The sequence below is a fragment of the Sporosarcina aquimarina genome (assembly GCF_033253705.1).
Lineage (GTDB): Bacteria > Bacillota > Bacilli > Bacillales_A > Planococcaceae > Sporosarcina > Sporosarcina aquimarina.
This window is the reverse complement of sequence record NZ_JAUBDH010000011.1, coordinates 1-57,671: the sequence shown is the minus strand read 5'-3', so window position 1 is coordinate 57,671 and position 57,671 is coordinate 1. Positions and strand designations below refer to the sequence as shown.

The window sequence follows — 57,671 nt, the reverse complement described above, 5'->3', positions numbered from 1 at the left end:
GCAGCTGTCCGACAGAATCACTTTTACCAAGGCACGCATCAATTGCAACGATAAACGCATCAGGGTGGTTTTCAGTCAAATCATGTACGGTTTCTTCAATGTTAAGAGCGTGAAGTGGATTTTCTAGTGTTCCAATTACTCGATAAGGAAATAATTTATTTTCAGTCAACATGGATCCTATAAGAGGACCAAGGGCGTCGCCTGTAGATCGGTCAGTTCCTATACAAAGGAATACAATTTCTCTTGAAGTGAATGGGATGTTCTCTAGAAACAATGTACTTAGTTTCCAAACGGCACCGGTCTCTTTGTAATGAATACGAGAATTCAGGTCAGCTAGTTCAAGTTTTTGCATAATCAAGCTCCTGTCTAGGAATAGTAGTAGGAATGTTTGGTGTCCTGCAGTATACTCAAAACAAACCTGGATTATACCTATGTAACTAGGAATTATTGCCACTGCGATTGAATGATGAACGGAGTGAATAGAATGGACGCAAAAAAGTTCGGTCTAAATGATACTGTAGAGATGAAAAAGCAGCATCCCTGTGGAACGAATTCTTGGAAGATAATTCGTATGGGCGCTGACATTCGTATTAAATGTTTAGGATGCGGTCATAGTATTATGATTCCGCGTAACGAGTTTGCAAAAAAGATGAAGCGTGTCACGTTACCGGGAGAATCAGAAAGCTGAATGGACAGGAAGCTAATCTCTCCTTATAATGAAAGAGTTGCATTAATAATCGAACTTCATAATTTGATATAGATGAAAGGTTGGGAAAGTTATGGCATTGACAGCTGGTATCGTAGGACTTCCAAACGTGGGTAAGTCGACGTTGTTCAACGCAATTACAAAGGCGGGGGCAGAAGCGGCAAACTATCCGTTTTGTACAATCGATCCAAACGTTGGGATTGTGGAAGTACCTGATGAAAGACTTCAAAAGTTAACAGAGCTTGTCGTACCGAAAAAGACAGTGCCAACTGCTTTTGAGTTTACAGACATTGCAGGAATTGTTGAAGGAGCTAGTAAAGGAGAAGGACTTGGAAACAAGTTTCTTTCTCATATCCGAGAAACAGATGCAATTTGCCAAGTGGTTCGCTGTTTTGCAGATGACAACGTGACCCATGTCAGCGGCAAGGTAGACCCATTGTCTGATATCGAAGTGATCAATCTTGAATTAATCCTTGCAGATATGGAAAGCGTAGACAAACGCCTTCAGCGTGTAGCAAAGATGGCGAAACAAAAAGATAAAGAAGCTATGATTGAAGAACCGATTTTACTGAAATTGAGAGATGCTTTTGAAGCAGGTGAATCTGCCCGTTCAGTAGAACTGACTCCTGAAGAAACTGCAGTTGTAAAAGGGATGCATCTACTCACTATCAAGCCAATGCTTTACGTAGCCAATGTCTCTGAGGATGAAATCGCAGACGCAGAGAACAATGAATACGTTCAAGTTGTTCGTGACTTTGCTGAAAAGGACAACGCAGAAGTAATTGTTGTATGTGCAAAGATAGAAGAAGAAATGGCAGAATTAGATGACGATGAAAAGCAAATGTTTCTTGATGAATTAGGGATTGAAGAATCTGGACTTGACCAGTTAATTCGTGCTGCTTATCAGTTGCTCGGATTAGCTACCTACTTCACAGCGGGTGTTCAAGAAGTGCGTGCCTGGACATTCCGTAAAGGCATGAAAGCACCCCAATGTGCAGGCGTCATCCATACTGACTTCGAGCGTGGCTTCATCCGCGCGGAAACGGTTGCTTATGATGATTTAATGACAGCTGGTTCGATGGCAGCTGCAAAAGAAGCAGGAAAAGTACGTCTTGAAGGAAAAGAATATCTTGTTAAAGACGGCGATGTCATGCTATTCCGTTTTAACGTATAAATCGTATCTTATAAAAAAGCAAAGCCGGCGAGGGGACATACCTCGCCGGCTTTGCTTTTTTACTTTAGCAATGAAGAGCCTATTTGTAAGAATTGTCTTATTTAACAGGACGATGCAGATAAAGACGCGGACGCTCTGGATCATCTTTCACTAACCAATCATCAGGGAATTTCCGGAGTTCATAATACATGACGAAATCTCCAACAGCTCCGCCAATGAGTAAGCCACCGAGTAACAGCCATACACCGTCTGAAAGGGTTAAGCCAATCATTGCAGGTATTACACCGGTCGTCCAAAAAGGGAGCAACAACGCTTTGCGGATTGCGGCATTGGTCATCCATTCATCTGTAGTTGCATAAGCAATCCCCAGTTTCAAATTTACTCCGACAATCATCTTTTTCCACGGAATGCCTGCAAAGAACCGAAAGCCTACTAAATGGAATAATTCATGTACAACAATTAACACTACGTATCCAACGATTATAAAAAGTACTTTCCAAAATGAAAACGAAAAGGACAGGGACTGATAGACAATAAGTTGAATGATGAGATCTAGTGTGAATAACCCAACAGTTGTTATTAGAGTAACCCATACCCCTTTTTTAGCTACCTTTTGTAAATCTAAATCAACAATGTGTTCAGGTTGACTTGATGCAATCATTGAAACACCTCTCTTTGCTAACATCGACTAAAGCACAAACTTTTCTTTACTATACAGGATAACTACTTGAAATACGATAGAACGTATGATAGTATGTATTGATGTGAGTAAACGAATTTACTTACTCCTTGCCCGCTGCATGCAGCAGGGCCCAAGTCCATAAGGAGGTGACTACAGATGAGAAAGTATGAAATTATGTACATTATGCGCCCAAGTCTAGATGACGACGCTAAAAAAGCATTGATCGAACGTTTCGACGGAGTGTTAACTTCGAACGGTGCGGAGATCATCGAGTCGAAAGAATGGGGCAAGCGCCGTCTTGCTTATGAAATCGACGATTTGCGTGAAGGTTTCTACCAGCTAGTAACTCTTAATGCAGATACTGAAGCAATCAACGAATTTACACGTCTTGCAAACATCAACGAGGGAATCCTTCGTCACATGGCTGTTCGCCTTGACGCATAATCTATAAAATACAACGTAAAAAAAGATGAGGGAGGTTGAATTCTGATGATTAACCGTGTCGTATTGGTCGGCCGATTGACAAAAGATCCTGAACTCAAATATACACAAAGTGGAATCGCGGTCACTCGTTTTACACTGGCTGTGAACAGACCGTTCTCAAACCAGCAAGGCGATCGTGAAGCAGATTTCATTAACTGTGTAGCTTGGAGAAAACAGGCGGAAAATACTGCGAACTTCTTACGTAAAGGCAGTCTAACTGGTGTAGACGGACGTATTCAGACAAGTAACTTTGAGGGACAAGATGGTAAGCGTGTGTTTATGACGGAAGTTGTAGCAGACAGCGTCCAGTTCTTGGAACCTAAAAGTGGAAACTCTGAGCGATCTGGAGCACAAGGTGGATCTTCTAATTACGGAAACCAGCAGTCTGACCGTTCGTATAATCAGAATCAGCAGCAGAATCAGCCATCTTATCAGCCTAATCAGCAAAATTATACACGTACTGATGAAGATCCATTCCAATCAGGTGGCGGTCCGATTGAAGTATCGGATGATGATCTGCCGTTCTGATTTAAGGATTTATTCATACGGATAAAAAGGAGGAGAAACGATTATGGCACCACGTCGTGGAGGAAAGAGACGCCGGAAAGTATGTTATTTCACGTCTAACAACATTACACACATCGACTATAAAGATGCAGACCTGCTCAAGAAATTTGTTTCTGAGCGTGGGAAAATCTTGCCACGTCGCGTAACTGGAACTAGCGCGAAGTATCAGCGTAAACTGACTTCAGCTATCAAACGCGCACGTATCATGGCACTTCTACCGTTCGTAGCGGAAGAGAGATAATTAAACGAATAAGCCGCCTTGTCAGCCTGGTTCATCCAGGGTGCAGGGTGGCTTTTTTATTCCCAGTAATAATCCAGAGAACAGCTGTGTGGTTTTGGTGTCTGTACCTTAATCATGATACAATCAGAGAAGAACATCTGCATGAAATATAGAATGATCTTCACACAGATGATGTACTACGAACCGGAGGAATCCCAATTATGCAAGACAATGCACGAAAACTGACATACGGAGCAATGATGATTGCGCTGTTTGCAGTCTTGTTTGCGGTAAGTCTTTATATCCCGCTGCTCGGTAGTGTGTCACTGTTTTTCATACCGCTCCCGATATTTCTGTATCGCATTCGTTATGATCGAAATGCGAGCTTGCTTGTAGCTGTAGCTGCCATTCTAGTCTCTTCGCTATTAGGTGGAGTCTTATCGATTCCAGCTGCCATTGCACTCGTACTTATCGGATTTGTGATGGGCGAGACGATGCAAGCTAAGAAGTCTAAGTTCTATACCGTTATGGCTGTGGGTCTGACTGTTCTCATTTCAGCAGTTGCTACATATGTTGGCGGCGTATTGTTCTTTGAGTTCAATGCAATTGATGCAATGATGAACACATTCCAAGATGCACAACAGAAAATGACGGAATACCTGACAGAGCTCGGAACACTTCCAAAAGACTATGAGAAAATCATTGCGGATACATTTTTGTATTATCGCTCTACAATTCCTGCCATGGTTATATTAGGATCACTGTTAAGTGGTTTTTTGTTTGTTGCAGCATGTTTCTATACAGCAAGCCGTGTAGGGGCAGCTGTTCAGAAGTTCCCACCGTTTCGAGAAATGAAATTACCGTTTATGACAATTGTCGTTTATGCATTGGTAATCTTATCTTCGTTCTTAATGGGAGGCGACACAACTTCAACAGGTTACTTGCTTTACATTAATGCCATGGTCATCTTGAGATTCGCCTTTTTACTTCAGGGTCTCTCACTGATCTATTACTTTTTACATGAACGAAAGCTGCCGCGTTTCATAACGATACTGGCCACAGTGTTTGCGGTTGTGCTGAACCCAATGACAATTCTGCTTGGAACACTGGACACGGCCATCAACATTCGGGCTTGGATAGGAAAGGACAAGGTGAACTAGGGGGATGAGACAATGACATCTTTTTTTAGAAAGAGAGCGATTCGTTATCCGCTTGCAGCCGTCTCACTCCTCGGCGTCTTGGCGGCAGTATTTTTATTTATTTTTAACTTTTGGATCGGTCTTATTTACACAGTGATTTTCTTCGCATTGATCGGTTCATCGTGGAAAATAGAGGAACAGACGTATGTAGACACGGAAAAACATATTGAGACGATGTCTTATAGGATGAAAAAAGTTGGAGAAGAAGCGCTGCTTGAATTACCAATAGGGATTATTTTACTCAATGACAAACAAATTATTGAGTGGGCCAATCCATATGCAGCAAAAATCTTTGAAGAAGAATCCTTAATAGGGGAGGAACTTTTCGAGCTATCAGAACAGTTCCGTCCATTTTTAAAAGATGATATCCCGGAAGACCAGACGATGACTGTCGCAGAACGATCATTCAGACTTGCATATAAGCCGGAAGATCGCTTGATTTACTTATTTGACGTCACGAAGAAAAGGGAGATTGAATCTCTCTATTACGCGGATCGGACGGTAATCGGTATCCTGCTCGTCGACAACTATGACGAACTGGCCCAAACAATGGATGATCAAACACGAAGTCAATTGAACTCACTCGTGACATCACTCATTAATAGCTGGGGATCTGACAATGGAATCTTTGTTAAACGCGTAGCATCCGATCGATTCCTAGCTGTCTTTAATGAATCGATGCTAGACGAGCTTGAAAAAAGTAAGTTTTCGATTTTGGATGATGTTCGAGAGAAGACTGCAAAACAAAGTAACGGGTTAACGCTAAGTATCGGTGTAGGGGCGGGTTCTCCGTCATTAATCGAGTTAGGTGAGCTTGCACAGTCCAGTTTGGATCTTGTACTTGGTCGCGGCGGCGATCAGGTAGCCATTAAACGTTCGGACGGCAAGCTGAAGTTCTTCGGAGGTAAGACTAACCCTGTTGAGAAACGGACGCGTGTACGGGCTCGTGTGATTTCTCACGCATTACGTGATTTAATACAGGGAAGTGACCAAATCTTTGTGATGGGTCACAAGATGCCCGATATGGATGCGATTGGCGCAGCCATTGGAGTACGTAAAATGGCACGAATGAACAATGTGCAAGGCTATGTCGTTGTTAACTTTGACGAGCTGGATGCGAGTGTTCACCGATTGATCGATGAAATTCAAACTGACTCTGATTTGTATGAACACTTTATACATCCAGACGAGGTTCTAGCAAAAATGACAGAGAAGTCTCTCGTTGTTATTGTAGATACTCATAAGCCAAGTATGGTAATTGATGAACGTGTAATTGATAAAGCAGAAAAGCTTGTTGTGATTGACCACCATCGTCGAGGAGAAGAGTTCGTTCAAAACACAATGCTTGTATACATGGAGCCTTATGCTTCATCAACAGCTGAATTGGTAACTGAACTCATCGAATATCAGCCTAAAAATGAGAAATTGACGATGCTTGAATCGACAGCCATGCTTGCTGGAATCGTAGTGGATACGAAAAGCTTCACATTACGGACAGGTTCACGTACGTTTGAGGCCGCATCTTACTTACGGACAAACGGTGCCGATACAGTCCTCGTTCAACGGCTGTTAAAAGAAAACATAGAAACGTACGTAGAGCGTTCAAGACTAATTGAAACTGTGGAAATTCTAGATGGCGGTGTTGCGATAGCACGAGGGGAAGACGGAGAACCTTACAACTCGGTTCTCATTGCTCAAACAGCAGATATCTTGCTAACTATGCAGGGCGTGTCAGCGTCCTTCGTCATTGCACCGCGATCAGATAACAAAATTGGTATCAGTGCCCGTTCCCTTGGTGAACTTAATGTCCAGCGTGTCATGGAGCAGCTGGGCGGGGGCGGCCATTTAACAAATGCTGCTACCCAGCTTACAGTGGATAGCGTAGAAGAAGCGTACGAACAGTTGAAACAAGTTATTTTGGATGATCAAGAAAGGGGAGATTGAGATGAAAGTAATTTTTCTTAAAGATGTAAAAGGTAAGGGTAAAAAAGGTGATGTTAAAGAAGTTTCTGTAGGCTATGCTCAAAACTTCTTATTAAAAAACAATGTAGCTGTTGAAGCAACGCCAGCTGAACTTAGCAAGTTAGAAGGACAAAAGAACCGCCAAGCTAAAGACGCTGCCGAAGAGTTGGAAGATGCAAAAAAGCTGAAAGCACACTTAGAGCAACAGACAGTGGAACTGAAAGCAAAATCGGGTGAAGATGGTCGTTTGTTTGGATCAGTCACGTCTAAACAAATTGCGTCGGCTCTAGAAAAACAGCATGGCATTAAACTGGATAAGCGTAAAATGGACTTGCCTGATGCAATACGAGCACTCGGATACACGAATGTTTCTGTGAAATTACATCATGATGTGAATGCAATATTGAAAGTCCACGTTACAGAAGAATGATAAGGAGATAGTCTGATGGATCAAATGATAGATCGTATTCCTCCTCATAATAACGAAGCGGAGCAGTCTGTAATAGGAGCTATATTTTTGGAACCAACTGCGCTCATAACAGCAGCGGAGATTTTAATTCCTGAAGACTTCTATCGGACTGCACATCATAAGATATTTCTGACGATGCTGAGCTTAAGTGATAAGGGGCAGGCGATCGATGTAGTCACTGTCACAGAAGAACTGTCTGCGAAAAAGGAATTAGAAGACGTTGGCGGCCTTTCTTATTTAATGGAGATTGCAAACTCGGTTCCTACTGCAGCAAACATTGAGTACTATGCACGTATAGTTGAAGAAAAGTCCTTATTAAGACGATTGATACGGGTTGCAACCACAATCGTTGAAGATGGGTTCACTCGAGAAGACGAAGTGGAAGCACTTCTATCAGAAGCAGAAAAGAAAATGATGGAAGTGGCCAATCGTAAAAATGCCGGTGACTTCCGTCATATCAAAGATGTGCTTGTTGATACGTATGATAATATTGAAATTCTCCATACCCGTAAAGGAGACATTACAGGCGTTCCTACAGGGTTCCAAGATCTGGACAAAATCACTGCAGGGTTCCAGCCGAATGATCTCATTATCGTGGCGGCTCGTCCGTCTGTTGGTAAGACAGCCTTTGCACTAAACGTTGCACAGAATGTCGCCACTAAGACCGACCAAAACGTTGCGATATTCAGTCTTGAAATGGGTGCTGAACAACTGGTTATGCGTATGCTTTGTGCTGAAGGTAATATCGATGCATCCGTTCTGCGTACAGGAAATCTGGAAGCGGAAGATTGGCGAAAGCTGACGATGGCAATGGGCAGTTTGTCTAATGCAGGAATTTTCATTGACGACTCTCCAGGTATTCGTATCAATGAAATCAGATCTAAATGCAGACGTCTGCAGCAAGAGCATGGACTCGGTATGATCATGATCGATTACTTGCAGCTCATAATGGGCAGTGGCAGATCTGGTGAAAACCGGCAGCAAGAGGTATCCGAAATTTCCCGTTCCCTAAAAGCATTAGCGCGTGAGTTGAAAGTACCGGTTATCGCCTTGTCTCAGCTCTCCCGTGGTGTAGAGCAACGACAAGATAAGCGGCCGATGATGTCCGATCTACGAGAATCAGGGAGTATTGAGCAAGATGCCGATATTGTTTCATTTTTATACCGTGAAGACTATTATGACAAAGAAACCGAGAACCAGAATATGATTGAAATTATAATTGCTAAGCAGCGTAACGGCCCAACCGGAACTGTGACGTTAGCATTCGCAAAAGAATACAACAAGTTTCTAAACATCGATTGGTCGCAACATGAGTCCTTCGGTGCTTAAACACGAATGTAGGAGAAAAGTAGTTCTCCAACGTTCGTGTTTTTTCTTGACTCAGACTAAAAAACTTGATACAATAATAGCTGTTTGAATGAGGATGCTTATGCATCCAGCGGAGGTGCTGATAATGCCATCAGTAGTAGTTGTTGGAACACAGTGGGGAGACGAAGGGAAAGGAAAGATTACAGATTTCCTTTCAGAAAATGCAGAAGTAATCGCTCGCTATCAGGGTGGAAATAATGCGGGTCACACGATTATATTCGGCGGAGAAACATATAAACTTCACCTCGTGCCATCCGGCATTTTTTATAAAGAGAAAACGTCTGTTATTGGAAACGGCATGGTTGTCGATCCTAAAGCACTCGTTAGCGAATTGAAAGGCCTTCAAGACCGAGGCGTCAATACGGATAACCTGAGAATTTCAAATCGTGCACACGTTATCTTGCCCTATCACTTGAAGCAAGACCTCGTGGAAGAAGAAAGCCGTGGGGAAAATAAGATTGGTACAACGGGTAAAGGTATCGGACCCGCTTACATGGACAAGGCTGCACGAATCGGGATTCGTATTGCAGACTTGCTTGACCACGAAGTATTCGAAGCGAAATTGCGTATGAACTTGAAAGAAAAGAACCGCTTATTTGAAAAGATGTATGACACAGAAGGATTCAAGGTAGAAGACATTTTGGAAGAGTATTACGGTTACGGACAAGAACTTGCAAAGTATGTAACGGATACATCGAAAGTGTTGAATGACGCACTTGACCAAGCACGTCGAGTACTTTTCGAAGGTGCGCAAGGTGTCATGCTCGATATCGACCAAGGCACTTATCCATTTGTAACATCTTCTAACCCTGTCGCTGGCGGCGTCACAATTGGTTCAGGTGTTGGCCCGACAAAAATCGATCACGTTGTAGGCGTATGTAAAGCCTATACATCACGTGTAGGTGACGGTCCATTCCCTACTGAATTATTCGACGAGATTGGCGATCAGATTCGCACAGTCGGTAAAGAGTTTGGTACAACAACTGGACGTCCACGCAGAATTGGATGGTTCGACAGTGTTGTGATTCGTCATGCACGCCGTGTTAGCGGATTAACCGATCTATCCGTTAACTCGATTGACGTGTTGACTGGACTAGAAACGATTAAAATCTGCACAGCGTACGAATACCAGGGTCAAACAATTACTGAGTATCCTGCAAACTTGCGCATGCTTGCTGAATGCACACCAATCTATGAAGAATTGCCAGGCTGGACGGAAGACATCACAAAGTGTAAATCACTTGATGAACTTCCTGAGAATGCACGTCACTACTTAGAGCGCATTTCGCAACTTACTGACGTAACAATTTCAATCTTCTCAGTAGGTCCAGACAGAACACAAACAAACGTTGTAAAGAGCGTTTGGCGAGCATAAGATATTAATACAAGACGCTTTCTCATTCTCTGCCGAATTTGCAGTGTGAGAAAGCGTTTTTGTTTGCGGGAAATTTCGACAAAAAACGAGGAATATTTCCCGGGAAATACTTTCATAAGTGTGACATGACCCTTCTAAAATAAGGTTTAGAAAACAACTGGAACGTGCGAAAAGGCGGGAAGAATGGTAGAGTGAAAGGATAATAAGTAACTGTGCCGACTCGGCCGGAAAGGGTAGAGCTCATGCAAAACAAAACAATACTCGTAGTAGATGACGAGAAACCCATTGCGGATATATTGGAATTTAATTTAAAAAAAGAAGGATTTAACGTCTTTACTGCGTACGATGGAGACGAAGCGCTCGCAAAGGTAGAAGAAGTTCAGCCAGACATTATGCTTCTAGACATCATGCTGCCAAAACAAGATGGTATGGAAGTATGTCGAGAAATCCGAAAAAAGTATGATTTCCCAATCATAATGCTGACAGCCAAAGACTCTGAAATCGATAAGGTTCTAGGATTAGAGTTGGGTGCTGATGATTATGTAACAAAGCCTTTTGGAACCCGGGAGCTGATTGCCCGCGTGAAAGCAAATTTACGTCGTCATCAGAAAACTACTGCGGAAGAAGCGGAAGAAGCAACAAATGACATAGCCGTTGGCAGTTTAGTCATTCAGCCTGACGCCTATCTTGCGCAAAAGCGTGGTGAAACAATCGAATTGACTCACCGTGAGTTCGAATTACTTCACTATTTGGCAAACCACATTGGACAAGTCATGACTCGAGAGCACCTGTTGCAGACAGTATGGGGTTATGACTACTTTGGTGATGTACGAACAGTCGATGTAACGATTCGACGACTGCGCGAAAAGATTGAAGATACACCAAGCCATCCTACTTGGATTGTGACACGCAGAGGCGTTGGGTACTACTTGCGAGATCCGGAACAGGAGTAAACCTAATGAGAAAAATGGGGATATTTAATTCCATTCACGTTAAGTTTGTGCTGATTTACGTCATGCTCATTTTGCTGGCTCTGCAGATTATTGGTCTGTATTTTTCAAGGGAGTTAGAAACAACGCTAAAAAAGAACTTCACCAATTCGGTTCAAGACCGTATAAACCTTGTGGAGTTTAGTGTGCGTGAAGAAATGTTGAAAGAACGAACCTCGGACGATCCGTCACCTGAAGCAAGTTTGCGGACCGTCCTTTCGGGGTTTAGTTCAGATGATATAAACGAAGTGCGCGTAATCGATTCGAAATATAGAATTATAGCGTCTTCAGTGCTAGATCATCAGAAAACACAAATTGGCCAGAAGTCCGTGGATGATATCGTGAAACGGGCCATTATTTCCGAAACGCCCTCATCTAGTGTGATTCTGTTTAATAAAGACATACGCGAAAGAGTATTGACACAAGCGCTTCCTATTATGAACGGTAATGAAGTAATTGGTGCGCTGTACGTTGAGTCGAATATTGAAAAGGTTTTTGACCAAATTGATGAAATCAACAGGATTTTAGCAGGGGCAGCTGCAGTTTCCCTGACGATTACAATCATCATCGGTATATTTATCGCTCAGACATTTACTCGTCCTATCTCCGATATGCGGAGACAAGCACAAGCAATGGCTAAAGGTAATTATTCACGTAAAGTCCGAGTGTACGGGAATGATGAGATGGGACAGCTGGCGATTGCCTTTAACCACCTTACAAACCAATTACTAGAGTCGCATTCGACTACTGAAGCTGAACGAAGGAAACTGGCTTCAGTTCTAGAAAATATGACGGACGGTGTCATTTCTACAGATCGAAAAGGACGAGTGAGCCTTATCAATGATTCAGCGCTCGGTATGCTTGGAATGACAAGTGATCTTGTGTTGAATCGTCCAATCAATAGTATTCTTGGAATTGAAAAAGAGTATTCTTTTGAAGACTTAGTCGAGACTCGGGATTCTATACCGCTCGATTTTAGTACAGAAGACCAACCCTCTATTTTACGAGCCACATTTTCCGTAACCCAAAGGGAGACAGGGTTCGTTAATGGATTGATCGTTGTGCTTCATGATAATACGGAACAAGAGAAAATTGATATGGAGCGACGGGAGTTTGTTTCCAACGTGTCACATGAGCTGCGAACACCACTCACGACGATGCGCAGTTACTTAGAAGCGCTCGCCGATGGAGCGTGGAAAAATGAAGAGATTGCGCCTGCATTTTTGAACGTCACACAGACCGAAACGGAGCGAATGATTCGTCTAGTCAACGATTTGTTGAAACTGTCTAGAATGGATAGCAAAGAATATGAGCTCAATACGGAGTGGGTCGATTTCAATACCTTCTTCAATTCCATTATTGACCGTTTCGAGTTTTCTAAATCACAAAAAGTTAGTTTCCGCCGGATTATTCCGCCGGTCGACCTGTTCGTAGAAGTCGATACAGATAAACTGACTCAAGTGATCGACAACATTATCTCTAATGCATTGAAGTACTCTCCGGATGGCGGCATTGTCCGATTCAATGTGGCGGTACTTGAAGATTCCATCCGAGTCAGTATTTCAGACGAAGGTCTTGGAATACCTTCGGCCAATGTGAATCGCATATTTGATCGGTTCTTCCGAGCAGACAAAGCGCGTTCACGTGCAATGGGAGGAACAGGATTAGGATTAGCAATTGCAAAAGAAATGATCAACGCACACGGTGGTAAGATTTGGGCACATAGTGTTGAAGGGGAAGGAACGACGATCTTCTTTACATTGCCTTACGAACAACACGATGACGGGGAGTGGGATGTTTGAGACATATCGAGACAATTAAATCAGTCGTCTTGCTGTTGTTGGTCCTTCTAAGCATCACCTTCACGTTTTCAATTTGGTCGTACTCACCTAAGGTGGATACCGTTGATTCTAACCAAGCCGTCGACGGTTCCATATCGAACGTTCAAAATAAGAAAGAAATATCAGAAATCGTCAAGCCGTATAAATGGGTGTTCAGACTAGGGGAAGATGAATTATACGGAACTACACAATCTGTCGAGATTGAGCCTGTTCTTGAAGAAATGATGCGCTGGAAAGTGTTTGGGCTTACTCCGGAAAACCAAGAGCTAACGACTGGTGAACTGCACAAGCTGATGACTAAAAGCAATCAGTATGTTCTTTATTACCCTGGCGAAGTTCCAATTTCAGTGTACGATGATGTCCTTGAAATAGAAGATAAAAATATTCCTGAAGTTTTGTTTAATCGTTTAATTGTGAATTGGAATCCCGAAGACAGTCTACCGGAAATCCAATTCGTCAGTACGGTCAGCAGGACGTCTTATAAGGCAAAAGTGAAAATGGAGGACAAGCAGCGCCTTCAAAAGTCCATTATCGACCGCGGGAAAAATCTTTCCCAGTTTAAAGATGTCATGATTGAGGATAATCGATCGATTGCAATCTCAAACGAGCCGCTGGTAGCTGTCCATTCAACGTACATTGAGGAAGAAATTAATCCGTCATTGTTTAAAGATGCACTTTTTAATGATCCCAATGTAGTTAGAAGAAACTTGATCGGGCAGAACACAGAAGAATATGGCGATGATCATGCACTAATGAATGTGAATACGAAAACGAAAGTTCTTAACTTTGTTTATCCTCCTGAAAGTCTGGAGATTGCAATACCATCTGAATTGATGACATTGGCGATTGAATTCGTAAATGATCATAGCGGCTGGACAGATGATTACCGTTATTCCTATATGAACCCAGTTTCCCGTAATATCGAATTCCAGCTTTATGATAATGGGTTACCTGTATTCAGTGATGTGGCCGGTTCAACGGAAATTACGGAAAAGCTCGGGGATAACCGAGTGTTCCGTTATAGCAGACCTTATATTACATTAAACTCGCCTATTAAGACATACGAAGTCACACTTCCTCCAGCAACAGAAGTGGCACGTCAACTGGAAGAGTCAGAGGATCTGGATTTCACGGCAATTGAGGAAATCAAACCGGGTTATTCGCTCTTGCATGATACGGAAGCCGGCGTATTGAAGTTTGAACCACATTGGTTCTACTTCTTCAAAGGGAACTGGATAGTTTACAACGAAGACCAAAACCGGAAGGGAGGCGGCCTTCTTGGATTGGAGTAAAACAAAAACAATCTTCATCATCGTGTTCTCAATACTGAATGTGCTGCTCTACTCCCTGTTTTTAAATCGTAATGCAGATATTGGGAACGTAGAAGTAATGGGTCAAGCTTCGATGGAAGAAGTATTGAAACAAGAGAACATCTCATACAAACTGCCTCCATTTGTAGATAAGGAAGCCTCATTTGTATCGGCAGATGTCGTGGATTTTAACAAAGAGTCATTGAAAGACTTAAAGGGACAAAGAACAAAGATTGTCAGCAATAATCTATTGAAGTCAACAATTACGGACAAAATCACGCTCGATGAAGCAAACGATGACGATTTCAAGACGTTTCTTTCTCAGTATGTACTGAATGGAAAAGAGTACGTGTTGTGGAATGTAGTGAAAGATGAACACAAAGCCTTTTTCTTTCAGCAGTTCGACGGACGGCCAATCTATTACAGCCCAAGTGCAATGCTTGTCATCACATGGGGGGAAGACGAGCATATCCAATCTTATGAACAGCGGATGTTAAAAGACTTTGCAAATTTCAATAAGAAAGACTTGTTGTCTCCGCTCGATATCATTGGTTCTCTTGCATCACGTGGATTATTAAAACAAAACTCTGAAGTAACCGATGTAAAGATGGGCTATTCCACACTAGTGCGTTTAACTGAAACTCAAGTGTTTGCACCGACATGGGATGTTCAAGTAAAATTAGAGAATGGGGAAAAAGAGCATCATTTCCTTAGTGCTAACGAAGGTAAAGTCATCGAGTTTCAACTAAATGGAGAAGACGAAAAAGTCGCTGACGAAGAGCAATCCGAGTAAGGAGTTTTTGTAATGCGATTCAGCATACTTGCCAGTGGAAGTACTGGGAATTCAATTTATATAGAAAACGAGCAAGGTGCCTATCTCGTTGACGCAGGTTTAACTGCAAAACGAATTGAAGCACAGCTAGCCAAGATTGGCCGTTCCATGAAAGACGTCAAAGCAATATTTGTCACACATGAGCATAGTGACCACATTAAAGGTGTAGGTGTTTTAGCTCGCAAGCACGGTGTTCCGATATACGCAAACCAGAAGACATGGCAAGCGATGGACGGCTTAGTCGGTGAAATTGCACTTGACCAACGATACCAGTTCGATATGGAAACGGTACAATCATTTGGTTCCATTTCGATTGAATCGTTTGCCGTGTCCCATGATTCCGTGGATCCGATGTTTTACGTGTTCCATGAAAATGATCGTAAACTGGCAATCATTACAGATACCGGCTATGTCAGCGATCGGATGAAAGGTATTATTAAAAGTGCAGATTCCTTCGTATTTGAATCGAATCATGATGTTGGCATGCTGCAAATGGGGCGTTATCCATGGAGTGTCAAACGCCGTATTTTGAGCGATGTGGGACACGTGTCAAACGAAGACGCAGCGATAGCGATGAATGATGTCATCGAGCAAAAAGAGACCCATATTTATTTGTCTCACTTAAGCCGCGACAACAATATGAAAGACCTCGCTCGTATGAGTGTGGAACAGACGTTAAAGACATGCGGTATCATCACAGGAGAGTTCGTGCACCTAAAGGATACAGACGCAGAAGAACCAACACAACTGATTACCATATAGGAAGCAAACCGTATCGCTAAAGCGATGCGGTTTTTTTATAGGACAATGATGAATTTACTGGTGTGCTTCTCCATTTTGATGGAGGAATGTTCTTCGACAAATCAAAGGGTTTGCCCGACACAGCGAGTGTGTTCTCGGACATTGGCATGGGTTTCTTCGTCACAACGGAGCGTTTCTCCGACACTAAGGGAAGTTTCTCGATAAGTAGATACAATTCAACCTGGTTTAAGGGAACTCGCCCGCAAACTAGCAACTTTTCCGATTCTCCAGAAATACCACACTTCGAAACCACTAGACCCGAGTTTTCAATCTTCAATAGCATCCAAAGGGGGAACGAATCCCACCATTTCTTCGTCATTTTTATAGAAATCCTCATATGCCTTTTAAATTTAGCAGAATGGGGTAAAGTGTAAGGAGATAATTGAATCGAAAGGACGAGTGCCATGGATGACTATAATCATGAGCGAAATGAAGACCAACAGCGGTCGTCTGATCCGCAGCAGGAACCTAGGACAGTAAATAACTACGAAACAGAAACAGCTCCAAGTGAACCGATGTACAGAACTCAATCCACTCCACCACCACCGCCTCCAGAACTACCTAAGCGCAGAGGTGGATTCTTACCTGCTTTATTTGGTGCTGTTTTGGGAGGATTGCTCGTCTGGCTGCTAATGTACACAGTGGGTGGGTCTGATGCCAATAAAACCGCTGGTACCGTGAAGGAGTCGGGAAGTTCCGAGCAAGTGAGTGTCGACATCGATAGTGACCTGACGGGTGTCGTTGAAAAGTCGACTGACGCTGTAGTAGGAATTACTAATTTACAACGTGGCCAAGATTTCTGGTCACAATCCGAAACACCTCAAGCAATAGGGACAGGCTCCGGCGTACTTTATAAGAAAGAAAATGGGAAAGCATATATTGTTACCAATCATCACGTCGTTGAAGATGCGGAAGAACTTGAAGTGACATTGGATGATGGAACGAAAATACAAGGGAAATTAATCGGAAGTGATGTTTGGACAGATTTAGCCGTTGTTGAAATCGACGATAAAGACATTACCTCTACGATGGAATTTGGAGATTCAGATGCATTAAAACGTGGTGAAACTGTTATTGCTATCGGAAACCCACTGGGTCTTGGCTTTTCAGGTTCCGTTACAGTTGGTGTCGTATCCGGTAAGGACCGATCCATTCCGATCGACATTAACAAAGATGGGTCAATCGATTGGCAAGCTGATGTCCTTCAAACTGATGCTGCCATTAATCCAGGTAATTCAGGTGGAGCACTTATCAATATGGCGGGACAGCTAATTGGCATCAACTCCATGAAAATTACTGAGGAAACCGTAGAAGGAATCGGACTTGCGATACCTATTAACTTAGCACTGCCAGTAATTGAGCAGCTCGAGGAAACGGGTGAAGTAAATCGTCCGACAATGGGGGTATCATTACTCGACTTACGAAATATCCCGGTGCAGCAGCAGAGCGTACTGAAGTTACCAGAAGACGTCAAAAACGGTGTTGTGGTTACAGAAGTCTTCCGGAATACACCAGCGCAAACCGCGGGAGTCGAAAAATATGATACAATTGTGGAAATGGACGGAAAACCGATAGAAGACATGGTGACGTTACGCAAGCACTTGTACAATGAAAAGAAAGTCGGCGATAGTATGACGATGAAAGTGTACCGTGATGGAAAAGCTGTCACAATTGACATGGTTCTGAAAGACGGCAACTCGTTCTAATGCACATGTGCATAAACATAACCGCCTAGTTATCCACAGCAGACACGATAGCAGAAAAACAGCTATTGTGTCTGCTTTTTTTATCAACAATTTTGCGTTTGTGGATAATACTGAAAATTTGTGCATAACTCTGTGGGGAATTAAAAGTTGAAATGAGGTGAATCATTTGAAAATTCATAGCTGTGAAACCCATATAAACCGGGCACTTGACGAATTTGTTGCGAAAGAAGAAACCTTTCCGAACATGGAGCCAATTTCAGAAGAAGAAAAGTTATCCACAACGTGTGATTATTGTGAAGTGCTTGCTGTCTATCTTGTGACGAACACATAATCGGACACAATATCTAGAACGACTTGTGGATATGTGCATAACTTCCGTGTATAACTTATTAAAAAAGGTGGACAACGCTGTGAATATTACAATTGTGACTGTAGGAAAATTGAAAGAAAAGTATTTAAAAATGGGTATCGAGGAGTATACAAAGCGACTCGGTGCCTATGCCAAAATTGAGTTAATCGAAGTGGCGGATGAAAAAGCACCAGAGCAATTAAGCGAAGCGGACATGGAAATCGTCAAAAAGAAGGAAGCTGATCGTATTCTGGCTAAAGTTTCTTCAGATGCGCATGTCATTGCGCTTGCAATTGAAGGGAAACAGAAAACATCTGAGCAGCTGGCAGAAAATCTGCAGTCGCTCATGACTTACGGAAAAAGTAAGATCACTTTTGTAATTGGCGGATCTTTAGGGCTGCATGCGGATGTCTATAAGCGGGCAGATGAGCTTTTATCATTTTCGAAAATGACATTCCCCCATCAGTTGATGAAACTGATCTTATTGGAGCAAGTGTATCGAGGGTTTAGAATAATGCGGAATGAACCGTACCATAAGTGACAGAAAAGTAATCTAGCGCAAGTGAGAGAGTGAGATATTTCATACTAAATATAAGTGAAACTTTCAGTGGGAAGTTGTTCTATTAATGGGTAATAGAAGAGGTAACTTTCTAAATGATAAGGAAAGCAATTGCAGAATTGTTGTAAACGACTAAAGCAGTATATAACTCTCTATATAAAAAAATATCTTTCCAGAGTAGATTCAATCATCAAGCTTTACTTGAAAATAAGTATAGTTTGCTGCGCAAGTACATTATAGGTATCTACCAGAAGAATTCTGACAAAAACCTTGTTTATAATGGATTTGTCGTAAATAGAACTAGCACTTTCCAGAACTCGCCACATCCTAAGAATTCTCTAAGAAACCTTAAGAATACATTAAGAATTGTCATACACGCTTCTTCAGATTTCAATGAAATAATAAGTGTATCACTTGAAGAAGAGGAGTGGAATGGCATGACTACAGAAGAATCCTGGTCGTTTATACGGACGATTGATGCAGGGTATATTTTAGTGCCGCTATTTATAGTGTATTTGGTAATAGTGATGCTGAAGTTGAAAAGGCAAGGGAAGAGCTATAATATTTTTCAATACATTACGTTAATTTCCTTGGGGGTATATGTGCTTTCGGTGGTGGCATTAACGACGTTTCCGATTGAAGTGAATTGGGGGATGTATAAGAATCAGACTCCTTGGTACAGCCGAATCAATCCGATTCCGATTTTGACGATTGATATGACGACATTTATTTTGAACATCATTATGTTGGTTCCGTTTGGGGTCTATCAGTGGCTATTAGTGAAGCAGGAAAAGATTTCGTGGGAGCTCGTAGCGGTGAGGAGTTTGCTGTTCAGTCTAGGCATAGAAGTGCTGCAGTTGTTGCTGTACATCATTACGAATAGTGCTAGAAGCGTGGATGTGAATGACTTGATTGCGAATACACTCGGAGGTGTTCTGGGGTATTACGGGGTGAAGTTTGTATCGAAGAATACGTATTTCAAAGAATGTCTTAATCAATTTAAAGTATCTATGAAAAGCCATATCATCAAAAATTAATAGTAGTTTAAATGAATCAATTTCATAACTCTGAGCCTTGTACCTTTAATGTTAAAATAGAGCACCTCTCCAAATCCTATTTAATGAAAATCATAACACAACACATTAATCAGATTCGTTGATAACACGTATTGTGCTGTGACGCACTACAAAAAATTCCCATAGACAAAAAAGATTCTAGATAATGAAATCTAGAATCTTTTTTGTGGTTATTTTAAGTATGATTAAGCTTAGTTCGACATGATCGTTATGTGTTGTGGGAGAACTTTCAAGTCAAATGGTAAGTTTGGACCTTGTTCACCGTCTATATCACTTTCTTGTGTCTCGCTGGCAGAGGTCGTTATACTGACCTGTCTTGTTTTGAAGTAGTGAACGTTTTCCGATTCTTTTAAATTACCCATCACGACGGAAGGTGTCATCTTAGCAAGTTCAATTAAGTTAAGGTGTTTAAACGCGAAGATATGAAAGTTGCCGTCTCCATTATCAACGTCGTTTACAATTGTTTTGACACCACCAAGCGAGTCGATGAGGGAAATCAGGACAACCGATACATCACCTTTCCATGTACTTTCTTCCATTTCAAACTTAATTGGAAAAAGTCGTTCATCCATTATTTCTTTTCCAATTACTTTCAAGTAGGCAAGTGGTCCAATTTTCGACTTTTCTTCACTGTCGACATTATGAATTGCTTTAGCAGCACGACCAATTCCTAAGATGTTTGTAAAATAAGTTTCATTGTTAATCATTCCAATGTCTATCTTTGTTTCAGTACCTGAATCGAGTAACTTAATCGCGTCTTCATGCTTCATTGGAATATTTAATGAACGTGCAAGGTCATTCACTGTCCCCATTGGAATAATTCCAAGTTTTGGCGGGTTACTAAATGGAGCAAGCCCATTGACAGTTTCATTCACAGTCCCGTCTCCACCGAGTGAAATAACGAAATCATAGTTATTTTCTGCAGCTTCTTTTGCAAAGCGTATAGCATCACCTTCGCCTTCTGTGTGTTTCACCGTGATTTCACTGTATGTGTCTTGAATGGTTTCTCTGATTAGTTCTTCATATTCTGTTGCTTTTTCTTTTCCTGACGAAGGGTTAATAATGACTAATGCTGATTTCTTCAAGTTATTCACTCCTTTTATTCTCTATTACCTATTTGGATTTATTTGAATCATTTTTCGAAAAATAGGATTATTAGTATTATGATAATGAAAATTATTCTTTTTATGGCTGCCAATTTTATGAGAAGACTAAAGAAAATGGAGAAAGGAATCATTTTAACTCCCTGTCTGCCGAATGTTCAATTAGTTTTTTTGTACCTAGATGCAGTTGGGAAAACTTATTGCATACAAAAACCAAACTAATGCTAATCGGCACTCGTCTAATGTTATGAAGGGAGGGCATGGGATGGATAGCTATTCAATTGACCAAACAAAGTTACTTCCATATGAAACCATCGTCGATGAACTTATGAACGATTATGGTCAGGATGTCCTGCAGCTTGTGATGCAGTACGTACATAACCTGGCTGTTGCTGAAGATTTAACACAAGAAATTTTTGTGAAGTGCTATCGAGCATTGCCAACCTTCCAGTTTAATTCTTCCATTAAAATGTGGTTATGGCGTATTGCAATTAATCATACAAAAGATTATTTGAAAAGCTGGTATGCGAAGAATGTTCAAGCGATGGAAACAGATCGATTCGAGCAAGTGAAAAGTGGAGAATGCGTAGAGCAGCAGGTGATTCAGCAACAAGAAGAAGATGAATTAGCACGCGCAGTGTTCGCACTACCGGTGAAGTATCGTGAAGTCATCTATTTATGTTATTACGAAGAGCAGTCAATGAAAGAAATGGCGGACGTCCTGCAGCTAAACGAAAGTACCATGAAAACAAGGCTGCGAAAAGCCAGGCAATTATTAGAAAAACGATTGGAGCGTGAGTAAAGTGGAAGAACGCTTAAAAAATTTTAAAAAGACTGTCGACCAAACTCTTTTTAAAAAAGTGGAGTTTGCAGAAGAGCATCAACAGCAAATACATAAACAGATGCATAGATCGCACCTGACACAAACAATACTTTCCATGCTCACAGAGTCAAAATCAGGTATGGAGTTAACTCGGATGCTGCATGTACGCGGTGTTGAACAAATAGTTGATAATGAAGGAATGATTTATTCCATAATACACGAAGCTGAGCAGCAAGGATGGCTTTCCGTGAGATGGAAGAGTGGTGTGAAGTACTATCGATTAACCAAAATCGGAAGAAAGCAAGTGCAACAAGATCATTTCTATGTAAAGCAATCCTTAAAGGAAGTCATTTGGGGAGGCCGAATGCATGTCGAGTAAACATTATCTGCAGCAAGTAACAAGTTATATGCGTTCAAAAGAGGCACGAGGTTACGTAAAAGAAGAATTACAACAGCATTTGATGCATTCCAAACAAGCATGGATGAATAAAGGCTGGCCACCTAAAGAAGCAGAGGAAAAAGCAATCGCAGAAATGGGCTCTGCCTCACAGCTTGGGAAATCGATGGACAGGATACATCGACCTAAATGGGATTACTGGTTAATTGGTGCTGTCCTGCTTTTAGTCGCAGTAAGTTTCATTTCAATTCTAACCGTCGATTTCAGTCAGCAATACGGTCCGGGTATGAGTCGTTATTTTATAGAACACAAATTTGTTCATATGCTATTGGGCATCACTGCTATAGCAGTCCTCATGTTTTTTGATTACCGCAAGCTGCAACGCTACAGTACGCTAATCTACGGGATTGCATTGATATTGTTAGTTGGTATATGCGTTATGCCAAACGCCGCAATGAATGGCGAAGCCATGTTTAAAATAGGGCCACTTCGGATCCAAGGATGGACCTTACTGCCGCTATTTGTAGTAGCTTCTGCAGCATTTTTTACTGAGCGCAAATGGAAAGGGTGGCAATTGACTGGATTGTTGCTTCTTCCATGCTTCTTTTTCATGATGTTGCCGAATCTTGTTGTCATGCTGTTGTATCTGGGAGCCGTTGCTGTGATGTTCAGCATGAGTGATTTTAACCAGAACGTGAAGCGAAATGTATTTTTAGCATCTGGAGGGATTGGGGCAGTACTTCTTACATTTGCTGTATATGCCTACCACAACTTACTTGAGTCTTATCAAACAGAGCGCATTTCAGCGTTTATACATCCAGAATTGTATTCGGATTCAGCAGGTTACATGATGCTTCAATTGAGTAATGCACTTTCTGCCGCAGGGTGGTTCGGTTCAAAAACAAGCAACTACATTCCGGAAGCGCATACGGATTACGCATTGGTGCAGTTTATACAATCTTATGGATACGCAGCAGGAATCGCAGTGATCCTCGTTATACTTGCCATTACGCTACGTATGTTATGGATTGCTAAAACGATGCAGTATTCATTTGGTAAATTACTCATTTTAGCAGCCGCCGCATTATACAGCTGTCAAAGTTTGTACTCGATCTTCATGGTGTTTGGCTTTTTACCATTGACTGGGGTACCGTTACCGTTCATGAGCTATGGATTAATGCCTATGCTGCTAAATGCTTTGTTAATCGGTTTAGTCTTAAGTGTCTATCGACGAAAAACGTATAGTGGGAAATCAGTTTTGTCAGCAGCTCATAAAGCGTCATAGTCCGTTTTTAAATTGAGTGTTAGCATGAATTCTACTGCATGATACGTAGAAACTGCTACAAGCTAAGAGAAGAAGGGGAATCGGAATCCTGAAACTCATTTTCGGATAGATTGTGCAAGCAATCGTTTCTGAAAAGCTTTATACTAATATGTACCGAGCAAAAAGGAAAGGTCAGGGTGAACCGAATGAATGCAAACGATATACTAACTAGAGTGAGATATGCATTGGATATTAAAGACGCGGAAATGGTGGAAATCTTTCAGCTTGGCGGTATGGAAGTTTCAAAACCTGATGCCCAAGACATGTTAACGAAATCCAAAAACATTGCAGATCAGGATGGCCAGGAAGAAGAGTATGTTAAAGAAATTGATAATCACACGTTAGAATCTTTTTTAAACGGACTTGTGACGTTGAAACGCGGTACGCCAGACGTGAAGCCGGAAAATGCACCAAATCCATTTTTAATGACAGAAGACAATCGCAACGTGAATAATATCCTGCTCAAGAAAATGAAAATTGCACTGTCCCTTACAAGTGAAGATATGCTAGACATTTTGCAAGAGGCAGGCGTTACGGTATCAAAAAGTGAATTAAGTGCTGTTCTTAGAAAAGAAGGGCATCGAAATTACAAAGATTGTGGCGACCGATATGCTAGGAATTTCCTAAAAGGATTAGCTCTCAGATTTCGCGCATGACTAATGGCACTTAAAAGGCAGGCTCCGCATTGTATCCGGAGCCTGCCTTTTTTAATTATTTTGCAGATAATATGACAGCGTATACATGTTACGCTATAATCATGAAGGTTGCCGCCGCCTTTTTCGAAAAGAGAGGGGAAATAATTTGATTTCTTTACATAATGTCAGTAAAACTTTTAACGGGGTTCCCGTCATTCATGCCATTACACTCTCCATTGCACAAGGCGACATACATGGCATCATAGGTGCAAGTGGTGCAGGGAAATCGACATTGTTGCGAATCATGAACTTATTGGAAGCACCAGACTCAGGCGAAGTTGAAGTGAATAAACAAAAGCTGACCGCATTTAACTCCAAACAACTCCGGCAAGTGCGCAAATCCATCGGCATGATTTTTCAACACTTTAACTTGGTGGCCAATAAAACCGTTTATCAAAATGTCGTGGTGGCGCTTGAACTTGCAAACTATCCAAAAGCGGATCGCCGGAAACGTGCTGTAGAATGTCTTCAATTTGTTGGGCTGGAAAGTTTCATGACAAAATACCCGGCACAACTAAGCGGCGGTCAAAAACAACGGGTAGCCATAGCACGGGCGCTAGCGAACCATCCTCACGTGTTGTTGTGTGACGAACCCACATCTTCCCTTGACCCTCACACGACTGCAGAAATTCTTGCGGTGTTGTCAGATATCAACAAACGAATGGGAGTAACCATTGTTCTTGTGACACACGAGATGGACGTCATCAAAAGCCTTTGTAACCGCGTTACCGTTCTATCGGATGGATCCGTTCACGATACGGTATCGATTACACCGAAAGGGATTCAAGCAACGGAGAATACGGCAGCACACCTTCTGAAGCAGCTTATGAAAGATGGTGATCCCCATGCCTGAAGTACTCGTTCAATATCAAGCTGAAATTTGGCAGGCGATTGCAGAAACGTTCATCATGGTGGGGATTTCTATCATTGCAGCAGTCTTAATAGGACTGCCCGTAGGAACTTTGCTGTTTCTATGTCGAAAGGGACAAGTGTTTGAAAACCAACTTGTTTTTGGGACAGTCAATTTCTTCGTAAATGTAATCCGTTCCTTTCCGTTTTTACTGCTCGTGGTCTTTTTGATTCCTTTTACTCGACTAGTGATTGGAACGGCAATCGGTACTGCTGCTGCAACCGTGCCACTCTCGATTATTGCGATTGCCCACTATTCACGACTAGTGGAACAAGCGTTATTGGATGTACCTAAAGGAGTGATGGAAGCAGCAATTTCCATGGGAGCTTCATTGAAAGAAGTTATCTTTAAGTTTTTATACGTAGAAGCACGTTCAGGACTTGTCCTCGGACTTACGACTTCCATCATCAGTTTCATTTCGTATTCAACAATTATGGGAGTGGTAGGTGGCGGGGGAATCGGTGATTTTGCGATTCGGTATGGCTATCAGCAATTTAAAACAGATTTGATGATTTATATGATTGGGATTATGATCATACTTGTTCAGCTAATTCAATTTGCAGGAACAACTATATCCAGATGGATTGACAAACGATAGAGAATGGGAGAAAACTATGAAAAAATTTATTTTACTTTTAGTAATGAGCAGCATTCTAGCAGTAGCGGCAGGCTGCAGTAAATCAGATTCTTCTAGTGAAACTGAAAAAACGCCGGCTAAAGAAGAAGAGAACGTTACATTGAAAGTAGCATCCCTCATCCCGCCAATGACAGAAATTCTTGAATTGGTGAAGCCAACATTAGCAGAAGAAGGCGTTGACCTTGAAATTGTTGTATTGGGCGATAACGTTCAACCGAACAGTGCACTGGCGGCAGAAGAAGTAGACGCAAACTTTTTCCAACACGTACCTTACATGGAACAGTTCAATCGTAATAATGATTCGAACTTAGTTCCGATCACACCTATCTATTTTGCCAACTACGGAGTCTATTCAAAAGACTACGACTCGATGGAACAATTACCAAAAGGTGCGAGCATTGCAATCGCAAATGATATTTCAAATATAGACCGCTCGTTGGCATTGTTGGCTCAGCAAGACTTGATAAAGCTAAAAGACAAAGAAGGTCCTTATTATACGAAAGCGGATATTATTGAAAATCCGAATGACTATCAGTTTAAAGAAGTGGATTTACTTATGCTTGCAAGAATGTACGATGACGCGGATGCAGTCGTTATGACACCGGCATATGCTGCACCATTGAACTTAACACCGAAAAGCGATGCACTTCTAACTGAAGGTGTTGAAAACGACTTTGCAATCACGTTAATTGCCCGTGAAGACAATAAAGATTGGGAGCCGATTCAAAAGTTATCGAAAGCGATGACGTCAGACACAGTACGTGACTTTTTAGAAGAAAACTATGATGAAACTGCGATTCCAGCGTTTTAAGCACAGGGAGTTAAATAGAACACTCTTAATCAAAAGCCTATCCGATTGGATAGGCTTTTACTTATAGGGGGGTGAAATGAGTTCATCATAACGGCTATCAAACGTTAGAATCCAATGTATACTTTAAGTTAGGAGTAAGAGATGGACAGCTTGATTCCACTGGAGAGGATGAAATGTTGATGAACGAAAAAGTGACCGAGATTGCGAAATTACAAAGGAAGAGGCATGAACTTTTCGACCAGGATGCATTGAATATATTAAATGGAGAAATGATGTATGAAGAATTTAAAAGTAAACAACTGATGGGGGATTCTGATTATGCGCCGTTCAATGAAGCGATGTGTGTGCATCCAACAACGGCCACAATTTTTGGTTCCGAATTCATACAAACAAGGGCAGCCGGACATCAGGTGAACTTAGAAAGTTACAATGACAAAGTAATTCAACCATTAACCAATTTGTTTCAAAAAGATTATAAGTACATCGTGCTATGGTTTGGAGAAGATATGTTTTGTCAGATGAATCTTCTCACGCTGTTAGGATTTCTTGAGAACTCTAACTATGAAGGAAAAGTTTTTTTAAACAGCTTTAGGGAAGATGAATTTAAAGTAAGTCAAACAGAGCTATCATTGGAGGGGTTTTACTCAGTATATAATGAAGTTTTGGTCAAGCATACCATGCCCTCGCAAAAACTATTTCCAGTAATGTATCAAGCGGTGAAATTGTATTTAGAGATGCAAAAGGAAAAGAACGCAGTCACTCAGTACATTTCAAAGAATAGAAATGTACCACAATCCGAATTAATAAAAAGACTATTTGAGGTATTTCCAATGATTGGGTATGGAGATACACAGTATATAGAGCTGATCAATAAAGCAAAGTAAAGAAACATGTACTCCGATAATCAATCGATTACAATCAAAAAACTAGAAGAAAACGGTTTTCTCAATAAACCGTTCCCTTCTAGTTTTCCACGAGAATAGGGACACTTTATTTTAAATTAGAGATGTATTCTTTCAAGACATGGTGAACATATTCCTGATTTGCAGCGGCCGTGTCTGGATTATATTGACCATCATTTGTTTTGTTATTGGAAAGGATACGAATACCTAAGAAGGGAACACCGTAGCTATCCGAAATCTGTGCTGCCGCAGCACCTTCCATTTCCTCAACGGAAGTACCATACTTTTCATGGAACCAGTTAATGCGATCTACTTCATTGTTCCACAAATCCGCAGATCCGATAGTGCCTTCGACAACTTTACCTTGGTCGTATTGGTCTTTAACCGCATTCGCTGCTGCCAATAACTCTTTGTCGCCTTCATAGTAGCGAATCTTTTCTGCATCAGGGTCTTCACCAGCACTTCCTTCAGAAGCCATTAAGTCCATAGGCTTCCAAAGTGAAGGATCCATTCCTTCGTTCTCCTCAGCAGACTCGGTCTTTATCGAACCGATATTAACCGTTTTTTTACCTAGTACTATATCAAATACATGTAAGTCGGGATCATGGCCACCCGAAGTTCCCTGATTAATAATCGCGATAGGGTCGTACTTTTCAATTGCAAGTGCAGTCGCGGCTGCAGTGTTTTCCATCCCTTTACTCGTTTTCGTAACAATTACAGGATAGTCGTCTATGGTCCCTTTATAAAAGATAAAATTCCCGGACTCTTCAATTTCCATATCACTTAACTTCTCAGCGAACTTTTCAGCTTCAATGGGCATTGGGCCTTGAACAATAATAGGACGTTGCTCAGTTTCTGCAGCGCTTTTAGCAGTTGAGTTACAGCCTGAAGCCATTGTTGCTAGGAGAACCATAATTACAATAAATCCAGTTAGTTTTATTTTCTTCAAAAGTAATCTCCCCGTTCCTAAAATGGTTTTCATTGAATAGTATTTTTTAACAGCTACTCTCTCCGAACATTTTATAGATCATACCAGCCAAGTATCTGGTAGAAAGCTGTAACATTAAAGAGTATCGTACAGCTAAACTGTTATTGGTTCGTTAGATTATTACAAACAAGTGTGATCTACATGTAGGAAGTAGTTGAAAATACTATTCTAGATGACTTAGTTGTGAGTATAACAGAGGATTTTCATGATTACAATAAAAACACGTATGTATAAATTTGAATTCATTAAATCGTACGTATTTAAGTATTTTAAATCCAGTTTATATAGAGTTAAGCAAAAAATATTAACTTAATAACGAACAATTACTTGTCGAGATGAGGGTTACGGTATGTCCTTCAGTTATAGATTCAGAAAGGATTGTATTTCACTTTCTCCCCTTTTTCAATAGTTAAAGTATGATAAGTCGTATAGAACTATAAGCTGGCAATACCCTGAAGTAATTCAAAAGAAGGGGGAATCTCATCGTGAACCAACGTCTAATCGATGCACACATTCATTTAGATATGTATGACGAAGCAGAACGAATTCATCTAATGGATTCGTTGAAAGACAATTCTGTTAATGCATTAATTGCAGTTTCCAATAACTATGAATCATCAATTCATCAGCTGGAACTTTCTCGTTCGGACAGCCGCATTAAACCTGCTCTAGGGTATCATCCAGAGCAACAGCTTCCAAGTGAAGCTGAAGTCCAATCCATTTTAAAGCTGATTGATGAAAATCATGAAAAGCTAATCGCGATTGGAGAAGTGGGATTGCCCTATTATTTACGTAAAGAACAACCTAAGTTAGAAATAACGCCTTATGTAGAGCTCTTAGAAACGTTTATCAAAAAAGCGGTACAATGGGATTTACCCATCGTATTGCATGCAGTCTATGAGGACGCAGGAATGGTGTGTAATCTTTTAGAGAAGTATCGTGTATCACGTGCACACTTTCATTGGTTCAAGGGGAGTGATGATGTACTAGAGAAAGTTCTTTCAAATAACTATGTAATTTCCGTCACGCCAGATGTGACATACAAACCCAAGATTCAACGATTGGTGAAACAGACTCCGCTGTCTCAGCTTATGATTGAAACGGATGGGCCATGGCCGTTTGAAGGACAGTTCACCGGGCAGACTACGCAACCTTCTATGATGCATGAAAGTGTCCGGACGATTGCTGAACTCAAAGAATTGCAGCCAGAAGTAGTTTATAGGGAAATTTTTGAAACAACAAAAACGTTTTATAGGATAATGAATTAACGAATGATACGATAAATGAAAAGGAAGCAGGGGGTGCGAAGACTTTATGTTTTTAGATGAATTGAAAAAACAATTAGAGGACAACAATGCGCTGTTCATCGGAGAAGAGACCGCATTTCGATCAGCTGTCCTGCTGCCCTTAGTTGAAGAAAAAGGGAAATGGCACGTTCTATTTGAAGTACGAGCATTAACCATGCGAAAGCAGCCCGGAGATATTAGTTTTCCTGGCGGCAGGATTGATGCGGAAGATGCCTCGCCTATGGATGCAGCGCTAAGGGAAACTCAAGAAGAGCTAGGGATTGACCCTAACACAGTAAAAGTGATTGGCAAGCTAAGTCCATACGTTGCGTCGCCTTCGTTTGTAGTATATCCATTTGTAGCAGTATGTGATTATCACGAAATTATCTATTCATATAACCAGGCCGAAGTTGAAAAAGTTTTTACCATTCCACTAGAGTGGTTGATGGAGCATGAACCGATCCTTCATCGAGTACCTGTTCAGCCTACTCCGCTGCCTGATTTTCCTTTCGATAAAATCTATAATGGAAAGAAGTATCAATGGAACCGTCGTTATCAAGATGAATGGTTTTACGAGTATGGAGAGTACACAGTCTGGGGACTAACTGCAAGAATCCTAAAATACTTTATAGATATTAGAAAACAGTTGAAATGAGAAAAGAGATGTTCAGATGAAACAAAAGAGGTCTATATGGTTTAAGGTATTTGCGTTACTTACCGGTCTGGTCGTGATTGCAATTGCGGGATTTTTCATCTTTGTCAGTACGTCCTATAAGGCTAGTCCATCAGCTGACAAGAGTCTGCAATCTGACGACCAGGTGAAAGTTATGGAGAATGGGGACATTGAGTTTGAACCGGTATCTGATCCGAATGATATAGGTTATATATTTTACCCAGGTGCGAAGGTAGAGGCTCCTGCCTATGCTGCGATGGCAAAAGAAATTGCAGAAAGGGGTTACCCTGTCTTCATTGCAGATTTAACGTTTAACTTGGCGATTCTTTCTCCAAATCGAGCAGATGAAATTATTAACAATCATCCAGATGTTAAAAGGTGGGTTATTGGCGGCCATTCACTGGGCGGGGTGATGGCTTCAGATTATGCGCTTAAAAATAACAAAGTCGAAGGTCTTATCTTACTTGCCTCTTATCCACAGAGTAAGACTGATTTGAGTAAGTCTCCTTTAAAGGTCTTGTCACTATGGGGGAGTAACGACAAAGTTGCAGATCTAGAGAAAGTAAAGAATGCAAAAAAGGGAATGCCGAATGATGCACAATTTGTAGAAATTAAAGGTGGCAATCACGGAGGCTTTGGTGAGTATGGTCATCAAAAAGGCGATGGGGTGTCAACACTTTTGGGAAATCAGCAGATTGAGGAAGCTGTTAAGCAAAGTATAGAGTTTTTAGACCATTTAAGTGATTGAATGCACTCTTACGTGTACAAATACAGACCTTTTGTAATTACTCAAAGGCAAATGAACTTTGGAATGTTCCACGTGGAAAAAGCGGCTGAATTGAAAACAAATATTGAACACGATAAGTTGCGACCTGCGCACAGCTTATATATGTCTGCGTGCAGGCCTTGGATCTTTAAAATTAAGAACAGAGCACCACGATTTGATACGGAGTCGTTTGTGCAGGAATACTGCGTGTTGTTGCCCCGTAGACGACAATGAGATTTCGATTACCTAAGTTTCCCGTAAAAGGCTGGCCATTTTGTAAGATAATTTTAGTAGAAGGGCTTAAATTTAACTGCAGCATGTGATCACTGCTCACTAACTGCCCATCGAAATGATCCACCTTCAAAAATTGACCGGGTGCGTTTTTGTACATAATCAATGCGTTGAACTGGGGAGGGAAGATAAGCGGTGCAGGCGCATTTGCATCGTAAAAGCCGATTACCTGATCCCCAACAGAAACAACTTCTTGATTCACAAAATACGTAGTAGGAGCTACTACGAAATTCACTACATTTCCATATCCATTATCAACTGAATATAATTTATAACAGCCAATTTCATTGTATTGTCCGATTGAAAAGTCATTAATGGCTGTTACAGTACCCGCAAAGGCTTGATAGTTCATGGTTCCGATACCTCCTAGATTGTCAGACTGTAATTTCCTATCTATGTAGCCTATGCTAAACGCACGCCTTGGTGACTGTTTAACCAGTCATTCAAGACACAGATTAAGATGCCAAGCAGCATGTCAAAACAAGCCCTCAACACGATTCGTTGAGGGCTTGTTATGGCTAAGTGAATGAACTTATAGGGCTTCTAATGTGACCTCTATATTGTCTCTAGTTGCTTTTGAGTAAGGGCAAACTTGATGGGCTTTTTCAACAAGGTCTTGTAACTGATCTTTTTCAATGCCCGTTCCTTTAACTTGAAGTTTTACAGCCAACTTGAAGCCCTGGTCCGCCTCGTCTTTCTGAAGACTGACATTTGCAGTCACTTCTGATTCAAATTTCACTTTTTCTTTTCCAGCAACCAATTGGAGTGCACCGTCAAAACATGCCGCATAGCCTGCTGCGAACAATTGCTCCGGATTAGTTGAGTTTTCCAGCTTTTTAGCTCTTGGTGTTCCAGGCATTGCCGTATCGAAACTTACGACGTTATCTGATGATTGAACGTGTCCTTCACGTCCGCCCTTTGCTGTAGCTGTTGATGTGAATAGTGTTTCTGACATGATATCACTTCTCCTCATCTGAATTTTGTCTCATAAGTATTGTGTACCCTTAACGAGTTTTTTTAAGCATTTCCCCTTGAAAGGTTTTCATTAATAACAGAATCAGCGACACTGGGTTCGTCGTAATCCCCGTTATCTTGTTATAATGAAAAAGGGTTAAGATGAAAAGTTGTCATGGCTGTCATTTTTCCAATCAGCGAACACGACACAATTGAAATAGTTATAAGAAAGCAGGGATTTTTTGTGAATAAAAAAGACATTGCTGAAATTCGGAAGCAATTTAAATTAGACACAGACTTAATTATGATAACGGATATTTATAACGTGTATGTGCGTCAAGAAAGTGATGAAATCTATCACGAAGAGAGCCAGGCTTTTGGTCTTATGGAACGTGAACAACAGGAATTGTTCTATGGGAATTTCAAGAAAGTATTAGGTGGAAAACTGGACATGAAACTGTTTGAAGTACGATTTGCTCCGACGAAAGAAGAGCAAACGGATCATACACAACAGCTGTTGTACGCAGGTCTTCATACAAAAGAAGTCGATGATTGGAAAGAAAACATGCAGTTGATTGCGAAGAAGATGTTTAAGGATGTTCAATACGAAAAAGATGTCGTAATTACGTTCATTCGAGGGAAGTATTATAAGCCGACGAAAAAGAATTTAGAGGAGCTGGAAATGGCGGAAGGGGATGAGGCGTATACAACACCGTTCATACTTTGCAGTATGAATCATACAGAACTTCCGAAACGCTCATTGGTCTTCGATTTCGTCGGACGGGAATTCAAATCGAATGAAATGGCAGATCCTGTTGTAAAACTTGCTTCCCCGATTGGCGGGTTCCTATTTCCTTGCTTTACGGACAACGCTGCTGACGTTAACCATATTTTATACGCAGCAGGTAAGGCAAACAAGCCGGATTATCAGTTCATAGAAAATGTCCTTGACGGTGAAGAAATCATGACGGCAGAAGACGACAAAGCGGTTTTTGAAGAGATTGTTAAACACGTAGTGGGAGACGAAGTGAACACGCAAATGCTTTCCAGTGTCTATGATGAAATCAACCGTATGACAACGGTAGAAGACGAAGGGGAGGACGAAGAATACGTCCCGACTTTAGATACGAAAGAAATGGAACGTGTACTAAAGATGAGTGGTGCTGCCGATGTTGACACAGAGAAAGTACAGCAAGCGTTCCAATCGATTGTAGACGACGAATCCTACGAGTTAAAAGCGAGCCATGTCATTCCTAGTTACACGTCAAAGTCTATTAAAATCAGTACGAAAGTCGCTAATATATCCATAAGTCCCCAAGATTTAAAGTATGTAAAACAAGTTAATTATAATGGTAAACGCTGCCTCTTAATTGAAGTTGAAGAAGATACAATAATTGAAGGATTTACGTTAATGGAAGAAGAATTGTTCGAGTAAAAGCTTAACTTTAGTAGGGAAAGTGAAGATATATCTAGTATAGGAATAGTTTAAAAAGCTGATTGCTGGATCATGCAATCAGCTTTTTAAATTTCACAAGTATTGAAGATGTGAAACTAGTATTATAAAGTAAAGAGAACAGCAGAGAACTTAAAATGAATTCAAAGGAATGATTGTAATGAGAGAAACGGTAACTGCAAAGGACGTTGCGAAGCTAGCGGGGGTCTCTCAGTCCTCTGTCTCCAGAGTCTATTTTGAAGGTGCATCCGTTTCTGAAAAGACAAAGAAACGAGTCAAGGAAGCCGCTGAAGAGCTAGGTTATCGGCCTAACGTATACGCGCGGAGTCTTATCACGAATCAATCAAAAATTATAGGTCTTGTCATGAAAGGTGTACAAAATCCCTTTTACGCGCAAGCATTAAAGCGATTCAGTTCACTATTTAAAAAACATGGATATAGCGTCTTATTTGTCTATACAAACAATGATGAAATTCAGCAAGAGGACGTTGAAACGTTATTAAACTACAATGTCGCAGGTGTGGTTGTAACGGATGCAACGATGTTATTTTCTGTAGGAGAAGAATTTAAAAAAAATAATATTCCACTTGTATTTTTCAATAGAAAGCTAAGTACGGAAAACTTCTACTCAGTCTGTTGTAATAACATAGACGCAAGCCGATCGATTGCCAAATACCTTCTTTCAAAAGGTGCTTCGGAACTGGTGCTAATTACGGGGAAGGTGGATACCTCTACGAGCATTGAACGGGAGAAAGGCTTTTGTGAAGTTCTTGATCATCAGAAAGTGCCCTATCGGATCTATAATTCAGATTACACATACGAAGGCGGCTATCATACAGCGATGACTGTGTTAAAAGAAAAGCGATTGCCTTCAGCAATTTTCGTAGCCAATGACATTATGGCATTCGGAGTAATCGATGCGCTTCGAAAAAATGGTGTCCGTATTCCAGAAGATACAAAAATCGTTGGATTCGATAATATCGACATGGCTTCTTGGCCAGCATATGAACTGACAACATGGGAACAGCCCATTGAAGAAATGATTAATGAAACTGTGGACTATTTAATGAACGAAATCGCATCATATACCGGGTTGGTACGTGATATTGAGGTAGATGGAAAGTTCATTGAAAGGAAAACAACCTAAAAAAAGGTACCTCATTTTTAGTCGTTACAATGATCACGTATGCAAGCTCGCTTTGTGGACAGGAGAATATCTTAAGTCGCGGTTATACAGCGCAGTAATAGAGTGTTGAAACATCTCCAGTACTTAAAAATATCGAACTTCTATAAAGAGATAGAAAAGAAGTAAAAACCGCACACCCCCTTAAAATTAGGGGGTGTGCGGTTTGCTGTTATTCCTTGTGATAGGCCTCCAAAAACTCTTTTACCTTACTGGAGTCAGCGACAAGTTCGTTACCTGTGTCAACAAGCGGACTGACCGTCGAATAGGCTTTCTTTTTGTTTCCTTGGTAATAGTTCAAGAACTCGTCTTGATTGATAGAGAACAAGACAGCTTTACGCAAGTTTTCACTCTTAGAGACTTCACGGCCCGCTGTGTTGAACTGCAAGTAAGTGACTGCGTTGCTGTCGCTCTTTTGAAGCAGCAGGTTATCCGCTTTTTCTACAAGATCATACTTGGTTTCCGGCACGCCATTAAACAGATGGATTTCACCGTTGCGTAATGCTGACAGAGCACTATCTGCGTCATCGATGAAGCGTACAGTTACGTTTGAAATCTTAGGTTCGAATTCACTGCCCGCACGATATGCTGGGTTTTTAACAAAGTCTGCTTGGTAATCGTTTTTCTTCACGAGAATGTAAGGTCCGCTTGCATACAATTGGTTGTTATAGTTTACACCTTCAGTTACTGTACGCTGGTCACCGTACGGAATATCCTTATCCAAGTTGAAAGATGCAACGTCATATGTGTTAATGCTCTTCACTTGTTTCTCTGAAACGATCCCTGCTGATTGGTGGGCTAAGTAATTTAACACTTGTGGGAATGGTTCAGTTGTAGTTACTTTAACCACTTGATAGTTTCCTTTACTGTTATCCGCATTCGTTTTGTTTTCAACAACACCCGATAGTTTCGTATCCAATCCATTTTCCAGTGTTTCTAAAATGGTTTCGTCCGTACCGGATTGTTTTGTATTCTCCAGCTCTTTTAAATCAGTAACAATTTCTGCACTTTTAATACGTTCATGCAGACTATACGTCCGGTGATCCGGAACGGAGTCTTTATCTTTTGCACGTTCCAGAGAGAATACAACATCTTCTGCTCCTACGCGTTCTCCTGTATCGATGGCTTTCCCATTTGATACAGATGCAAAGTTAATGTCGTCACGCAATAAGAAGTAGTAGTCTGAATTGCCTTCAGCCATTGCATAGTTATGAGAAAGTGAACCGTCTGATACGACTTCATCTTCGTCCGTCAGGTTGACAAGACGCACGTACATATTGGTGTTCAGTGTGTTAATAGAACCATCATTTCCTTTTATCGGATCTAGCGAAGTCAAATCTCCGATTGCCTGTTGAGAAACAAGAGGTTCAGATGTGCGTATTGCTGCGTCCTTGAAGTCAATCGTTTCCCATGCAATTGCACGAGACTTCGCAAGTCGAACAGTATCCGGATTCAAGACCTCTTTGTTGACTCCTTGTGCTTTAAAGGAATTATAAAGGGGTGCGATGAATGCTTTTTCCGTAACAAGTTGGTTTTCAAGTTGCTGGTATGTCTTTGTGTATTCATCCGCTGTTTCCGCACTTGCCTGGTCGATTAGTTCATCGATCTTCGCATCTTCGACAAGGCTGTTTGCGCCATCAGATTTAAATAAAGCACGTACGGCATAGTCAGGGTTACCGGTAACTGTCGTCCAGCTGGAAAGGGCAAGATCGAAGTTTCCAGCGTCTTTTTGTGCAGAGAACGTTCCGTAATCGGGTTGAATGTTCAGTTTAACGTCAAAACCATTTTTGATGAGCTCGTCCCGAACGATATTTAAGTCTTCTTCGCCAGATCCCATTCCTAGGACTTCAATTTGTACCTTTTCATTTAACCCGCCCTTACCGTCATCGCCTTTTCCTTCGCTTTCAACCTCTGATTTAGTTTTCACACATCCTGCAAGCACGAGAACAAGCAGTAATGTAAGTGTTAATAATTTCTTTTTCATAGATGAAACCCTCCAAGTTTTTAGTGATCAATCTAGTTTTGGATCCAGCGCATCCCGCAGCCCATCGCCCAGGAAGTTGAATGAAAGAACGAGCAATATAATAGCCAGGCCAGGGAAGATTGCGAGATACGAATTCGTCTCCAAATACGTACTGCCGACTTTCAAAATATTACCCCATTCTGGTATATGGGGCTCGACGCCAAGGCCGAGGTAACTCAAACTGCTCGTTGCAATTACTGCTCCGCCGATTGTTAAAGTAGATTTTACGATCATAGGAGCAAGTGAATTCGGCACGACTTGCTTAAACAGTATTGAAAAGTCTGATGCACCGAGCGCTTTAGCAGAATCAACGAAGTCGTAATTCGAAACCATGAGTACGTTCGCACGCATCGTACGTGCATACGTTGGAATGGATCCGACACTTAGCGCAATGATCAGATTCACGGTATTTGCACCAAATGCAGCGATGATGGCAATCGCTAATAAGATACCAGGGATCGAATAGAGGATATCGAGTAAACGCATGATCCAATTGTCAATACGAGTGCTGTAATATCCGGCAAGTGCGCCAAGGAACCCGCCGATTAAACCCGGAATGACAGTGGATGCAAACCCTACAAGCAATGAAATCCTAGCTCCGAACACAATTCTAGAGAACACGTCACGTCCAAAGTTATCCGTGCCAAATGGATAGACAAGACTTGGAGATTCTAGAATGGCACTGTAATTATTCTCAACAGCAAGTGCGTAGTCAAATGTAAATCGACTTGTTATAGAGATGGAAAACATCAGCAGTATGAAAAACATTCCTAGGACTGCTGTAGAATTGCGAGTGATTTTCTCCCACATGACGTTCCATTTCAGCAGTCGCGATGAGTCGAAGCGTTTAGATTTCATAAACAGGCTCCAACCCAGCAATAAGGCAAATAGATTCCCTGTAAGTGCAGTGACCATTAATACAACCGCAAGGACAGACATCCATGGCGGAGCAGAATACTCGTTCACGTAACGGACAGTCAGTATAAGAGCAGCCAAGTGAAACAGAGCGATTAGAAGAAGGCTCCCCATAGCGATGAGAAAGGTATCGCTGACGTAGGGTTTAAATAGATTCACGGAGCTTATAGCGATAACGGCAAGTTGAGTCAGCAGCATATAGACCGCAAACGTATACTCAGGGGTCTTTCTTTTATTGACTAAGGTAAAAGCAAAAGCCGCTGCAAAAATATTGCCCGTCAACAAACTTGCTAATTGGATATATCCTAACCGTCTGGTCGTTGTACGAATTTCTCCCGTTGAAAGAAGATCCCTTTTCATCTTCATTGTAATGAAGAGCTGAAATACGGCGGTCACTGTGTAGGCGCAGAACAAAGTGAATACAAATAGATTTAGTCCTTCTATTTTTGTTGAGAAACTATTCCATAGGAAGATTAAGGCAAGCGCTAACGAGAGAATCCATGTGAAATTAGCTTGCGGATATTCTTTTGAAATGACTAATGCATGACGATTGTTTAAGGACTCTTTCATGCTTACACCTACTTTACGATTGGTTTATCTTAGAGCGAATTCGCGGATCTAGGAATGCATACAAAATGTCAATGAGTAAATTGACTAGCGAAATAGTAATTGCGATATAGACAACGCCTCCCATGATGGCGGGGATATCGGGGATGAATTGCTTATCCACAATATAACTTCCAATTCCTCTAATATTGAAGACCTTTTCCGTCACGGCAGCGCCTCCAAGCATCCCCCCAAACAATAGTCCAATGACAGTGATGACAGGAATCATGGCATTTCCAACAGCATGTTTCCATAACATCTGACTTTTGGAAAGTCCTTTTGCACGCGCTGTGATGATGTAGTCTTCGTGAATAATTTCAAGTAACGAAGACCGCATCATTCTCGCAATAGAAGCGGTGAGGGCAGTTCCAAGCACTACGACCGGCATAATCATCGATAGATAATTGCCGGGACTGTAGGTGGCAGGCAGCCAATTAAGCTTAATCGAGAAATTCAGAATGAAGAGTAAACCTTGCCAAAAGTTTGGTATGGATAAGCCGATTAAGGCGATAAACATGAACGAGTAATCTAAAAACGAATTCGGCCGGGTTGCGGAAAGAATCCCGACTGGAATAGCGATAACAATAGCCATAATGACCGAGAACAATGCAATCGTTAACGTGACCGGAAACTTGTTAGCGATGCTCGCAGCGACATCTTCATTTCCCGCAAAGGAAGAACCCAGATCGAAAGTTGCGATTCCCTTGAGTGCGTTCCATAGTTGCTGCCAATAGGAAAGATCCAGTCCATGTATATGATTGAAAGCTGAGATCTGTTCCCGTGTCGCAGATTCCCCTAGAATATTGGAGGCGGGATCGAATGGTGAAATATAAAGAATTGTAAAAACCAACACGGCGACTCCTATAATGACAAGCACACTTTGTACAAGTCTTTCTACGATATAAGTTAAAAAAGGCGTGCTGGTCAGTAATAGGATTGTGTACATAAGAATCCCTGGAAGTAAGGTTAAAAGAAAAAATGAGCGTCGTTCTAATAACGATTGAAAATATATCGAATACGTTTCTTTCTGGATCTCGTTCTGTATGAAATGATCGTCAGTGCGCCGTGCAATTTCTTTTTCTAGCCTTTCTTCAGTCAGCTTTTCAGCTATATTTTGTATTTCCTTATCGCTAATATTCTCTTGAAAGAACGACCGTTTACGTATGAGTTGGTCTGCATAATCAGATTGCCATTGATCAGCTAGTTGTTTCCCTGACAGTTCCGACCGTATGTTAGTCAACAAAGAATCGTGGGTTTGGTCTTTTTTTCTCATCAAGTAAATAAAATAGGTGACTAGATGAACGGGAAGTCCAGCTAGAACTAACAGAACTTGAACGACTGTTTTCCCTTGTGCTTCTTTATACGATTTTTGAAGAAGTGAAGTAATTGCGTGCGTCACATGAATCCACCACCTTTTTATATTGTTAAATTCCGATCAATATACTAGACTATAGTCAAATAGATAATGGTTGTCAATTCTATTCTTACGAAATACCAATGATGACAAAAGAGGGAGGATTTCTTGTGAACCCCATTTTAAAAGTAAAAGATTTACACGTTTCCTTTACAATGAGAGAGGAAGATTTTGATGCAGTTCGGGGAGTGAGTTTTGAGGTGAATCAAGGAGAAACCCTTGGTATAGTTGGAGAGTCAGGAAGTGGAAAGAGCGTAACAGCACGATCCATTATGAGATTACTGCCTTCACCGCCATCGTATATGAAAGAAGGAGTTATTGAATTCCAAGGAGAAAACTTAAATCTGAAAACTGAAAAGGAAATGGAAAGCATCAGGGGAAAAGGAATCGGAATGATTTTTCAAGATCCGATGACTTCTTTAAACCCGACTAAAACAATAGGCAATCAGATTTGTGAAAGCATCATGAAACATATGAATGCATCAAAGGCTGAAGCAAAGAAAGAAACAATCGAACTATTGAAGATGGTGGGCATTAAAAACAGTGAAGATCGGTATACCCAATATCCGCACGAATTCTCAGGAGGCATGCGTCAGCGTGTCATGATTGCAATTGCACTTGCTTGTAAGCCGTCACTTCTTATTGCAGACGAACCTACGACGGCATTAGATGTAACCATTCAAGCCCAAATCTTGGACCTTATGAAGACTATTCAACGCCGTTTTGGTACATCTATTATTTTAATTACACACGATTTAGGGGTGGTCGCGGAAATGTGCGACCGCGTAGTGGTGATGAAGAAAGGAGAGGTTGTGGAAACCGGAACAACGTTGGAAATCTTTGAAAGCCCGAAACATCCATATACGAATAAGTTATTGAACGCATTGCCAAGATTGGATGAAAAGAAAAAAGAGAAACGTGTATCACGGTTGCCGGAGGGGATTGACGGGTCAATTCCACTCATTCAAGTAAATTCTCTAAAACAATACTTCGATAACGGGAAAAAGAGCCAGACAAAGGCTGTTGACGATATTAGTTTTTTCATTCGACCCGGGGAAACATTGGGCCTTGTGGGGGAATCGGGATCTGGAAAGTCTACAACCGGCCGAGCTGTTTTGCGTCTGGACGAACCGACCGATGGCGAAGTGTTATACCGAGGAATGGCCATCAACCGATTTTCCTCTAAAGAAATGAAGAGTATGAGACGGCATATGCAAATGATCTTCCAGGATCCGTATTCCTCGTTAAATCCACGTTTTAAAGTACTGGATATTATCGGGCAAGCATTAGACATTCATCGAATGAGTAAGAACAAAACAGAGCGGAAGAAAAGGGTAGAGGATCTGCTTATGATGGTCGGTCTAGAACCCGAGCATGCGATGCGTTACCCCCATGAGTTCTCTGGCGGGCAGCGCCAACGCATTGGAATTGCAAGAGCCTTGGCTGTGGAGCCAGATTTCATCGTCTGTGACGAACCATTGTCTGCATTAGATGTATCCATTCAAACGCAGATTGTAAAGCTGCTGGAGGATCTGCAGTACGAACTGGGCCTCACATACTTATTCATAGCTCATGATTTGTCGATGGTAAAACACATCAGTGATCGGGTTGCCGTGATGTATGCGGGTAAAATAGTCGAGTTGGCGGAAAGTGAGGAGTTGTATAATAACCCTCTCCATCCTTATACGAAGTCACTTTTATCCGCCATTCCAATTCCGGATCCAAGAGCAGGCGCAAACAAACATCGTCCACTTAAAAAAGAGAACGAAGCGGAAAGGAAGTTCAATGTAGAGAATACCGTTCTCGTAGAAGTAACAGAGGGGCACTGGGTTGCAAAATGAACGTCAGAAACCGTTTAAACACGACTTTGGTAGTGGGTACACCCGATACTTCTAACGGTTAAAGAAACGAAAGAACCAGTCTGCTGCCGTATTCGTTAAAGGTAGCAGACAGGGTCTTTTGTTTTGCGTGAAAAGCAACAGATTAGAATTTCTGCTTAACCTGCAAGGTATGACGGAAGAACGAGGTTTCTTCTAGTCATCCAAACTGAATGGAGACATGTCTGCCTTTTTCAGAAATAGCTAAACTTCTTTCTTTTTTATCTACTTGAATTAGTCTATAATTGGTAAGGTAAAGCACATTTATTTATCAATGAATTAAACCGTATAGATTAGACATGGAACGACTAGACAAAAAGAGTGCCAGTATGTATGCCGTCACTTTTTTTGCAAATTCAGTGTGTAAGGATGGATCAGATGAGCAGCAGAGATACGAATACAGACGTTATTTTGATAGGCGCCGGCATTATGAGTGCCACACTTGGAACGATGTTGAAAGAAGTAGCTCCAGAGTGGGAAATTACTATGTTTGAAAAGCTGAGCCGTGCAGGTGAAGAGAGTTCGAATGAATGGAATAATGCCGGTACTGGGCACGCAGCTTTGTGTGAATTGAACTATACAACGGAAAAGGCAGACGGTTCCGTTGATATTAGCAAAGCGATTAAAATCAACGAACAGTTTCAAGTATCTAAGCAGTTTTGGTCATTTTTAGTAGAGAACGGAAAAATTCAGAACCCTGAAAACTTTATCCGTCCGCTTCCTCATATGAGCTATGTACAAGGGAAAGACAACGTATCATTTTTGAAGAAACGGTATGAAACGATGAAGCAAAATCCGTTATTTAACGATATGGAATACACGGAGAATCTTGAAACGTTAAAAGAATGGGTTCCTGTGATGATGGAAGACCGGACTTCAACTGAACCGATGGCAATTTCCAAAATCGATGCTGGGACGGATGTTAACTTCGGTGCACTTACAAATATGCTGTTTGATCATTTACAACGCGAAAACGTTAACCTTCAATATCAGCGCAGTGTTGAGGATCTGAAACAGAAGAGTGACGGTCGTTGGGAACTAAAAGTTCGTAATAAAGTGAGCGGTGAAATCGAGCGTCACACAGCGAAGTTTGTCTTTATCGGTGGTGGTGGCGGCAGCCTTCACTTACTGCAAAAATCGGGTATTCCTGAAGGTAAAGGAATTGGCGGATTCCCAGTTAGCGGACTGTTTTTAGTTTGTAACAACTCGAAAGTTGCTGAAAAGCATTTGGCCAAGGTATACGGAAAAGCATCCGTTGGTGCACCTCCGATGTCTGTGCCGCACTTGGACACGCGTTATATCGATGGCCAGAAGTCTCTGCTGTTTGGACCGTTTGCTGGTTTTTCGCCGAAGTTTTTGAAAACAGGTTCGATGATGGACTTACTCTCTTCAGTAAAGCCGAATAACGTAGTCAATATGCTATCTGCCGGCGTGAAAGAGATGTCGCTGACGAAATATCTCGTTCAACAGCTTATGCTTTCAAAAGAACAACAAGTTGAGGAATTACGTTCATTCATCCCGAACGCTAAAGTTGATGAGTGGGATGTTGTCGTCGCGGGTCAACGTGTGCAAGTCATAAAAGAAACTGAAGGCGGCGGAAAAGGTACGCTTCAATTCGGAACTGAATTGGTTAATGCAGCAGACGGTTCGATTGCTGCATTGCTTGGTGCATCTCCAGGAGCGTCAACAGCAGTTCATGTCATGATCAATTTACTTAACACGTGTTTCCCAGACCGGAAAACTGAATGGGAAGCTAAGTTTAAAGAAATGATTCCTTCATATGGTGTAGCACTTGTGGAGAATCCTGAAATGCTGAGTGACGTGAAAGAAGCAACTGCAAGGTCATTGAGATTGGACGTAGAACAAACTGAGGTAGATGCTGCAGGAACAAATTTTGAGGCAGCAGAAGTTTTACCAGATAAGAACTAAAAATGTTTACTCACTGTAGACAACCCCCTTACTGATCCTTGGTAGGGGGGTTTTAATGATTTAAATACATTAAATCGTTGTTGGATTGAATATCATTCATGCATAAGTTAATGGAAGTACTCGAGCCTATGGTTTCTAGCTATTTCTGGGCGGTATAATCTCATGAAACTTCACACTTTCCAATTTTTCTGTTTCCGTCGCATATGTCACGCGAACGACAACCGCGTATTCCCGTTTTCCTTCTCTCAACCAGAGACGGAATGTGGCGACAGTGGACCCGTCGTTTTGTGCGCTTCCCATATACAAGTAGTCAATTATGCTGGCTTTCGGATAAGTTGTCTGAGTTTGTTTAATGGCTAGTCTGGACCACTTGGCGTAGGCGGGAGCATCTGCTTGAACAACATCAGCCACAGGTGCTTGAGGGGAATAATTGAGGATGAAAAGCCCGACGGCAATCCCGATTTTTATCAACAAGGCGCATCTCTCCTTTTGGATAGGATGCGTTTTTTTGTTTGACTTATACAAGACAATCTTTTGTGAAGTAGCGTCCTGTTTTCTTTTTCGGTACACTAAAGAAAATGAAGCACGGGGAGGATTTAGTCATTATGGAACATTCAATTCATCAAGAAGATCTAATCAAAGCGACATCTAAAGCGGAATATCAATCGCCAGTGGGTGTGATTGAAATAGTGGGAACACAAGAAGCGATTGTATCCGTTTTGTTTTTAGACTCAAAAACTGTAGAAAATGGAGTCACAGAAACAACTTTCCAAGTAGTCAAAGACTGCTATAACGAATTGGATGAATACTTTAATGGGACCCTTAAGGAGTTTACAGTTCCTTATGAAAACGCGGGGACTGAATTCAGAAGAAGTGTATGGCAAGCATTGACGGAAATTCCCTATGCCGAAACTGCTTCTTATCGGGATATTGCACGTTCAATCGGTAACGAAAAGGCAGTCCGCGCAGTAGGAACAGCGAATGGGAATAACAAACTGAGCATTATTATCCCTTGCCATCGAATTATCGGAGCGAATGGAACGTTGACAGGATACGCAGGCGGGTTATGGAGGAAAGAATGGCTGCTTGCACATGAACAAAAACATAAGTAATCAGTTTAAATATCTATAACAGTTGATAGAATATACACTATTATTCAAAAAACAATTGGAATTTCCCTGACAACTTGTTACGCTTGAACAAATTAGCGGTTTGGGGGAATGCAGGATGCAGACAGAACCTATTATTTCCATGCGTAATCTCGTTATGGAATTTCCGGGGAAACGCGTGTTAGATGGCATCTCATTAGATGTATACAGGGGACAGATTATTGGGTATATCGGGCCGAATGGTGCAGGGAAAAGCACGACCTTAAAAATCTTGCTCGGACTTATTCAAGACTACAAAGGAACGGTTGAGATATTCGGAGATGATTTAAAAAAAGAAAACCAGGAAGTAAAACGCCGCATAGGCTATGTCCCGGAGAATGCAGAAATTTACGATACGTTAACACCGATGGAATATTTAACGTTCGTGGGTGAATTGTATGGGCTGCAGAGGACAGTAGTTGAACAAAAGGCTCAGGAATTACTAACAGTTCTTGGGTTAGAAGACGTCGTGCACACTCGGATTTCATCCTTCTCTAAAGGAATGCGTCAAAAAGTACTGATCATCTCAAGTCTGCTGCATGATCCAGATATTTTGTTTTTGGATGAACCCCTTAGCGGACTGGATGCAAATAGCGTTATGGTCGTTAAAGACATTTTGGCCATGCTGGCTGCGAGCGGGAAAACCATTTTTTACTCCTCGCATATCATGGATGTAGTCGAGAAAATCAGTAACCGCATTGTGCTTTTGTATAATGGCAAGATTGCGGCAGATGGAACGTTTGACGAATTGAAAGGTCAAGGGGAATTAGGATCCCTTGAAATGATTTTTAATCAGCTAACTGGTTTTGACGCTCACGAACAAACGGCTAAGCGTTTTGTGGAACTTGTTACTGGTGGTGAGAGAATTGAATAACTTCCGGTCTCTTCGGATTTTGGATAAGTTTAAATCTGTTTTTCAAGCATTTGGGATTGATTACTCTGCTATGAGGACAATTGTTGGCCTTAAACTGACAATGGACGAACGTCGTGTTCCCGTTATTTTTTCTCAGACGAAGCTGAAAGAGGGAAATCAGTTCATAAAATCGCTTGGATTATATGTTTTGTATGGACTTGTTACAATTCCATTCCTGTTTTTTGGCGACAGTTTAATGCTGCAGCTGGGACTCGTTTACGGTATCGCGATGTTCATGATTATGACATCACTCATTGCTGATTTCTCCAGTGTCTTACTGGATGTCCGGGACCGCGTTTTACTTGCGGCAGCCCCAGTAAATGACCGAACGTTGAACGCGGCCAAACTTGTTCATGTCTGTATCTATATGACACTTCTAACGATTGCTTTGCTTGGTATTCCTGCGATTGTCATGCTTGCGACAAAAGGCATCGTGTTCTTTTTATTATTTGTTGTCATGCTGTTTTTCCTACTGTTGCTAATCATTGCGCTCACTGCAATGACCTATATGATTATGTTGCGTGTATTTGACGGAGAACGGCTGAAAGATATGATCAATTACGTGCAGATTTTACTGTCTGTTGGAATCTTCGTCGGCTATCAAGTGCTGATTCGGTCTTTTGATTTTGTAGGATTATCAGTAACGTATGTATTTAAATGGTGGCACTTTTTCATCCCGCCTCTATGGTTTTCAGCACCGTTTGAATGGCTCATTGGCGGGAATTCAAGTACTTCGTTAATCGTATTAACGATAGCGGGAATTGTCATTCCGATTGTTGCAATCTCAGTCTATATTCGTAAAATGCCTCTCTTTGAACGCGACTTACAGAAACTCATGTCTGAAGCTAGGGATGGTAAACGACAGCGTGCATTTCTTATGACCTTGTGGGAAAGAATTCTTTGTAGAAGTGGAGAAGAGCGTGCGTGTTTCCGGTTTTCTTGGCAATTAATGAAGCGGGAACGCGATTTTAAGCTGAAGGTCTATCCGTCGCTCGGGATTGGATTTGTAGCTCCTTTTCTATTTCTCTATATCTTTCTAGAAGACGCAACATTGAAAGACCTGGCCGAGTCCAATACGTACTTTATGATCTATTTTGGTTTCCTCATCATTTCGTCGCTGACAATGATGTTAAATTACTCCGGAAAGTATAAAGGGGCTTGGCTCTACTCAGTCACTCCAATTACTCACGCATCAGTATTGAAAAGAGGAGCATTAAAAGCAAGCTTGGCTCAGCTATTCTTGCCCGTTTATTTACTGCAAGCGCTTATTTTTGGTGTGTTTTTTGGGTGGCGCATTGTCCCGGATCTAGTTATAATACTGATCTCTGCTATTGTGTACGCGGTAGTTTGTTATTCCATAGTATCGAAAGACACGTTACCGTTTTCGCGTCCCATGGGCGAATCAATTCAGTCTGGAACTGCAAAACAGTTTGTTCTCATGCTGCTAATTGGAGGATTCGTCCTTGTACACATTATTATGTCTAAAATTCCGTATGGTGCAGCCGTTTATGCACTAGTGGCGCTGATCATTTGCTGGTTGAGTTGGAAGACCCTCTTGCCCGTAAAGAAGAAGACAATTATTCATTAAAGAAACCTGCTTGATGCATTGCATTAAGCAGGTCTTTTACGTCTAAATTAATGATGAAAAACCAAGTTCCCGTCTATGGGGAACTTGGTCATATGAATTATTTAAACACAGCTACCTTTTTCAGCAAGACACAAACGGGAATGGCGACTGCGATTCCCACTGCATTTTGCACAAGGTTCCCCGGAATAGATGCTAGTGGAACCATCCAGCTTTTGAAAAGGATACTTTCTCCGATGTAATAGCCCGCCAGCATAACTGGGACGGAAACGGTCATTGCAATTACGTTGAATGTTGTACTATTTCCTTTACGTCCATTCGACCAAGCGATTTTCCCAACGAGATATCCTTGCAGTCCGCGAGCAACAAAACTGATTGGAGCCCACAGCGTCCAACCTGAAACTAGATCGAATAAGCCCATCCCGAGTGCACCGGCGATGGCTCCTTTTTTCGGCCCAAACAAGATTGAAAAGATGAAGAGCATCCCAGTTCCAAGGTGGACGAGTCCACCATTCGCCGTAATGGGTAATTTGATATTTAATAACAATGTAGCAACAAATACAAGTGCAATTCCCATTGCCGATAAAATCATATCAAACGTACTCGCTTTAGACTTTTTCGTAGTAGCAACAGCTTTCAATGTTCATGACCCCCTCATCATTTCTGCAGTTCTTGCAGTATTGCTAAACTTTAGCAAATGACTGGACTAATAGAAAGTGTCAATTTTGAACAAAATGAAGGGGTCAGATTGGTTGTATGGAGCAATCGATTATGACAAGGGATTGATACGGAGTGCGACCCGCCCGTTTAGCTAGGCAACTCGCCCGATACGGAAGACGACCCGCCCGTTAAGCTAGGCAACCCGCCCGATACGGAGTGCGACCCGCCCGTTAAGTCGAGCAACTCGCCCGATATGGAAGACTATCTAATTTAACCTATTACTTCAAACCCTAACTGTACAGAATCCGCAATCTTCTGGTATCCGATTTCTTGATAGATTTTGTTGGACGTTGGGTTCATCATATCTGTGTAGAGCATGCAGAATTGATAGTCGTTTAACAAATCCTTGGAAAAGTCAGCGACAAGTGTTTGAGCATACCCTTTTCGACGGAATTCGGGCGGGGTATAAACGAAGGATACAGTGACGCTGTTCAGAGTCGGTCTTGCCCGTTTGGCACATGCAACAGGAACTCCATTATCTTCCCACAGTACAATTTCCTGAAGTTCTACAGTCCGTGCCACCCATTCCGCTGCCTGGTCAGAAGTGACCTCCGGCATTTTCGTATCTCCTATGAACCCGACATACCATTCTTCCAGCAAGGTTCTGTCTGAGTCTTCAGCCAGTCTGTGTTTTCCGGGACTTTTATCAAGCGTCTCATTCACGTTATCCAACCGATATAGTCCTTGATCCATAATGACTTTGGAAGATTGACTGGTCTTAGCCGTCCAACTGGCGGAGAATCGCTTTGCCCACGGTTTAAGACTAATGATGGAAGGCAGTTCAATTTCATTGGATAATAAATACTCGGCTAGAGTGTCAATTGCTGAATTCATGTGCTGTTCATCCGTAAAGATCATATTGAGCGGAAAAGGTGGTGTCATTTGAAACAGCGCAATCACGCGGCCATCCAGTTCAACGGATGCCATGAATGGATCTTTCACCATACCAGCCTTAATGGCTTGTAAGACACCATTGAACAGACTGTAAACGTCCTCTCCTTCAGATAAAATCGGTTCTGCTTTACAAGCGAATGCTAATGGATCATCGTACGTCAGTAATTTCATAGAGACACCCCTTCTCATAATGAGTTGAGTACACTTAAAGAAGTAAGAACTTTCAATCAGCCTTGTTGAAATTATAGTATGTGACCATAAAGGTAGGAAAGCTTAAAGAGGCGGATGCAGGGGTACAGAGGAATAGATTGATTGACCAAGGAGGCGGATTGTATGGCGGAAAGAAAGCCGGTAATCGCTATTGCAGGAGCAAGCGGATATATAGGCAATAACTTGCTAGATTGTTTAAAAGGGAAAGCGACCGTCATCGGACTATCCCGAAACGGGGGACTCCGTAAAGATACAGAAGATGTAAAATGGCGTTCGTGTGATTTATTTTCAATGAAAGATGCAGAAAAAGGGTTGGAAGGTGCAGACATTGCGGTTTATCTAGTCCATTCAATGATGAAATCCGCAAAATTGACACAAGGTAACTTTGAAGACATGGACGTCATTTTGGCCGATAACTTTGCGCAAGCTGCAAAACGTCAAGGCATTCAACAAATTGTCTACTTGAGTGGAATTATTCCTGAGGAACACGAATCGCAACTCTCTCAGCACTTAAGAAGCCGTTTGGAAGTGGAGCGAGTGCTGCGTGCATATGATGTACCTGTGACCGCGCTTCGGGCCGGTTTGATAGTCGGACCTAAAGGTTCATCGTTTCCCATCCTGTCAAAGCTTGTAAAGCGACTGCCCATTATGATATTACCGAAGTGGACGAGCACAAAAACTCAGCCAGTTGCACTGAAAGATGTACTTACTGCATTAACTTCCATTATCACTGATTTCGATTTGAAAGATCGTTCAATTGACGTTGGAGGGCCAGATGTGATGACGTACCGGACGATGATGAAAGCTACAGCGAACGTGATGGGTAAAAATCCAAAAATGCTCGATGTCCCGTTCTTTTCGTTAACACTATCGAGACTTTGGCTCAGACTTGTAACAAATACACCGAAAGAGATGGTATATCCACTTGTCGCGAGTTTAAAGCATCCGATGGTTGTTCACAGAAGCCATACAGTTGAAGGAATTAGTAATGGCCAAACTCCGTTTAAAGAAGCTGCACAAATTGCTATGGATGCAGACGCTAAGAAAGAGAAGCGTTCTACACCTCTGTTACCAACATTGGGCCCTTTGAAACAAGACGTTCGCTCGGTCCAGCGGATTAAATTACCGCACGGATGGACGGCTGATGAGGCCGCACGTTATTACGTAAAATGGTTAGAAACATTCTTGAACCCGTGGGTACATACGACGGTAGACAGTGATTTGAATTGTAAAATTGGTTTTCTCGGTAATCGTACACTGCTAGAACTATCCTATTCCGGAGAACGCAGCACAGAAGACCGCGCGCTGTATTACATAACAGGCGGATTCTTGCTGGATGACCAAGCGAACGAGCGGGGACGTATGGAGTTCCGTAAAATACCCGGAGCGAGCGAAGCAATCATTGCAATTCATGACTATCTGCCATCACTTCCGTGGTTTGTATACTACGTCACTCAAGCAAATATGCACGCATTCGTTATGAGTGCATTCCGAAAGCATATGAACCGATTGAGTGTCAGTGAACAAGATCGTCAGTATGTACGGAATTTAACAGTTGAAGATACTCCGTAATTATTTACAGCCTGCATCGTCAAATGACGATGCAGGCTGTTTTCAATCTGACACTTATACAAATGATGTGATTTTCTCAAGTGGCAGGCGAGTCGATCCGTATGCGGGTGCAGCTGCTTTCCCAAGTGCAATCAGCACGAGTGGGACGTAACGGTCTTCCAAGTTAAATTCTTTAGCAAATTGTGCTTTATCGAAACCGCCCATTGGAACCGTGTCGTAGCCTTTTGCTTTTGCAATCAGCATCAATTGCATCGATACAAGTCCGGCGTCAAATGCAGCAATCGTTAAACGTGCGTCTGTAGGTGCATTCGGATATAAAGCTTTAGCATTATCAATTTGTCGTTGTACATTCACCTCATCGATATTGCCTGCTTTTAAGTTTGATAAATAGATTTCATCGATATTGTGATACATTTCTGTGTCGCCGATTACTGCAATAATAGCGGAGGAAGTTTCCATTTGCTCTTGGTTGAATGAGAACTCTTTAATTTTCTTTTTCGCTTCGTCGTCTTGGATGACGATGAAACGCCAAGGCTGCAGGTTACTTGAAGAAGGGGCAAGTGTTGCTTCTTGCAGCATCTCTTCAATTACTTCAGGTGCGATTTGATATTCTGCATCGAATTTCCGTACAGATTTACGGGCGTGAATGACTTCTGATAGGGGTGTATATAGTTCTGTCATATGAAAAACTCCTTTGTGATTCATTTGAATTCAACTTACCTTTAGTAAGTACGTGATTCAGCTTACTATTGGTAAGCTTGTTTGTCAACTATGACTATGGTAAAGTGGAATTAACTAAGGAATTGGGGTTTTGACGATGAAAAAAACCGACGAACTTATTCAATCGACACAGAAAAATGGACAAGCAGCTTGCGATAGCTTTCATGCAACGATCGAATTTATCGGGAAACGATGGATGGGTATTATCATTTATCATCTATTGGATGGACCGAAACGGTATCATGAACTAGCTGCGGAGATTGAAGGTATATCAGACCGGCTTCTGACAGAACGCTTAAAAGAATTGGAAGCGCATGGTTTTGCAGTAAAAAGAACATTGCAGGCATCCCGCAAAGTGGAATACGAACTAACGGAACAAGGAGTCGCATTCGATCCGGTCATCCGTTCAATTTTAACGTGGGTGAAAGCGAATGGTGGCTGCTCACAGTCGAAAACAGAGAGTGAATCTTAAATATGGAAGGATGAATGCATAATGACATTTGAAGAGGTTTTACCGCGTTTAAAAGCAGGCGACAAAGTCATTCGGAATGGATGGGGCGGCGCTGAACTTTATGTGAAACTTGTAGAAGCTGAAAAGCTAGATGGAGAAAAGATGAATCCATATTTCGTCATTAATGTAACGGGTGAAGGCTATACGATGTTTACACCGACGGTATGCGATTTGTTAGCAGAAGACTGGTCGATTGTAGAATAAGTGGACAAACACAAGCTCATGAGCAATCATGGGCTTTTTAAATGGAGGAATATAACAATGGCACAAGGTGAATTTACAGGGAAAACGGTGTTCATCACAGGCGCAGCTTCAGGGATCGGGTTCGCCCAAGCGAATGCATTTCTAGAAAAAGGTGCATCAGTCTACGGCTTAGATGTCGACCAAGCTGGACTGGAAAAGCTAGTAATCAAGTATCCAGCAAACTTTCGATACAGCAGAGGAAGTGTGAATAACCAGACGGATGTTACTGAGTCAGTAAGTCGGGCAATCGATACTTTTAAACATATTGACATTGTATGCAATACAGCTGGAGTGCTTGATGGATTTGCAAAAACGTTAGATACCGATGAAGTGCTGTGGGATCGAATTATGAACACCAATATAAAAGGAATGTTCTTTGTAACGAATACGATTTTACCCTTTATGCTGAATAGGAAATCCGGCGTTTTTGTAAATATGGCTTCCATTGCCGGACTTGTAGGCGGCAGTGGAGGAGCAGCGTACACCGCCTCCAAACACGCAGTTGTAGGATATACAAAACAAGTGGATCTCGATTATTGCCGTGAAGGGATCCGTGCTAATGCAATTGCGCCGGGTGCAATTCAAACGCCGATGAATGCCGCTGATTTTGAAGGAGATGGGAAAACTGCAGAGTGGGTTGCAGACGAAACACCAGCAGGCCGCTGGGCACAGCCTGAAGAAGTTGCGAAGCTGACGCTTTATCTTGCCGGAACTGCTTCTGATTACATTCATGGAACAGTCATTCCAATTGACGGAGGCTGGACAGCGAAGTAACCATTTCCAGGATGAATGACTTCTGCTATACTAAGCAAGCAGGTTTTTAACCTGCACTGCGACACTTTTTGACGAAGCAATCGGCTTCTTCTTCCTTTGGTCGCAGTTATTACTAAAACAGCAGTTTAGCTGTTTTACAAAGGAGGACTATACATGACGTTACTCGCAAAAGAGCGTCCGCGGATTGCGGTCGGGGAGCTTGCGAAAATGGCGGTTGTGGCAGGACTATACGTCGCTGTCACGCTCACGCTTGCAGTCATCAGTTTCGGCGCAGTCCAGTTAAGGCTTTCGGAGATGTTCAACTACTTGGCGTTGTTCCACAAGCGATATATTATCGCAGTGACAGCGGGAGTAGTACTTGCGAACTTCTTCTCGCCAACGTGGTTCCTGGACGTGCCAATTGGCGGAGTGGCCACGTTTCTTGTGCTGCTTATTAGCCGGGCTGCTACTAAAAAGCTGAAGTCAGACAAAATGAAATTTGTCTGGACTGCTGTAATTTTCGCTGTTTCCATGTTCACCGTTGCAGGACAGTTGACTCTATTGTACGGCGCACCGTTTTGGATTACGTGGTTTACGGTTGGCGCTGGCGAACTCGTGTCAATGACTGTCGGCGGCAGTATCATGCTCGCTTTAGCGAAAAAAATAGATTTCACAAAATGAAAAAACGCATCCCGATTTTACAGGGATGCGTTTTTTCATTAGTTAATACATGTGAAATCAGTCTGAAAACACATACATCGGTATACTGGATTCTTCTGATTGAAAGCCTAGAGACTTATAAAACCCTGCCGCTTTCGGATAAGAAACGAGCACTTTTGTGTGCATATGCTGATACTTCTCTAACATCATCTTCATAATCTCTTTGCCAACGCCTTGCCCCTGGTAGTCTGGGTCTGTCAGGACATAATGGAAGTAGACAGCCATGGATCCATCAGACAGTGCATTTGCGAGTCCAATCAGACGGTCACCGTCCCACGCGGTCGCAGCAGAGTGAGAGTTGAGAATAGCGTTGTACAAATCATGCGGATGGGAAGCAGATTCCCATTCAACCGATAGAAATAATTGTTGGATGTTTTCTTTCGTTAGCTGATCCGTTTTAAATGTATACGTAATCGACATCGTTAAATTCCTCCTTCAGCACGTATCGGATAAATACTTCGTTTTACAGAAGCATTTACCCGCTAGTTATTCCTATAGCCTACTTCAGAACAACTTAACCCGCCTTTGAAAGAATCTAGCAGATGATCTTATGAGAATTGCTTATTCAAATTCGCCATTTCAATCGCAGAGACCGCAGCATCCCAGCCTTTGTTACCGGCTTTCGTTCCTGCGCGTTCAATCGATTGTTCAATAGAATCCGTTGTCAGTACGCCAAAGATAACGGGAATCCCAGATTGCATTCCAGCTGCTGCTACGCCTTTAGCGGTTTCACCACAAACATAGTCAAAGTGTGGCGTTGCTCCGCGAATAACCGTACCAAGCGTGATGACCGCATCATATTTTCCGGAGTCTGCCATCTTTTTTGCGATCATCGGAATTTCAAAAGCCCCCGGTACCCATGCGAGATCGATGTCTTCTTCAGAAACACCGTGGCGTCTGCATGCATCTTGTGCAGCAGAAAGCAACTTACTTGTGATGAATTCATTAAACCGACCGACTACAATTCCAATTTTTAGTCCTGTACCTACTAAATGACCTTCATATACAGTTCCCATTGTGACTGCCTCCTATAGGGTCAATAAATGACCGAGTTTTTCTACTTTTGTTGCCATATATCGTTCGTTTTCTGGAAGTACAGGGAGCTCGATTGGAACACGTTCTGTAATTGTAAGTCCATGCTCCACTAATCCATCTAACTTTCTAGGGTTATTCGTCAGCAATCTCATGTCTATAATCCCTAAGTCTTGCAAGATTTGTGCGCTGATTCCATAGTCGCGCAAGTCGTCAGGGAATCCAAGCGCTGCATTTGCTTCGACAGTATCTAGTCCTTGCTCTTGCAATTCGTACGCTTTCAACTTATTCATGAGTCCGATTCCTCGACCTTCCTGACGCATGTAAAGCAAAACGCCGCGCCCCGCGTCTTCAATCTGCTGCAAAGCCGCGTGGAGCTGCGGACCGCAGTCACATCTGGAAGATCCGAAAATATCCCCGGTTAAGCATTCGGAATGGACTCGGACAAGTATAGGTTCGGGCCTGCTTAAGTCACCTTTAACAAGGACAACGTGCTCTTTACCAGTCATTTTTTCGGTATAGCCAATCATTTTAAATTGACCGAATAAGGTCGGCAATACGACCTCGGCGTCACGTGTAATGAGTGTTTCATTGGCAAGACGGTAATGCACCAGATCCTCGATGCTGATCAATTTCAGCCCTTCTGAGTCTGCAAGCATTCTTAACTCTGGAACCCGTGCCATCGAACCATCTTCACTCATGATTTCGCAAATAACGGCAGCGGGTTCGCTGCCTGCAAGCCGAGCTAAATCGATGGAAGCTTCGGTGTGGCCAATTCGGCTGAGCACACCGTTATTTTGTGCAACCAGCGGAAAGACGTGTCCTGGCTGCTTAAAGTCTTGGGGAGCTGCTTGGGCATCCAACATTTTTAAAATCGTTTCCGATCGTTCGAATGCACTGATGCCAGTATAGGATTCCGAATGATCGATGCTCACTGTAAAAGCCGTTCCGTGCGCATCCGTATTGTGTGCTGTCATCATCGGGAGACCGAGTTGGGATGCTTTTGATTCAGTGATTGGTGTACATATAAGCCCGCGTCCTTTTGTTGCCATGAAATTAATCATCTCAGGGGTTGCGTGTTCTGCTAAGCACATGAAGTCGCCTTCGTTTTCGCGGTTTTCATCATCCACAACAATAATCGGTTTCCCGAGTTTTAAGTCTTGAATCGCTTCATCGATCGTATCAAACATGAGGAAACCTCCTTTCCTTATAAAAATCCATTTTGCTGTAAAAAGTCCTCGTTCAAAGGTCGTTTTTCGGAAGGAGTTTGCCGCTGCAGCATGTTGAACATGTATTTTGCGAGCATGTCAAATTCCACATTGACACGGTCTCCTGGTTTACGCTCCGCAAGAACCGTTGTTTTTTGGGTGTGCGGAATAAGCGAGATCGAAATGTTTTCATCATCCACATCAAAAATTGTTAAAGATGTCCCGTCAAGTGCAATCGAGCCTTTTGGAAGCATATAGTTCAATCCGCCTGATGGGAGTGATAAATGCATGACAAGTGAATTCTCGATGTGCTGACACTTTTGGACAATCGCAGTTCCGTCAATATGACCGGAGACAAAATGACCGCCTAAACGACTATCCGCGCGAAGGGCGCGTTCCAAATTTACTGAAGTACCCGCTTTCGCGTTATGTAACGACGTCGTTCGAAATGTTTCAGGCATCACGTCCGCGGTAAACTGACCGGTTGTAAATGATGTCACGGTCAGACAAGTTCCGTTAACAGCGATACTGTCTCCTAAACGGACATCCTTCAGTATTTCATCAGCTGCTACAGTGAGTTCCATCGATTGGCCTGATGAGCGGACTGTTCGTACAGTCCCAATTTCCTCAATGAGTCCTGTGAACATTAGAATCACTTCCTTTTGGCACAGCCGTAACCTTCAAATCTGGACCGAGCTGTTCTGTTTTTATGAAAACAAAATCTTTTGCATCACTCATCAAGGCAGGATTTATGCCGCCGATTGGTGTGAGAGAGTCTGTACCGCCGAGTAGTCTTGGAGCAATGTACGTAATGATCCGATCGACAGCATCCGCTTGTAAAAAAGAAGCGTTTACAGAGGAACCACCTTCTACAAGAAGGGTCATGATGCCGCGCGCGCCAAGTTTGTCTAGTATGTCAGACACTATTATGGCAGGCTTCTCCATACGGAAAACTTCGACGTGATCATAGGGCAAGAAATTCAATTCTCGTTCTTCTGGCGCTGTGCTGCCACAAAAAATCCATGTTGGAGCGTCAGTATTTTGAATGACCTGACTCGTCATAGGTGTAGATAAGTGTGTATCTAAAACAACTCGAATAGGGTGAAGTCCACCTTGGGGCAATCTGGTGGTAAGAAGGGGATTGTCGTGAAGAATCGTTTTACTGCCGGTCAAAATGGCGTCATGGACATGGCGAAGACGATGGACGTCAAGCCGAGATTGCTCGCTTGTCACCCATTTGCTGTGTCCTGAAAATGCTGCGATTTTACCGTCTAATGTCATAGCTGTTTTTAACGTTACATGAGGTTGTTTGGTTTGAATGAAATGAAAAAAAGGTGGATACAATTCGCGTGCTAAATCAGCGCAAATTTCGGTTTGTACATCAATTCCTGCATCACGAAGCCGCTGAATTCCAGACCCTGAAACTAATGGGTTCGGATCTAAAGTCGAAACGTAGACACGAGAGATGCCTGCTTGCAAAATCGCTTCTGTGCATGGAGGTGTTTTTCCAGTATGCGAACAAGGCTCAAGTGTGACATACAAGTCAGCACCAACAGAGTCGTTGCCGGCCATATCCAGAGCAACGCGTTCTGCATGGAGCTCGCCAGCGCGCAAGTGAGCCCCCATTCCGACAACCCTTCCATGGTTCACAATTACAGAACCGACGGGCGGATTGGGTGAAATTTGACCAACCGCACCTTCAGCAAGTGAAAAAGCGATTTGCATATAGTGTTCAATTTCCAACGATAACAACACTCCTGAATCATAGATTCCTCATGTAACAAAAAAGCCCCGCAACAGATGTGCGGGGCTGG

General features: G+C 42.0%; 59 protein-coding genes and 1 pseudogene (1 of these 60 running past the window's edge). 42 read left to right on the top strand and 18 right to left on the bottom strand.

Features of this window, described 5'->3' with window-relative positions; genetic code table 11:
* Positions 1–352, bottom strand: the 5' portion of a protein-coding gene (gene yyaC, locus QT716_RS14670) for a spore protease YyaC (protein WP_317936879.1). It extends 290 nt beyond the left edge of the window; 352 of the gene's 642 nt are visible here — the first part of the coding sequence; it begins with the start codon at positions 350–352; its stop codon lies off the left edge, out of view.
* A 132-nt stretch (positions 353–484) separates the two neighbouring features.
* Here yyaC and QT716_RS14665 point away from each other — a divergent pair, with 132 nt between their 5' ends.
* Both QT716_RS14665 and ychF read left to right on the top strand, forming a co-directional pair.
* Positions 485–688, top strand: coding sequence for a DUF951 domain-containing protein (locus tag QT716_RS14665; protein ID WP_317936878.1), 204 nt, complete (start codon positions 485–487; stop codon positions 686–688).
* A 91-nt stretch (positions 689–779) separates the two neighbouring features.
* The gene (gene ychF, locus QT716_RS14660) at positions 780–1,880 is read left to right on the top strand and encodes a redox-regulated ATPase YchF (protein ID WP_317936877.1); all 1,101 of its coding nucleotides are present in this window, start codon (positions 780–782) and stop codon (positions 1,878–1,880) included.
* Positions 1,881–1,977: 97 nt separating this feature from the next.
* Here the strand turns inward: ychF and QT716_RS14655 are convergent, their stop codons facing one another.
* Positions 1,978–2,541, bottom strand: a complete 564-nt coding sequence (locus tag QT716_RS14655) for a DUF3267 domain-containing protein (RefSeq protein ID WP_317936875.1) — start codon at positions 2,539–2,541, stop codon at positions 1,978–1,980.
* A gap of 177 nt (positions 2,542–2,718) precedes the next feature.
* On the opposite strand from QT716_RS14655, the gene rpsF reads away from it, so the two are divergent.
* The 17 genes from rpsF to QT716_RS14570 all read left to right on the top strand — a co-directional run bounded on the left by rpsF (position 2,719) and on the right by QT716_RS14570 (position 19,629).
* Positions 2,719–3,006 (top strand): 30S ribosomal protein S6, encoded by a 288-nt coding sequence (gene rpsF / locus QT716_RS14650; RefSeq protein ID WP_317936874.1) that lies wholly within the window; start codon positions 2,719–2,721, stop codon positions 3,004–3,006.
* A 45-nt stretch (positions 3,007–3,051) separates the two neighbouring features.
* Entirely contained in the window at positions 3,052–3,573 is a 522-nt protein-coding gene (ssb, locus tag QT716_RS14645) for a single-stranded DNA-binding protein (protein ID WP_317936873.1), read from the top strand.
* 43 nt (positions 3,574–3,616) lie between these two features.
* Complete coding sequence (gene rpsR / locus QT716_RS14640; protein ID WP_191691937.1) at positions 3,617–3,853, top strand: 30S ribosomal protein S18; 237 nt, start codon at positions 3,617–3,619, stop codon at positions 3,851–3,853.
* 200 nt (positions 3,854–4,053) lie between these two features.
* Positions 4,054–4,992, top strand: coding sequence for a YybS family protein (locus tag QT716_RS14635; protein ID WP_317936872.1), 939 nt, complete (start codon positions 4,054–4,056; stop codon positions 4,990–4,992).
* Between the two features lie 12 nt (positions 4,993–5,004).
* Complete coding sequence (locus tag QT716_RS14630) at positions 5,005–6,975, top strand: DHH family phosphoesterase (RefSeq protein ID WP_317936871.1); 1,971 nt, start codon at positions 5,005–5,007, stop codon at positions 6,973–6,975.
* A gap of 1 nt (position 6,976) precedes the next feature.
* A complete protein-coding gene (rplI, locus tag QT716_RS14625) occupies positions 6,977–7,423 on the top strand; it encodes a 50S ribosomal protein L9 (protein ID WP_317936870.1) in 447 nt (148 codons plus the stop codon).
* Positions 7,424–7,438: 15 nt separating this feature from the next.
* Positions 7,439–8,791 (top strand): replicative DNA helicase, encoded by a 1,353-nt coding sequence (gene dnaB / locus QT716_RS14620; protein WP_317936869.1) that lies wholly within the window; start codon positions 7,439–7,441, stop codon positions 8,789–8,791.
* Between the two features lie 124 nt (positions 8,792–8,915).
* Positions 8,916–10,205: an adenylosuccinate synthase gene (locus QT716_RS14615; protein WP_317936868.1), complete on the top strand. Its 1,290-nt coding sequence runs from the start codon at positions 8,916–8,918 to the stop codon at positions 10,203–10,205.
* Positions 10,206–10,447: 242 nt separating this feature from the next.
* Positions 10,448–11,158 carry a response regulator YycF gene (gene yycF, locus QT716_RS14610; RefSeq protein ID WP_317936867.1) on the top strand — a complete coding sequence of 237 codons (711 nt, stop codon included), beginning with the start codon at positions 10,448–10,450 and terminating at the stop codon, positions 11,156–11,158.
* A gap of 5 nt (positions 11,159–11,163) precedes the next feature.
* Positions 11,164–12,996, top strand: a complete 1,833-nt coding sequence (gene walK / locus QT716_RS14605) for a cell wall metabolism sensor histidine kinase WalK (RefSeq protein WP_317936866.1) — start codon at positions 11,164–11,166, stop codon at positions 12,994–12,996.
* Complete coding sequence (locus tag QT716_RS14600; protein WP_317936864.1) at positions 12,993–14,327, top strand: YycH family regulatory protein; 1,335 nt, start codon at positions 12,993–12,995, stop codon at positions 14,325–14,327. The genes walK and QT716_RS14600 overlap by 4 nt, the downstream gene beginning before the upstream one ends.
* Complete coding sequence (locus tag QT716_RS14595) at positions 14,314–15,138, top strand: two-component system regulatory protein YycI (protein WP_317936863.1); 825 nt, start codon at positions 14,314–14,316, stop codon at positions 15,136–15,138. The genes QT716_RS14600 and QT716_RS14595 overlap by 14 nt, the downstream gene beginning before the upstream one ends.
* Before the next feature lie 12 nt (positions 15,139–15,150).
* The gene (locus QT716_RS14590) at positions 15,151–15,939 is read left to right on the top strand and encodes an MBL fold metallo-hydrolase (protein WP_317936862.1); all 789 of its coding nucleotides are present in this window, start codon (positions 15,151–15,153) and stop codon (positions 15,937–15,939) included.
* A 443-nt stretch (positions 15,940–16,382) separates the two neighbouring features.
* The gene (locus QT716_RS14585) at positions 16,383–17,684 is read left to right on the top strand and encodes a S1C family serine protease (protein WP_317936861.1); all 1,302 of its coding nucleotides are present in this window, start codon (positions 16,383–16,385) and stop codon (positions 17,682–17,684) included.
* Positions 17,685–17,850: 166 nt separating this feature from the next.
* Positions 17,851–18,015 (top strand): CxxH/CxxC protein, encoded by a 165-nt coding sequence (locus QT716_RS14580; protein WP_317936860.1) that lies wholly within the window; start codon positions 17,851–17,853, stop codon positions 18,013–18,015.
* A 79-nt stretch (positions 18,016–18,094) separates the two neighbouring features.
* Positions 18,095–18,574 carry a 23S rRNA (pseudouridine(1915)-N(3))-methyltransferase RlmH gene (rlmH, locus tag QT716_RS14575; RefSeq protein WP_317936859.1) on the top strand — a complete coding sequence of 160 codons (480 nt, stop codon included), beginning with the start codon at positions 18,095–18,097 and terminating at the stop codon, positions 18,572–18,574.
* A gap of 455 nt (positions 18,575–19,029) precedes the next feature.
* Complete coding sequence (locus QT716_RS14570; protein WP_317936858.1) at positions 19,030–19,629, top strand: VanZ family protein; 600 nt, start codon at positions 19,030–19,032, stop codon at positions 19,627–19,629.
* Between the two features lie 230 nt (positions 19,630–19,859).
* Here QT716_RS14570 and QT716_RS14565 read toward each other — a convergent pair whose 3' ends face one another.
* On the bottom strand, positions 19,860–20,753 hold the full coding sequence (locus QT716_RS14565; RefSeq protein ID WP_317936857.1) for a diacylglycerol/lipid kinase family protein: 894 nt from the start codon (positions 20,751–20,753) through the stop codon (positions 19,860–19,862).
* 283 nt (positions 20,754–21,036) lie between these two features.
* Between QT716_RS14565 and QT716_RS14560 the strand changes: the two genes are divergently transcribed.
* The 8 genes and pseudogenes from QT716_RS14560 to QT716_RS14525 form a co-directional block, all read left to right on the top strand.
* A complete protein-coding gene (locus tag QT716_RS14560) occupies positions 21,037–21,573 on the top strand; it encodes a sigma-70 family RNA polymerase sigma factor (RefSeq protein ID WP_317936856.1) in 537 nt (178 codons plus the stop codon).
* Positions 21,566–21,973: a helix-turn-helix transcriptional regulator gene (locus QT716_RS14555; RefSeq protein WP_317936855.1), complete on the top strand. Its 408-nt coding sequence runs from the start codon at positions 21,566–21,568 to the stop codon at positions 21,971–21,973. The genes QT716_RS14560 and QT716_RS14555 overlap by 8 nt, the downstream gene beginning before the upstream one ends.
* Entirely contained in the window at positions 21,963–23,276 is a 1,314-nt protein-coding gene (locus tag QT716_RS14550; protein ID WP_317936854.1) for an FtsW/RodA/SpoVE family cell cycle protein, read from the top strand. The genes QT716_RS14555 and QT716_RS14550 overlap by 11 nt, the downstream gene beginning before the upstream one ends.
* 185 nt (positions 23,277–23,461) lie before the next feature.
* Positions 23,462–23,971: a YehS family protein gene (locus QT716_RS14545; protein ID WP_317936853.1), complete on the top strand. Its 510-nt coding sequence runs from the start codon at positions 23,462–23,464 to the stop codon at positions 23,969–23,971.
* A gap of 145 nt (positions 23,972–24,116) precedes the next feature.
* Positions 24,117–24,863, top strand: a complete 747-nt coding sequence (locus QT716_RS14540; protein ID WP_317936852.1) for a methionine ABC transporter ATP-binding protein — start codon at positions 24,117–24,119, stop codon at positions 24,861–24,863.
* Positions 24,856–25,518, top strand: a complete 663-nt coding sequence (locus QT716_RS14535) for a methionine ABC transporter permease (RefSeq protein WP_317936851.1) — start codon at positions 24,856–24,858, stop codon at positions 25,516–25,518. The genes QT716_RS14540 and QT716_RS14535 overlap by 8 nt, the downstream gene beginning before the upstream one ends.
* A gap of 16 nt (positions 25,519–25,534) precedes the next feature.
* Entirely contained in the window at positions 25,535–26,368 is an 834-nt protein-coding gene (locus QT716_RS14530) for a MetQ/NlpA family ABC transporter substrate-binding protein (protein WP_317936850.1), read from the top strand.
* A gap of 224 nt (positions 26,369–26,592) precedes the next feature.
* Positions 26,593–27,252: pseudogene (locus QT716_RS14525) on the top strand (AraC family transcriptional regulator); the annotation flags it as partial.
* A 106-nt stretch (positions 27,253–27,358) separates the two neighbouring features.
* Here QT716_RS14525 and QT716_RS14520 read toward each other — a convergent pair.
* Complete coding sequence (locus QT716_RS14520; RefSeq protein ID WP_398293662.1) at positions 27,359–28,252, bottom strand: 5'-methylthioadenosine/S-adenosylhomocysteine nucleosidase; 894 nt, start codon at positions 28,250–28,252, stop codon at positions 27,359–27,361.
* A 491-nt stretch (positions 28,253–28,743) separates the two neighbouring features.
* Here QT716_RS14520 and QT716_RS14515 point away from each other — a divergent pair, with 491 nt between their 5' ends.
* From QT716_RS14515 to QT716_RS14505, 3 genes are read left to right on the top strand one after another with little or no spacing between them, the layout of a single operon-like run.
* The gene (locus QT716_RS14515; protein WP_317936848.1) at positions 28,744–29,526 is read left to right on the top strand and encodes a TatD family hydrolase; all 783 of its coding nucleotides are present in this window, start codon (positions 28,744–28,746) and stop codon (positions 29,524–29,526) included.
* A gap of 46 nt (positions 29,527–29,572) precedes the next feature.
* Positions 29,573–30,199 (top strand): NUDIX hydrolase, encoded by a 627-nt coding sequence (locus QT716_RS14510; protein ID WP_317936847.1) that lies wholly within the window; start codon positions 29,573–29,575, stop codon positions 30,197–30,199.
* 16 nt (positions 30,200–30,215) lie between these two features.
* Positions 30,216–30,965, top strand: a complete 750-nt coding sequence (locus QT716_RS14505) for an alpha/beta family hydrolase (protein ID WP_317936846.1) — start codon at positions 30,216–30,218, stop codon at positions 30,963–30,965.
* Positions 30,966–31,137: 172 nt separating this feature from the next.
* Here QT716_RS14505 and QT716_RS14500 read toward each other — a convergent pair whose 3' ends face one another.
* Both QT716_RS14500 and QT716_RS14495 read right to left on the bottom strand, forming a co-directional pair.
* Complete coding sequence (locus tag QT716_RS14500) at positions 31,138–31,626, bottom strand: hypothetical protein (protein ID WP_317936845.1); 489 nt, start codon at positions 31,624–31,626, stop codon at positions 31,138–31,140.
* 180 nt (positions 31,627–31,806) lie between these two features.
* Positions 31,807–32,229: an organic hydroperoxide resistance protein gene (locus QT716_RS14495; RefSeq protein ID WP_317936843.1), complete on the bottom strand. Its 423-nt coding sequence runs from the start codon at positions 32,227–32,229 to the stop codon at positions 31,807–31,809.
* Positions 32,230–32,472: 243 nt separating this feature from the next.
* On the opposite strand from QT716_RS14495, the gene QT716_RS14490 reads away from it, so the two are divergent.
* Positions 32,473–33,663 (top strand): DUF4317 domain-containing protein, encoded by a 1,191-nt coding sequence (locus QT716_RS14490; RefSeq protein WP_317936842.1) that lies wholly within the window; start codon positions 32,473–32,475, stop codon positions 33,661–33,663.
* A gap of 169 nt (positions 33,664–33,832) precedes the next feature.
* Entirely contained in the window at positions 33,833–34,828 is a 996-nt protein-coding gene (locus tag QT716_RS14485) for a LacI family DNA-binding transcriptional regulator (protein WP_317936840.1), read from the top strand.
* A 208-nt stretch (positions 34,829–35,036) separates the two neighbouring features.
* Here the strand turns inward: QT716_RS14485 and QT716_RS14480 are convergent, their stop codons facing one another.
* From QT716_RS14480 to QT716_RS14470, 3 genes are read right to left on the bottom strand one after another with little or no spacing between them, the layout of a single operon-like run.
* Complete coding sequence (locus QT716_RS14480) at positions 35,037–36,848, bottom strand: ABC transporter substrate-binding protein (protein ID WP_317936838.1); 1,812 nt, start codon at positions 36,846–36,848, stop codon at positions 35,037–35,039.
* 27 nt (positions 36,849–36,875) lie between these two features.
* The gene (locus QT716_RS14475) at positions 36,876–38,372 is read right to left on the bottom strand and encodes an ABC transporter permease (RefSeq protein ID WP_317936836.1); all 1,497 of its coding nucleotides are present in this window, start codon (positions 38,370–38,372) and stop codon (positions 36,876–36,878) included.
* A gap of 13 nt (positions 38,373–38,385) precedes the next feature.
* Entirely contained in the window at positions 38,386–39,807 is a 1,422-nt protein-coding gene (locus QT716_RS14470) for an ABC transporter permease (RefSeq protein WP_398293653.1), read from the bottom strand.
* A 125-nt stretch (positions 39,808–39,932) separates the two neighbouring features.
* Here QT716_RS14470 and QT716_RS14465 point away from each other — a divergent pair, with 125 nt between their 5' ends.
* Positions 39,933–41,663 (top strand): ABC transporter ATP-binding protein, encoded by a 1,731-nt coding sequence (locus tag QT716_RS14465; RefSeq protein WP_317936834.1) that lies wholly within the window; start codon positions 39,933–39,935, stop codon positions 41,661–41,663.
* 405 nt (positions 41,664–42,068) lie between these two features.
* Positions 42,069–43,628 carry a malate:quinone oxidoreductase gene (locus tag QT716_RS14460; RefSeq protein ID WP_317936832.1) on the top strand — a complete coding sequence of 520 codons (1,560 nt, stop codon included), beginning with the start codon at positions 42,069–42,071 and terminating at the stop codon, positions 43,626–43,628.
* Positions 43,629–43,763: 135 nt separating this feature from the next.
* Here the strand turns inward: QT716_RS14460 and QT716_RS14455 are convergent, their stop codons facing one another.
* Positions 43,764–44,102, bottom strand: a complete 339-nt coding sequence (locus QT716_RS14455) for a DUF3889 domain-containing protein (RefSeq protein ID WP_317936831.1) — start codon at positions 44,100–44,102, stop codon at positions 43,764–43,766.
* Positions 44,103–44,233: 131 nt separating this feature from the next.
* Between QT716_RS14455 and QT716_RS14450 the strand changes: the two genes are divergently transcribed.
* The 3 genes from QT716_RS14450 to QT716_RS14440 all read left to right on the top strand — a co-directional run bounded on the left by QT716_RS14450 (position 44,234) and on the right by QT716_RS14440 (position 47,277).
* Entirely contained in the window at positions 44,234–44,740 is a 507-nt protein-coding gene (locus tag QT716_RS14450) for a methylated-DNA--[protein]-cysteine S-methyltransferase (RefSeq protein ID WP_317936828.1), read from the top strand.
* A 115-nt stretch (positions 44,741–44,855) separates the two neighbouring features.
* Complete coding sequence (locus QT716_RS14445; protein WP_317936825.1) at positions 44,856–45,650, top strand: ABC transporter ATP-binding protein; 795 nt, start codon at positions 44,856–44,858, stop codon at positions 45,648–45,650.
* Between the two features lie 19 nt (positions 45,651–45,669).
* Positions 45,670–47,277, top strand: coding sequence for a hypothetical protein (locus tag QT716_RS14440; protein WP_317936822.1), 1,608 nt, complete (start codon positions 45,670–45,672; stop codon positions 47,275–47,277).
* A 97-nt stretch (positions 47,278–47,374) separates the two neighbouring features.
* Here the strand turns inward: QT716_RS14440 and QT716_RS14435 are convergent, their stop codons facing one another.
* Together QT716_RS14435 and QT716_RS14430 are read right to left on the bottom strand one after the other, a co-directional pair.
* Positions 47,375–47,914 carry an ECF transporter S component gene (locus QT716_RS14435; RefSeq protein WP_317936820.1) on the bottom strand — a complete coding sequence of 180 codons (540 nt, stop codon included), beginning with the start codon at positions 47,912–47,914 and terminating at the stop codon, positions 47,375–47,377.
* 290 nt (positions 47,915–48,204) lie between these two features.
* On the bottom strand, positions 48,205–49,059 hold the full coding sequence (locus QT716_RS14430; protein WP_317936819.1) for a GNAT family N-acetyltransferase: 855 nt from the start codon (positions 49,057–49,059) through the stop codon (positions 48,205–48,207).
* Positions 49,060–49,221: 162 nt separating this feature from the next.
* On the opposite strand from QT716_RS14430, the gene QT716_RS14425 reads away from it, so the two are divergent.
* On the top strand, positions 49,222–50,670 hold the full coding sequence (locus tag QT716_RS14425; protein ID WP_317936818.1) for an NAD(P)H-binding protein: 1,449 nt from the start codon (positions 49,222–49,224) through the stop codon (positions 50,668–50,670).
* A gap of 54 nt (positions 50,671–50,724) precedes the next feature.
* On the opposite strand, the gene QT716_RS14420 is transcribed toward QT716_RS14425, so the two are convergent.
* Complete coding sequence (locus tag QT716_RS14420; protein ID WP_317936816.1) at positions 50,725–51,351, bottom strand: nitroreductase family protein; 627 nt, start codon at positions 51,349–51,351, stop codon at positions 50,725–50,727.
* A gap of 136 nt (positions 51,352–51,487) precedes the next feature.
* Here QT716_RS14420 and QT716_RS14415 point away from each other — a divergent pair, with 136 nt between their 5' ends.
* The 4 genes from QT716_RS14415 to QT716_RS14400 all read left to right on the top strand — a co-directional run bounded on the left by QT716_RS14415 (position 51,488) and on the right by QT716_RS14400 (position 53,578).
* Positions 51,488–51,862 carry a winged helix-turn-helix transcriptional regulator gene (locus QT716_RS14415; protein ID WP_317936814.1) on the top strand — a complete coding sequence of 125 codons (375 nt, stop codon included), beginning with the start codon at positions 51,488–51,490 and terminating at the stop codon, positions 51,860–51,862.
* A 21-nt stretch (positions 51,863–51,883) separates the two neighbouring features.
* Positions 51,884–52,105 carry a DUF2829 domain-containing protein gene (locus QT716_RS14410; RefSeq protein WP_317936813.1) on the top strand — a complete coding sequence of 74 codons (222 nt, stop codon included), beginning with the start codon at positions 51,884–51,886 and terminating at the stop codon, positions 52,103–52,105.
* A 57-nt stretch (positions 52,106–52,162) separates the two neighbouring features.
* On the top strand, positions 52,163–52,918 hold the full coding sequence (locus tag QT716_RS14405) for a 3-oxoacyl-ACP reductase (protein ID WP_317936811.1): 756 nt from the start codon (positions 52,163–52,165) through the stop codon (positions 52,916–52,918).
* Positions 52,919–53,071: 153 nt separating this feature from the next.
* The gene (locus QT716_RS14400; RefSeq protein ID WP_233505359.1) at positions 53,072–53,578 is read left to right on the top strand and encodes a QueT transporter family protein; all 507 of its coding nucleotides are present in this window, start codon (positions 53,072–53,074) and stop codon (positions 53,576–53,578) included.
* A 57-nt stretch (positions 53,579–53,635) separates the two neighbouring features.
* On the opposite strand, the gene QT716_RS14395 is transcribed toward QT716_RS14400, so the two are convergent.
* The 5 genes from QT716_RS14395 to ribD all read right to left on the bottom strand — a co-directional run bounded on the left by QT716_RS14395 (position 53,636) and on the right by ribD (position 57,600).
* Positions 53,636–54,037 (bottom strand): GNAT family N-acetyltransferase, encoded by a 402-nt coding sequence (locus tag QT716_RS14395; protein WP_317936810.1) that lies wholly within the window; start codon positions 54,035–54,037, stop codon positions 53,636–53,638.
* A 128-nt stretch (positions 54,038–54,165) separates the two neighbouring features.
* Positions 54,166–54,633 (bottom strand): 6,7-dimethyl-8-ribityllumazine synthase, encoded by a 468-nt coding sequence (ribH, locus tag QT716_RS14390; RefSeq protein WP_317936809.1) that lies wholly within the window; start codon positions 54,631–54,633, stop codon positions 54,166–54,168.
* A 12-nt stretch (positions 54,634–54,645) separates the two neighbouring features.
* Positions 54,646–55,839, bottom strand: a complete 1,194-nt coding sequence (locus QT716_RS14385; RefSeq protein ID WP_317936808.1) for a bifunctional 3,4-dihydroxy-2-butanone-4-phosphate synthase/GTP cyclohydrolase II — start codon at positions 55,837–55,839, stop codon at positions 54,646–54,648.
* A 17-nt stretch (positions 55,840–55,856) separates the two neighbouring features.
* Positions 55,857–56,504 carry a riboflavin synthase gene (gene ribE, locus QT716_RS14380; protein WP_317936807.1) on the bottom strand — a complete coding sequence of 216 codons (648 nt, stop codon included), beginning with the start codon at positions 56,502–56,504 and terminating at the stop codon, positions 55,857–55,859.
* Positions 56,485–57,600 carry a bifunctional diaminohydroxyphosphoribosylaminopyrimidine deaminase/5-amino-6-(5-phosphoribosylamino)uracil reductase RibD gene (gene ribD / locus QT716_RS14375; RefSeq protein ID WP_317936806.1) on the bottom strand — a complete coding sequence of 372 codons (1,116 nt, stop codon included), beginning with the start codon at positions 57,598–57,600 and terminating at the stop codon, positions 56,485–56,487. The genes ribE and ribD overlap by 20 nt, the downstream gene beginning before the upstream one ends.
* Between the last annotated feature and the right edge of the window lie 71 nt (positions 57,601–57,671).

Bases quoted from the DNA above. Each gene is read 5' to 3' on its own strand.
- QT716_RS14665 (WP_317936878.1), top strand. From the start codon at position 485: ATGGACGCAAAAAAGTTCGGTCTAAATGATACTGTAGAGATGAAAAAG.
- ychF (WP_317936877.1), top strand. From the start codon at position 780: ATGGCATTGACAGCTGGTATCGTAGGACTTCCAAACGTGGGTAAGTCG.
- QT716_RS14655 (WP_317936875.1), bottom strand. From the start codon at position 2,541: ATGATTGCATCAAGTCAACCTGAACACATTGTTGATTTAGATTTACAA.
- rpsF (WP_317936874.1), top strand. From the start codon at position 2,719: ATGAGAAAGTATGAAATTATGTACATTATGCGCCCAAGTCTAGATGAC.
- ssb (WP_317936873.1), top strand. From the start codon at position 3,052: ATGATTAACCGTGTCGTATTGGTCGGCCGATTGACAAAAGATCCTGAA.
- rpsR (WP_191691937.1), top strand. From the start codon at position 3,617: ATGGCACCACGTCGTGGAGGAAAGAGACGCCGGAAAGTATGTTATTTC.
- QT716_RS14635 (WP_317936872.1), top strand. From the start codon at position 4,054: ATGCAAGACAATGCACGAAAACTGACATACGGAGCAATGATGATTGCG.
- QT716_RS14630 (WP_317936871.1), top strand. From the start codon at position 5,005: ATGACATCTTTTTTTAGAAAGAGAGCGATTCGTTATCCGCTTGCAGCC.
- rplI (WP_317936870.1), top strand. From the start codon at position 6,977: ATGAAAGTAATTTTTCTTAAAGATGTAAAAGGTAAGGGTAAAAAAGGT.
- dnaB (WP_317936869.1), top strand. From the start codon at position 7,439: ATGGATCAAATGATAGATCGTATTCCTCCTCATAATAACGAAGCGGAG.
- QT716_RS14615 (WP_317936868.1), top strand. From the start codon at position 8,916: ATGCCATCAGTAGTAGTTGTTGGAACACAGTGGGGAGACGAAGGGAAA.
- yycF (WP_317936867.1), top strand. From the start codon at position 10,448: ATGCAAAACAAAACAATACTCGTAGTAGATGACGAGAAACCCATTGCG.
- walK (WP_317936866.1), top strand. From the start codon at position 11,164: ATGAGAAAAATGGGGATATTTAATTCCATTCACGTTAAGTTTGTGCTG.
- QT716_RS14590 (WP_317936862.1), top strand. From the start codon at position 15,151: ATGCGATTCAGCATACTTGCCAGTGGAAGTACTGGGAATTCAATTTAT.
- QT716_RS14585 (WP_317936861.1), top strand. From the start codon at position 16,383: ATGGATGACTATAATCATGAGCGAAATGAAGACCAACAGCGGTCGTCT.
- QT716_RS14570 (WP_317936858.1), top strand. From the start codon at position 19,030: ATGACTACAGAAGAATCCTGGTCGTTTATACGGACGATTGATGCAGGG.
- QT716_RS14560 (WP_317936856.1), top strand. From the start codon at position 21,037: ATGGATAGCTATTCAATTGACCAAACAAAGTTACTTCCATATGAAACC.
- QT716_RS14550 (WP_317936854.1), top strand. From the start codon at position 21,963: ATGTCGAGTAAACATTATCTGCAGCAAGTAACAAGTTATATGCGTTCA.
- QT716_RS14545 (WP_317936853.1), top strand. From the start codon at position 23,462: ATGAATGCAAACGATATACTAACTAGAGTGAGATATGCATTGGATATT.
- QT716_RS14535 (WP_317936851.1), top strand. From the start codon at position 24,856: ATGCCTGAAGTACTCGTTCAATATCAAGCTGAAATTTGGCAGGCGATT.
- QT716_RS14530 (WP_317936850.1), top strand. From the start codon at position 25,535: ATGAAAAAATTTATTTTACTTTTAGTAATGAGCAGCATTCTAGCAGTA.
- QT716_RS14520 (WP_398293662.1), bottom strand. From the start codon at position 28,252: ATGAAAACCATTTTAGGAACGGGGAGATTACTTTTGAAGAAAATAAAA.
- QT716_RS14510 (WP_317936847.1), top strand. From the start codon at position 29,573: ATGTTTTTAGATGAATTGAAAAAACAATTAGAGGACAACAATGCGCTG.
- QT716_RS14505 (WP_317936846.1), top strand. From the start codon at position 30,216: ATGAAACAAAAGAGGTCTATATGGTTTAAGGTATTTGCGTTACTTACC.
- QT716_RS14500 (WP_317936845.1), bottom strand. From the start codon at position 31,626: ATGAACTATCAAGCCTTTGCGGGTACTGTAACAGCCATTAATGACTTT.
- QT716_RS14495 (WP_317936843.1), bottom strand. From the start codon at position 32,229: ATGTCAGAAACACTATTCACATCAACAGCTACAGCAAAGGGCGGACGT.
- QT716_RS14485 (WP_317936840.1), top strand. From the start codon at position 33,833: ATGATTGTAATGAGAGAAACGGTAACTGCAAAGGACGTTGCGAAGCTA.
- QT716_RS14480 (WP_317936838.1), bottom strand. From the start codon at position 36,848: ATGAAAAAGAAATTATTAACACTTACATTACTGCTTGTTCTCGTGCTT.
- QT716_RS14475 (WP_317936836.1), bottom strand. From the start codon at position 38,372: ATGAAAGAGTCCTTAAACAATCGTCATGCATTAGTCATTTCAAAAGAA.
- QT716_RS14460 (WP_317936832.1), top strand. From the start codon at position 42,069: ATGGATCAGATGAGCAGCAGAGATACGAATACAGACGTTATTTTGATA.
- QT716_RS14450 (WP_317936828.1), top strand. From the start codon at position 44,234: ATGGAACATTCAATTCATCAAGAAGATCTAATCAAAGCGACATCTAAA.
- QT716_RS14445 (WP_317936825.1), top strand. From the start codon at position 44,856: ATGCAGACAGAACCTATTATTTCCATGCGTAATCTCGTTATGGAATTT.
- QT716_RS14430 (WP_317936819.1), bottom strand. From the start codon at position 49,059: ATGAAATTACTGACGTACGATGATCCATTAGCATTCGCTTGTAAAGCA.
- QT716_RS14425 (WP_317936818.1), top strand. From the start codon at position 49,222: ATGGCGGAAAGAAAGCCGGTAATCGCTATTGCAGGAGCAAGCGGATAT.
- QT716_RS14420 (WP_317936816.1), bottom strand. From the start codon at position 51,351: ATGACAGAACTATATACACCCCTATCAGAAGTCATTCACGCCCGTAAA.
- QT716_RS14415 (WP_317936814.1), top strand. From the start codon at position 51,488: ATGAAAAAAACCGACGAACTTATTCAATCGACACAGAAAAATGGACAA.
- QT716_RS14410 (WP_317936813.1), top strand. From the start codon at position 51,884: ATGACATTTGAAGAGGTTTTACCGCGTTTAAAAGCAGGCGACAAAGTC.
- QT716_RS14405 (WP_317936811.1), top strand. From the start codon at position 52,163: ATGGCACAAGGTGAATTTACAGGGAAAACGGTGTTCATCACAGGCGCA.
- QT716_RS14400 (WP_233505359.1), top strand. From the start codon at position 53,072: ATGACGTTACTCGCAAAAGAGCGTCCGCGGATTGCGGTCGGGGAGCTT.
- QT716_RS14395 (WP_317936810.1), bottom strand. From the start codon at position 54,037: ATGTCGATTACGTATACATTTAAAACGGATCAGCTAACGAAAGAAAAC.
- ribH (WP_317936809.1), bottom strand. From the start codon at position 54,633: ATGGGAACTGTATATGAAGGTCATTTAGTAGGTACAGGACTAAAAATT.
- QT716_RS14385 (WP_317936808.1), bottom strand. From the start codon at position 55,839: ATGTTTGATACGATCGATGAAGCGATTCAAGACTTAAAACTCGGGAAA.
- ribE (WP_317936807.1), bottom strand. From the start codon at position 56,504: ATGTTCACAGGACTCATTGAGGAAATTGGGACTGTACGAACAGTCCGC.